The organism is Streptomyces sp. NPDC033180, assembly GCF_055577645.1.
On the sequence record NZ_JBVIPU010000003.1, the window covers coordinates 500276 to 557307 of the forward strand.

Consider the following 57032-nt stretch of genomic DNA (forward strand, 5'->3'; position numbering starts at 1 on the left):
AGTCGTTGCGCCGACCGCCTAAAACCCCGGAGTGCAGAAATACAAGAAGTGCACGCGGGTGGATTCCGGCTGCTGGCCATGCGTAGTTCGCCCATTCTGTCCTGGAGTCGAAATTCCCACAGAACGGCCAGTGCCGCCTGTACCGCCCCTGAACGAACCCGACCCGTTGGAATTGCTGCCGATTCCACCGAGCCGCGAAAGGACCCCGCTTGCCCCACATGGCCACCACCCCTGCCCGCATACAGCGCCCGCACGCTGACACCCCCTTGTCGCGCCTCTACCTCCCCGAGGACATCGCGGCCGTACTCGGCTGCTCCACCTGGTGGGTCAAGGACCGCGCCCGCCGACGGCTGATCCCCTTCACCCGCGTCGGCCGTGCCTACCGCTTCTCGGACGAGCACCTAGCCGAGATCATTCGCATGCACGAAGAGCGTCCCGCCCAGGCTCCGCAGCACTCTGGCGTCATTCGCGCCCCGATTCGGAAGCCGCGCACCCGGCAGCAACCCGAGACGGATGTGCCGACCGTCCGTCTCAAGGCCCGGCCGCCACGCCGGATGGCCAAGTCCCAGTACGGAACCGTGGCTTAGCGCACCCATACGACAGAAGGGAGGGAAATCTGTGGGGTACGCAGAGAAGCGCGGCGGCTACTGGCGTGGTCGGTACAAGATCGAGGACGGCAAGTACGGCACCGTCGCCGATTCCGCGGGCAACGTGGTCAAGTTCGCCACCAAGCGGGAGGCCAAGCAGGCCGCGGACGCGGAAGAGGTGACCGTTCGGCGCGGTCAGTGGCGCGACCCGGGCCTCGGGCAGGAGACCTTCGGCGAGTATGCGAGCCGCTGGTATGCCTCCCAGGACCTGGCCGCCTCGACGATGCAGAACTACAAGCGCCACATCGAGGAGCACCTGCTCTTCGACTTCGAGGACAAGGCGCTCGCAGGCATCCTGCGCACGGACGTCGACGCCTGGGAGAAGAAGGAGCGGGCCGCGTACGCGGCTTCCAGCGTCAAGACCTGGCGCTCGACGCTCCACCTGATCTTCGAGGACGCGATCGACGAGGGCCTGCTCACGTCCAACCCGGCGGCCAGACGACGCGGTCGAGGCAAGCGCGCCGGCCGTTCCCGTGACCGCGGCCCGGAGAAGGTCGTCACCGACGCGCTCGGCATCCTGCTCACCGCCGAGCGGGCGGCCCTGCTCTCCGGCCGTGACGACGAGTTCGTCGCCACGGTCCTCAAGGGCTACACCGGTAAACGCTGGGGCGAAATCGTCGGCCTGGAAACGGAGTTCGTCCGGCCCAACGCCTTCCGGGTCGAGTGGCAGCTGTACGAACTCGACACCGGCGAGCTGGTGCGCTGCCCGCCCAAGGACGACAGCTATCGCGACATCGACTCGCCGGACTGGCTGTCGGCCCTGGTCTTCAACCACATAGCCCGCACGAAGCCGACACCCTGCCCCTGCCACGGCAGGACGTACGTCTTCCGAGGGCAGGGCGCTGCACGCACCGGCGGCCACCAGGGCGCGAAGCTCGTCGATGTCGCCCGCCGTGCCGAAGTCTCCACGGGCACGGTTTCGAACGTCCTCAACCACCCCGACCGTGTGCGCGAGGACACCCGCGTACGTGTCGAACTCGCCATCGCAGAGCTCGGGTTCGCACACGGAGGCGTCATGTCAGAGCACGCTGCTCACTGGCGCCGCAACGGCTTCGCGACCTGGCTGTTCACCCCGGCGGTCTCCGGTTGGTACCCGAAGAAGGCACCCCAGGAGGCCCGTCCGGTGCCGATCCTCGGCGAGCCGTGGCCCGGCATCCCGGCCCGAGGCCGAGGCGCTGCTACGCGGGCGGACGCCTGCTGGCTCCCGATCGCGAAGGGCCTCACGCCGCACGGCCTCCGCCACACCCACCGGACGATGATGGAGGACCTCGGCACCGAGAAGGTCCTCATGGACGAACGCATGGGCCACATCGACGGCTCGGTCTCGGCGCGCTACGCCCACGTCACGCCAGGCATGCGCCGTCGCCTCATGATGGGGTTGTCTGAGCAGTGGGAGTCGGCACTCGATGTCCGGCTTGCGATGTGCCGAACGTCGCCGGTGCGCGTGCTCGATGACCTTCTGCGCGCTCGCGCCATGACTACGGTCTAGTGCCAGGGGATGTGGCCACGGTTGCTGGGATCGAATCGTGGTCGTTCTCAGAGGTGACGGCGCATCATCGCGATGCAGGTAGCTCGCGCGGCGATTGATTGGTCCCGCGGGTACGGCACTCCGAGGTTCATCCCGCTGTCGGTGGTGATCGGGGGTTGGCGCCAGGCGAGACTCATCTGCGCGCCGGCCTCCGCTCGGGCCGTGGCAACAAGGGCCGAATAGGGACCTGCAACGGCCGATGCCTCTATCTGGAGCCACGCTTGATGGAAGGACATCCGGGCGAGTAGGCCGCTGACTTCGTCGGTGAGCTGTTGCCTCACGGACGAGGAGGACTCGGGACGACGCCGTATGCGGTACGGCATCTCTAGGTACTCCTCGACCGTAGTCAGCGCTTCCGCGAACGTCTTGGCCCGGCGCTCCCTGCGAACGGCCCGCTGATTGAAGGTGTACGTGAGGTAGGCGCCGAAGAGAGCGATGAACGGGACGATCAGCGCGGCCGTCTGGGCCCAGGTCCAGCCGCTGTTCGCCGTCTGTGCCGCCGTGATGACCTGCACACGTTGCTCCCCTGAATGCCGTGAGGGGCGTCCTCCACCACCCACCGGCCACCTTGCTCACCGCCGGTGAGCCGCCAGTAGTGTTCGAGGAACAAGTGTGTGCGGACAATCTCGATGAGGTCCAGCAGCCCTTTCGAACTCGTCCAGCGACGTTCGTCCGGATCGAGCGGGTACCAGAGGCAGAGGGCGCCGTCATGTGAGTACCGGTGCTTCGACGGGGCTCCGGGCTTTGCGTGGACGCGTGGGAAGTCCTGGGCCGGTTGGCCGTAGGTCGGGTAGGGCGGATCCGCATGGAAGCGGATCCGGACGTCGATCGGGTCGGGCTCGCCTATGACGTCTAGCCCGGCGAGTTCGTACGTTAGTGAGTCACTGCTGTACGTGTGGCGGAGAGCATCACCGAAGTGTCGCCGTGCGTCACGTTCGAGCGGGGCCCACCAGACAGGCTGGGTCGCGTACCAGAGGGGCACGGGCTCAGTCTCCCCAGGCCCGGGTCGGCGTGGCGAGCCCGGTGGCGAGCCCTAGACCGGAGGCGGCCGACCCGCCTGACCGGGCCGTGCGCGCGAGGCGGTCGGCTTCTTCTTCCGTGGCATCAGGCTTCGCGACAAGTTCTGGGAGAACTTGGTGCAGAGCGTGCTGGGCCAAGACTGGCCGCCCTTCCTTCTCATGCTCGATCGCGAGGTCGATGTACTTCCGGGCGGTGCAGAGCCTCTTGTGCACGTCGGCGCGCGGCATGTTGAGGGGGATCGGGCCCGCTACTCCGGCTGGGTCGGGGGTCGGGCCCTTGTCGATCTCGTCCGCCGCGTAGGTGAAGAAGACCTGCAGGGCGTTGATCAGCGGCATGGGCTCATCGAGGCAGCCGAGGCACAGAGCCTTGATGTTCCAGGAGCACAAGGGCTTGCTGTGGGTGCCGTTCCAGTGTTTTAGGAGCCGGACCGTACGGGCGAAGACGACCTTCGTGTCCTCGATGGCCTTCAGCACCATTCGGGTGTGGGCGATCGGATCGGCGCGGTCCCACTGGGCCGCGATCTTCGTGTTCGGGATGTGCAGGCCGCGTCCCGATGGATGTGGGATCGCGGTCATGACGTCCGCTGTGAAGTCAGCCTGGCCTGCGGTGACCGGGTCGCCGAAGCGTACGAGGACGGCGCGGCGGCGGCCTTCGACTTCGATGGTGAGCTTGGGGAACTCGTCGTCGAGGTCCTCGTGGATCGCGTCGCGGGCGATCTCCATCAGGGGAAGGGCGCTCTCCTTGCCGGGGCCGTAAGGCTCGGCGTCCTTCTCCGCGACGACGACGCCGAGGTCGACGTCGGTCAGGGGAGTGTTGGCGTCGCCGTGCGCAACGCTGCCATTGAAGTAGGCGGTGGAGCCAGCGAAGGCCCGGCGTACGGACTCGGCGAGGAGTCTGCGCCTGCGCTTGGCCTCGGCGAATTCCTCGTCGGTCACCTGGATCTTGCGGCGTCCGTCATCGAGGAGCTGTGCAAGAGACTCTTTTCGAACCATCGGTACCTCCTTGGCGGCTGGTGGGAGACGAGACTTCGGCCTCCCGCCAGCACGTGACGTTCTACTTCTCCCGGCGGACGCCCTTGAACGGCGTGCCGCCTGGCTTCCCATCCATGAAGCGGCCGTTCTCTCCTCGCTTCATCCATGCTCCGGACCGGGGATTGAGCACCTGGCTGCGTCGGGAGACGCTGCCGCGACGGAAGCCCTTGCCGGTGTTCGTAGCCATGCGGCCATCACCCTTCAAGATCGACATTCGACGATTGCAAGATCGGAATCAATACCGATCTTGCAATTTGGAGGGTAGAGGACCTGCTTCGACTTTCGCAAGTGGTTCCTGATATGCAACCATGCGTCGGAGAGGAGGAGATCGTGAGCGAGCGGATTGCAGCAGGACGGTTTGACGCAGTCGCGTTTCATGCAGCCCTGGATCGCACGCGGCAGGAGCGCGGCCTTCTCTGGAAGGACGTAGCTCAGCAGGCCGGTGTAAGTGCTTCGACGTTGACGAGGCTGGCTCAGGGGCGCCGGCCCGACGTGGATGGGCTCGCGGCTCTTGTCACATGGGCCAATCTCAGCGCGGATGATTTCGTTCGACGAACCGACGAGCCGCGCAGCCAGGACACGTTGACCAAGGTAGCTACGCATCTACGGGGCGATCGCAACCTCACGCCGGAGGCCGCGGAAGCCCTCGAAGCTCTGATCACCGTCGCCTACAACCAGTTGGTGAACTCTCAGCCGGAGTAGGGGAGCTCCCTATGTCGTTGCGTCATGGCTTCAAGGCTGAAGCCAACCGCCTAGCGGTGCAGATGCGGAAGGAGCTGGGGCTTCATCCCGCGTCACCTCTCGCGCCCACCCAGCTCGCTGAACACTTGGCGATCCCGGTCAAGACGTTCAGTTCTGTGATAGCCCATGACGCACGGATCGGTCGGCTCCTCACCGATGTACGGGAAGCTGTGAGTGCTCTGACCGTATACGCAGGGACACGGCGGGGAATCTGGGTCAACGACTCGCACGATCCGGGGCGGCAAAACAGCTCAGCCGCTCATGAAATCGCTCACGCGCTCTTGATGCACATGCCCGGTCCTGCGCTCGACCTCGGCGGTTGTAGGCACTGGGACGGAGAGATCGAAGAGGAGGCCGACTGGCTGGCCGGCAACCTCCTCATCACTAACGAGGCGGCGTGGTCCATCGTCAGGCGTGGCACCAGCCCTGAGGATGCGATGCTCCAGTACGGAGTGAGCAGGCCCATGTTGACCTGGCGAATGAACATGAGTGGTGCGCGCGGGCGACGCAGCCGATCCGCAAGTTGAAGCGACCTGCGCCAGCCTTTGGCCCAGCGGCGAGGAGGGCGTGGAAGGCTACCGTTCTTCGCTGCTCCGAGGCCCTCATTGAGCCCCTCCTTGGGCCCGGAGATTTGCGTCGGGGCAGGTCGCTGCCGCGTTCTTCCGCTGGTGCCCCAGCTTCGCCTGCCGTCTGCCGATTGTCGGTCAGGTCATTTCCGATCATCTGTCCGGGGTGCTCAGTTCGCGAAGGCGCACATGAGCGTGATGCGGCGACCGGGCTATCAGACTGGCTTGGCTGCAGCCGCTTGGGAGACCCGGACCAAGATCTTCTCCCAGTTTTCTCCCAAACGATCACCTGAAACGCAGGAAGGGCCTGACCCGCGATGCGGATCAGACCCTTGACCTGGTGTTTCAGCTGTCGGGGTGGCGGGATTTGAACCCACGACCTCTTCGTCCCGAACGAAGCGCGCTGCCAAGCTGCGCTACACCCCGATGTCGTTGTTCCACCTGCCCGTATTGCTGCTGGCCGTGGCGACATCGATTACTTTAGCGGACCGGCGGCCGGAGACGAAATCCGGTTTTCGGGCCCCGGGCATCCCGTGCCGGCGACCCGCGGCCCGAGGCCTCAGTGACGGGCTGCCCGGGGGTCGGGTCCCGCCGTCAGGGTCAGCAGCGTCGCCTCCGGGGGGCACGCGAAGCGCATCGGGGTGTAGCGGTTCGCGCCGCAGCCCGCTGAGACGTGCATGAAGGACGTCCTGCCCTCCGCCTCGTGCCTCGACAGGCCCTTCACGCGCTTCGTGTCCAGGTCGCAGTTGGTGACCAGCGCCCCGTAGAAGGGAATGCACACCTGGCCGCCGTGGGTGTGGCCCGCGAGGATCAAGGGGTAGCCGTCGGCCGTGAAAGCGTCGAGGGCGCGCAGGTACGGCGCGTGCACGATGCCCATCGAGAAGTCGGCGCTCGGGCCCGGACCCCCCGCCACGCGCGCGTACCGGTCGCGCTTGATGTGCGGGTCGTCCACGCCGGTGAGGCCGATCTCGTAGCCCTCGATCTTGAGGGCGCCCCGCGTGTTCGTCAGATTCACCCAGCCCGCGGCGTCGAACCCGTCGCGCAGGTCCTCCCACGGGTTGTGGATGACGCCGACGGCGGGCGGGTTGCCGTTCAGGCCGTGCTTGCCCTGGGCCTTCTCCAGCAGGTAGAGGGCGGGGTTGCGCAGCTTGGGGCCGTAGTAGTCGTTCGAGCCGAAGACGTACGCCCCCGGGAACTCCATCAGCGGGCCGAGCGCGTCCAGCGTCTCCGGTACGCCCTCGGGGTCGGAGAGGTTGTCCCCGGTGTTGATCACGAAGTCGGGGCGGAGGCCCGCGAGCGAGCGCAGCCAGCGCTGCTTCTTGCGTTGCCCGGAGACCATGTGGATGTCCGACACCTGGAGGACTCTGAGCGGCCGCATCCCCGGCGGCAGGACGGGCACCGTGACCCGTCGCAGTCGGAACGAGCGGGCTTCGAAGCCCACCGAGTAGACCAGTCCGGCGGCGGCCGTCGCCGTGATTCCCAGGGGTACTGCGTATCGCGCGCGCATCCACCCATGGTGTCAGACCCGAAGGCCCCGTAAATCTGCGGGCGTCGGGCCGTACGCACCTGCGACAATCACCGCATGACCACGCTCAAGTCGAAGCTTCAGGATGACCTCACCGCCGCGATCAGGGGGCGTGACGAGCTGCGCTCCTCGACGCTCCGGCTGACCCTCACCGCCATCACGAAGGAGGAGGTCGCGGGCAAGACGGCCCGTGAGCTCTCCGACGATGAAGTGCAGAAGGTGATCTCTCGCGAGGCGAAGAAGCGCCGCGAAGCCGCTGAGGCCTTCGCCCAGGGCGGTCGCGCCGAGCAGGCCGAGAAGGAGAAGGCGGAGGGCGAGATCCTCGCCGAGTACCTGCCGAAGCAGCTCTCCGACGACGAGCTGCGGGCGATCGTCGCCCAGGCCGTCGAGGAGGCCAGGGCCGCCGGCGCCGAGGGGCCGCGCGCCATGGGCCAGGTCATGAAGATCGTGAACCCGAAGGTCGCGGGCCTTGCGGAGGGCGGCCGCGTCGCCGCCGTGGTGAAGCAGCTGCTCGCGGGCTGAGCAGGCGCGTACGCGAATGGGGGCGCCCCCTGATCAAAGGGGGCGCCCCCATTCACGTACTGGAGATTCGATTACTGGAGATTCACGTACTGGAGACTGGGAGTGGCCGGGCCCTACCGGCCCCAGCCGCCGATCCCGCCACCGCCTCCATTGCCGTTCCCGCCGTTCCCGCCGTTTCCGCCACCGCCGATGACCTCCGGCGGCAGCGAGATGTCCGGCCACGGATCGCCGCCGCCGTTGTTGCCGCCACCACCATTGCCGCCGCCACCATTGCCGCCGCCTCCGTTGCCGTGACCCGGCGGCTTGTTGTCGTCGTGGTGCTTGTCCTTGTCCTTGTCGCCGTCCGGGATGTGGACGGTGTTGAAGCCCGGCGCGGGCTTGCCCGCGAGCGCCCCGCTCATCGCGTCCCGCCAGATCGGACCCGGGACCTCACCACCGAAGACCTTGTCGTACGGGACTCCGCCGATGGTGATGTCGACCATCTGCCGCTTGTGCTGCGGGTCGCCGACCCAGACCGCGCCCGACATGTTCGGGGTGTAGCCCACGAACCAGGCCGCGTAGCGGTAGTCGGTCGTACCCGTCTTGCCCGCGCTCGCACGGGAGCCGAGGCCGGCCTGCTTGCCGGTTCCGTCCTCGACCACGCCCTTCAGGAGCGTGTTGATCGTGTCCGCCGTCTTCGCCGACATCGCGCGCGAGCACGTCGACTTCGGTACCGGCAGTGACTTGCCGCCCGGGGCGGCGATCGACTCGATCGCGACGGGCGTGCAGTGCTTGCCGCGCGCCGCGAACGTGGCGTACGCGCCCGCCATCGTCAGGGGGGACATCTCCTGGGTGCCGAGCGCGATCGACGGCGCCTGGTCGATCTTCCGGCCGTCGGCCCGCTCGACGCCCATCTTCTCGGCCATCTGCGTCACCGGGCAGATGCCGATGTCGCCGATCATCTCCACGTAGTACGTGTTGACCGACTTCGCGGTCGCTTCCCTCATGTCGTACGGGCCGACCTCGGACTCGTTCTCATTGGTGAGCTTCCAGTTCCCCGTGTTCGCCCACTTCTTGCCGTCGCACGCCGCGACGCTGTCCGGATACGGCATCTCGTACGGGGAGCCGTAGCTCTTCGTGGGCGGCATGCCGCCCTCCAGGGCGGCCGCGGCCACGATCGGCTTGAACGTCGATCCCGGCTGGTAGCCCGCGCCGCCGCCCATGGCGTCGTCCACGGACAGGTTGATCGTGGTCTCGTCCTTCTTGAAGCCGTAGGGCCGCGACTGGCCCATGCCCAGGATCTTGCCGGTGCCCGGCTCGACGATGGTGGCCGCCGTCGCCACGTCGTCGGACTGCTTGACGTGATCCTTTATCGAGGCCTGCACGGACTGCTGTGCCTGGGGAGCGAGGGTCGTCTTGATCCGCAGCCCGCCCTGGTTCCAGACCTTCGCCCGGTCCTCCTTGGTCTTGCCGAAGACCGGATCGGAGAGGAAGACCTCGCGTACGTAGTCACAGAAGAATCCGGCACCACTGACCGCCGTGATGCAGCCGTTCTTGGGCTTGCTCACCTTCAGGCCGAGCGGCTTCGCCTTCGCCTCCTCGGCCTCCGCCTGCGTGATGTCGTGCGTCTCGGCCATCCGCTGCAGCACTACGTTGCGGCGCTTGGTGGCCTCTTCGGTGTCGTTGACGGGGTCGTAACGGCTGGGGGACTGCACGATGCCGGCCAGCAGCGCGGCCTCCTGGACCTGCAGGTCCTTGGCGGGCTTGGAGAAGTAGCGCTGGGCCGCGGCCTCGACTCCGTACGCCTGCTGCCCGAAGTAGGTGATGTTCAGGTAGTTACTGAGGATGCGCTTCTTGCCGAGCTTCTCCTCTACCTGGATCGCGTACTTCAGCTCGCGGATCTTGCGCCCGAGCGTCTGCTGGGTGGCCTCGGCGACCTTCGTCGGGTCGTCGCCCGCCTCCTCGACGAAGACGTTCTTCACGTACTGCTGGGTGAGCGTGGACGCGCCCTGCGAGACACCGCCGCTCTGCGCGTTCTGGTTCAGCGCGCGCAGGATGCCCTTCGCGTCGATCGCCCCGTGCTCGTAGAAGCGCGAGTCCTCGATCGCGACGATCGCCTTCTGCATGTACGGCGAGATGTCGTTGAGCGGCACCACGGTGCGGTCACGCGAGTAGACCGTGGCGATGGAGCCGCCCTCGCTGTCGAGGATCGTGGTGCGCTGACTCAGCGGCGGCTGCTCCAAGTTGGCGGGGATCTCGTCGAACTCCTCCACCGAGCCCTTCGCCGCGAGGCCGAGCGCGCCGGCCGCGGGCAGAGCGATGCCTGCCAGCACGGCTCCCGCGAGCACGCTGACACCTAGGAACTTCGCGGCCTGCTGAGTTGGTGACAGACCACCGCCCGAGCGCTTCTTTCCCATGGAGGCAGCCTACGTTCTGATTCGCCGGACACGCCTCAATGCCTTGGCCTAAGCTGCTCTCAACTGTCACAGCAGTGCGGTTTGGCAACAACCCTCCGTCGGTCCCGAATCCCGAACGGGGGCTCCCCCCGCTCTTCAAGCGCCAGGGAAAGTGCGTCCGAATTCGCCTCATGCGGCATTCGATGCCCGTTGTGACTCAGCTGAAGTGCCCGCATTTGCCGGGTTAATCACGCATGTCGCCAGCTCACTCCGTCGGGTGATCTGCCGCTTACGCATAGTCCGTTCGGGCCATTCAAGATTGGGCCCGAAGGGGGTGTTGCGCTGTGCCCACCTTCCGTAACGTCCTCAACTGGCGGCGGTGAATATGCCGCTGCCGCCGTGGGGGAGCCTCGATTCGGGAGAGGACGGCGCCGGTATGGGCTGGGTAACCGACTGGAGTGCGCAGGCGGCCTGCCGCACTACCGATCCAGATGAACTGTTCGTTCAAGGAGCAGCGCAGAACAGGGCGAAGGCGGTGTGCACCGGCTGCCCGGTGCGCACGGAGTGCCTGGCCGACGCGCTGGACAACCGCGTCGAGTTCGGCGTGTGGGGTGGCATGACTGAGCGGGAGCGCCGCGCACTGCTGCGCAGGCGTCCCACGGTCACCTCGTGGCGCCATCTGCTGGAGACGGCGCGCTCCGAGTACGAGCGTGGCGCGGGCCTGCTGCCCGTGGACTTGGAGGACGACGAGACGTACGAGAGCTACGCGGCGGTGGGTTAGCGCCCATCGGCCGCGTGGCGGTGGGAACAACCCCCTGGGGGACCCCTCGGGGAGCCCCCACCTGCCGCGTGGCGGTGAGCCGGGCTCGCTGCTCAGGCAGCTCCGGCCGGATCGCCGTCACTACCGGCCGCGAGCCGGTCCCCGATGGCCCGAAGGCCTGCCAGGTCGTGCACGTCACCCGGCAGTGCCGTCACTTCGGCCACGGCCACCTCGGGGTGAAGCGCGGTGAATCGGTCGCGCGTGCGCCTTTCGCGCACGAGCAGCTGCATGCGCTCCGCGTGCAGTCGCAGCAGGCCGGCGGTCAGCTGGGCTACGGGCTGCTGTGCGTCATGAGGCACGGGCTGCTGAGTGTCGTGGGGTTCGGCGGGAACTTCAGCCTGGGCTTCGGAGGTCTCTTCAGAAGGTGCGGGGGCCTCGGGGGAGTTGCTGGGAGCCCCGTGTGCCTCGGGGGCAGCCTCGCTGGGGCTACGCACTCCAACCTTCCCGTCCCCCTGATCCACAATGCGGCTCTCCTCAAGATTTTCCGCGGCGGCAAGTGCCCGCTCGGCCGAGAGCTGAGCGGCGCCGCTGCTGTGCACCCTGTTGAGCACGAGACCGGCGAGCGGCATGTCGTCGGCCGCCAGGCGCTCCACGAAGTACGCCGCCTCCCTCAGCGCGTCCCGCTCGGGCGACGCCACCACCAGGAATGCCGTGCCCGGCGCCTGGAGCAGCCGGTACGTGGCGTCCGCGCGGGTGCGAAAGCCGCCGAACATGGTGTCCATCGCGGCCACGAACGTCTGCACGTCGCGCAGCAGTTGACCGCCGAGCAGCTTGCCCAGGGCCCCCGTCATCATCGACATCCCGACGTTCAGGAACTTCATCCCGGCCCGGCCGCCCACCTTCGCCGGGGCCATGAGCACCCGGATCAGCTTCCCGTCCAGGAAGGAGCCGAGGCGCTTCGGCGCGTCGAGGAAGTCCAGGGCCGAGCGCGATGGCGGAGTGTCGACGACGATCAGGTCCCACTCGTCGCGGGAGCGCAGCTGCCCCAGCTTCTCCATCGCCATGTACTCCTGCGTGCCCGCGAAGCCCGCCGAAAGCGACTGGTAGAAGGGGTTGCTGAGGATCGCGCTCGCCCGCTCCTTGTCCGCGTGCGCCTCGACGATCTCGTCGAAGGTGCGCTTCATGTCGAGCATCATGGCGTGCAGCTCGCCGTCGCCCGAGGCGCTTTCGATGGCCTTGACCCGGCGTGGGACGTTGTCGAGCGAGTCGATGCCCATGGACTGGGCGAGCCTGCGTGCCGGGTCGATGGTCAGGACGACGACCTTGCGGCCCCGTTCGGCCGCGCGCAGGCCGAGCGCCGCCGCCGTGGTCGTCTTGCCGACGCCTCCGGAGCCGCAGCACACCACGATGCGGGTCTTCGGGTCATCGAGCAGGGCGTCCACGTCGAGCGTGCGGGCCGGGTCCAGGGGGCGTGTCGTTTCCGGGTGTCGTGCCGGGTCCGAAGTCATGCGATCCCTTGCTTCCGCAGTTCCGTCGCGAGTTCGTAGAGCCCCGCCAGGTCCATTCCCCCGGCCAGCAGCGGGAGTTCGTGCAGGGGCAGGCCGAGCTCGCCGAGGACGGCCCGCTGGGAGCCCTCCAGGGCGTACCGCTCGGCGTACTCGGCGGCCTGCTCCAGGAGCGGGTCGACCAGACGCTCGGCGACACCTCCGCGGCGGGCCCCGCCGAGCCCGGCGGCGGCCAGGGACTTGGCGATGGCGGTGCGCGGTGTCTGCCCGAGCCCGAGCTCCAGGGCGTCCTCGTCGAGCAGCGCGGGCCGCACCATGTTCACGATGACGCGCCCCACGGGGAGCTTGGCGGCACGCAGCTCGGCGATCCCGTCGGCTGTCTCCTGGACGGGCATCTCCTCGAGGAGCGTCACCAAGTGGACCGCTGTCTCCGGTGACTTGAGGACGCGCATCACGGCCTGCGCCTGATTGTGTATGGGCCCGATCTTGGCGAGCCCGGCCACCTCGTCGTTCACGTTCAGAAAGCGAGTGATGCGCCCGGTGGGCGGCGCGTCCATCACCACGCAGTCGTACGCGTAACGCCCGTTCTTGTCCTTCCGGCGTACGGCTTCGCAGGCCTTGCCGGTCAGCAGGACGTCCCGCAGACCCGGCGCGACGGTGGTGGCGAAGTCGATGGCGCCGAGTTTCTTGAGCGCCCGTCCGGCGCCCCCCAGCTTGTAGAACATCTGGAGGTAGTCGAGCAGCGCCAGTTCGGGATCGATGGCGAGGGCATGCACCTCCCCGCCCCCGGGAGCGACGGCGATCTTCCGCTCCTCATACGGCAGCGCTTCGGTCTCGAAGAGCTGCGCGATGCCCTGTCTGCCCTCCACCTCCACGAGGAGAGTGCGCTTTCCCTCCGTCGCGAGGGCGAGCGCGAGTGCGGCGGCCACCGTGGTCTTGCCGGTACCGCCCTTGCCGCTGACGACCTGGAGCCTGCTCACACTTCCGAGCCTAACCAGTCGCCGTCCGGACTAAGCAGGAGGCCACCGTGAGCAGCGCCTCACAACGGCTACAGTCGGCCATATGACCAAGTGGGAATACGCAACCGTGCCGCTGCTCGTCCATGCCACGAAGCAGATTCTGGATACCTGGGGCGAGGACGGCTGGGAGCTCGTCCAGGTCGTGCCCGGGCCGAACAACCCTGAGCAGCTCGTGGCCTACCTGAAGCGGGAGAAGCAGGCATGAGCGGGGCCGTAGAGGCGAAGCTCGCCGAGCTCGGCATGACCCTGCCGGAGGTCGTGCCGCCGCTCGCCGCCTATCAGCCGGCCATCCAGTCGGGTGTCTACGTCTACACATCGGGCCAGCTCCCGATGGTGGAGGGCAAGCTTCCGGTGACCGGCAAGGTCGGCGCGGAGGTGACCCCCGAAGAGGCGAAGGAACTGGCCCGCACGTGCGGTCTGAACGCCCTGGCCGCGGTGAAGTCCATCGCCGGTGACCTTGACCGGATCGCGCGCGTCGTGAAGGTCGTCGGCTTCGTCGCATCGGCCCCGGACTTCACGGGCCAGCCCGCCGTGATCAACGGCACGAGCGAGCTGCTCGGCGAGGTGCTCGGCGACAAGGGCGTGCACGCACGCAGCGCGGTCGGTGTGGCGGTCCTGCCGCTGGACGCGCCGGTCGAGGTCGAGATCCAGGTGGAGCTGACCGAGGCGTAGTAGCGATGGCTGTGGGGCTGACCGAGGCGTAGTCCAGCCTCGATGAAGCCCGACCGCTGCCTTCTGGCACCCGATAGTTGCCTCTCGAACATCAGCCCACTAGGGGATAGCCTCCGCCCATGGCTAATGGGCAGTGGTACCCCCCGGAGTGGCCCGACCGAATCCGTGCGCTGAGCAGCGGGGAACTGACGCCCGCGACTCCGCGCCGGGCGGCCACGGTCATGCTCCTTCGGGACGCCGTGACGGGCCCCGCCGTGCACATGCTGCGCAGACGCGCCTCCATGGCCTTCGCCGGAGGCGCGTACGCGTATCCGGGCGGCGGCGTGGACCCGCGGGACGACGACCACCTCGTGCGCTGGGCGGGCCCGTCCCGTGCGACGTGGGCGGCGCGTCTCGGCGTGGACGAGCCGGGCGCCCAGGCGATCGTGTGCGCCGCTGTCCGCGAGACGTACGAGGAGGCGGGCGTGCTGCTCGCCGGGCCCACCCCGTCGAGCGTCGTCGGCGACACCACCGGCGACGACTGGGAGGCGGACCGCGAGGCACTGGTGGCCCGCGAATTCTCCTTCGCGGAGTTCCTGGACCGCAGGGACCTGGTCCTCCGTAGTGACCTGCTCGCCGCCTGGGCCCGGTGGATCACTCCGGAGTTCGAGCCGAAGCGTTACGACACGTTCTTCTTCGTGGCGGCCCTCCCGGAGGGGCAGCGCACCCGCAATGCCTCCACGGAGGCCGACCGTACGGTGTGGATCGCTCCCAGGGAGGCCACGGCGGGGTACGACAAGGGCGACCTCCTGATGATGCCGCCCACCATCGCGACCCTGCGCCAACTGAGCCCCTACGGGTCGGCTGCGGACGCCCTTGCTGCCGCCCCGGAGCGCGACCTCACCCCGGTCCTGGCCCAAGCGCGCCTCAAGGAGGGCGAGTTGGTGCTGACCTGGCCGGGCCACGAGGAGTTCACCAAGCACATCCCTACGGGGGGCTCCGCATGACTACGGCCACGCTTGCCGCGGCACCTGCCCCTTCCACGTTGGCTGCGCCTGCCACTGTGGCTGGCCCTTCCACGTTGGCTGCGCCTGCCACTGTGGCTGGCCCTTCCGCCTCGGTTGTGTCTGCGGTTGCGGTTGCTCCTTCCGCGTTGGCTGGGTCTGTCGGTGCGGCTGGCCTTCGCGCCTCGTTTGTGTCTGTGGTTGCGGTTGTTCCTTCCGCGTTGGCTGGGTCTGTCAGTGCGGCTGGCCTTCGCGCCTCGGTTGTGTCTGCCGCTGCCGTTGCTCCTCCCGCCTCGGCCACGCCCGCCACCACAGCCTTGCCTGCAACGAACCGGACGGGAGCCATCTCCGCATGACCGAAGCCGCCGCCCTTCCCGGCCAGCCCCGGGGCGGAGTCCTCAGTGGCCCCGCGACCGCCCGTGCGGTCAACGTCCTGGCCCCCAACGCGTCCGCGATGACGCTGGACGGAACCAACACCTGGATCGTGTCCGAGCCGGACTCCGGGCTCGCGGTCGTCATCGACCCCGGGCCCCTGGACGACGTACACCTCCAGAACGTCATCGCCACGGCCGAGAAGGCCGGGCAGCGGGTGGCGCTCACTCTCCTCACTCACGGCCACCCGGACCATGCGGAGGGCGCGTCGCGCTTCGCCGAGCTGACCGGCAGCAAGGTGCGGGCCCTCGACCCCGCGTTGCGACTCGGCGACGAGGGCCTCGGTGCGGGTGACGTGATCACGACAGGCGGCCTGGAGCTGCGTGTGGTCCCGACGCCGGGCCACACCGCGGACAGCCTCTGCTTCCATCTCCCGGCCGATCGGGCGGTCCTGACGGGAGATACGGTCCTGGGCCGCGGTACGACGGTCGTGGCGCACCCTGACGGCCGCCTGGGGGACTATCTGGACTCCCTGCGGCGCCTGAGGTCCCTGACGGTCGACGATGGCGTGCACACGGTCCTGCCGGGCCACGGCCCGGTCCTGGAGGACGCACAGGGGGTCGTTGAGTTCTACCTGGCCCACCGCGCGAACCGCCTGGCCCAGGTCGAGACGGCCGTGGAGAACGGCCATGCGGCACCGTCGGACGTGGTCGCCCACGTCTACGCGGACGTGGACCGCTCGTTGTGGCCGGCAGCGGAACTGTCGGTAAGGGCGCAACTGGACTACTTGCGAGAACACGGCTTGATCTAGCCGGGCCGGGGGGCCTTGAACGGGTGAGTTCCCCCACCCCTCCAAGTGCCCCGCCCACCCCGAACTGCCCCAGGCCCCTGGATGACGAACATCCCCCACCACCCACCTCCGGGGCGCCTGGCCGGCGGACCTCCTCCACCGCCCACCACCCGCCCCGGGGCGCCAGAACGGCGACGTTCCCCGCCCACCCCTCAGCCGCCCGCCCCGGGGCACCTGGCCGGCGGGCCTCTTCTACCCCGCCCCAGGCCGAACCGGGGCGCCAGGACGGCGACATTCCCGCCCGCCCCCCGACGGGGCCGGGGCGTCAGCTGGGCGGGCACTCCCTGCCCGGCCGCCCCGGGCGGCTGGTTGGCGGACGCACCCCGTCCCGGCCACCCCAGGTCGGCCGGGGCGGCTGGTCGGCGGACCCTCCCTGCCCGCACCCCCCAACACCACGGGGCAATCGGGCGGGTGGGTGGGAAAGCTTGTGCGGAAGCACGGATGGGCCCCGCCTCAAACCGAGGCAGGACCCATCCGCGTACGAAACAGCGTCAGCGAAACCGCGTCAGCGCGACCGCTTCGCCAACCGCTCCACATCCAGCAAAATCACCGCACGCGCCTCAAGCCGAAGCCAGCCACGCCCCGCGAAGTCCGCCAGAGCCTTGTTGACCGTCTCGCGGGACGCGCCGACCAGCTGGGCCAGCTCTTCCTGCGTGAGGTCGTGCACGACGTGGATGCCCTCTTCGGACTGCACACCGAAGCGGCGCGACAGGTCCAGAAGGGCGCGGGCCACACGCCCGGGCACGTCGGAGAAGACCAGATCGGACATCTGGTCATTGGTCTTGCGCAGGCGCCGAGCAACGGCACGCAGCAGCGCCGCGGCCACCTCGGGCCGCGCGTTCAGCCACGGCTGAAGGTCGCCGTGGCCCAGGCCGAGCAGCTTGACCTCGGTGAGCGCGGAGGCGGTTGCCGTACGCGGGCCCGGGTCGAACAGCGAGAGCTCACCGATGAGCTCGCCGGGGCCGAGCACCGCGAGCATGTTCTCGCGGCCGTCGGGTGAGGTGCGGTGAAGCTTCACCTTGCCCTCGGTGACCACGTAAAGGCGGTCTCCGGGGTCGCCCTCATGGAAAAGCGCATCCCCGCGCGCGAGCGTCACCTCACTCATGGAGGCGCGGAGCTCCGCGGCCTGCTCGTCATCGAGCGCCGCGAAGAGCGGGGCGCGCCGCAGAACGTCGTCCACGAGTTCTCTCCTTGTCGGCCTGCATCAGGGGACTGTGGTCCCCCATTTTGCCGGACGGTCCAAACAGTGTGATCAGTCACAAGTCTGCCGCACCGGCGTCGCGAGCTGTGCGGGAGGGGGCCAATTGGGGGCCGATCCATAGGGTCCAGGGCGGATGTCAGTGTCGGGCTCTAGGCTGGCCGGGTGTCCAAAAAGCCGGTGAGAGCACAGGCCAGGAGGGCTGGGAAGGTGAGAGGCCGCCCAGATTCCGCTGTGGGCGAACAGGCTTCCACTGAACCAGAGAATGCGACAAAAGGGACAAAGGTGCCACCGGTGAGGAAGCCTTCGGAGAAGAAACAGGCCACAGCCGGCGCGGCGAAATCCACTCCGGCCAAGAAGGCCACTCCGGCCAAGAAGGCCACTCCGGCCAAGAAGGCCGCTCCAGCCAAGAAGGCAGCCGTGGCCAAGAAACCCGCCCCAGCAGCCACCGCCACGGCCAAGGCCACCGCCACCGCCACCACCAAGCCCACGGCCAAGACAAAAGCCAAACCCGAGTCCCACGCCGCCCTCGTCCGCCGAGCCCGCCGCATCAACCGCGAGCTCGCCGAGGTGTACTCGTACGCCCACCCCGAGTTGGACTTCGAGAACCCCTTCGAGCTGCTCATCGCCACGGTCCTCTCCGCGCAGACCACCGACCTGCGGGTGAACCAAACGACGCCGCGCCTCTTCGCCGCGTATCCGACCCCGGAGGAGCTCGCCGCCGCGAACCCCGAAGAGGTCGAGGAGTTGATCCGGCCGACCGGATTCTTCCGGGCGAAGACGAAGTCGATCATGGGGCTGGCGGCCGCCCTGCGGGACAACCACGGCGGCGAGGTCCCCGGCCGCATAGAGGACCTGGTCAAGTTGCCCGGCGTAGGTCGCAAGACCGCGTTCGTCGTGCTCGGGAACGCCTTCGGAGTGCCCGGCCTCACTGTGGACACCCACTTCGGGCGGCTCGTCCGGCGCTGGAAGTGGACCGAGGAGACCGACCCGGTGAAGGTCGAGGCCGCCGTCGCCGAGCTCTTCCCGAAGAGCGAGTGGACGATGCTCTCGCACCGAGTGATCTTCCATGGCCGTCGGATCTGCCACTCCCGCAAGCCCGCCTGTGGCGCCTGCCCGATCGCCGATCTCTGCCCCTCGTACGGAGAGGGTGAGACCGACCCGGAGAAGGCGAAGAAGCTCCTGAAGTACGAGATGGGCGGCCTGCCGGGCCAGCGCCTCAAGCCCCCGCCGGACTACCCGGGGAAGGCCGCGCCCCCGCTGGGCGCCGCATGAGCGAGGAACCAACCGAGGGTCCACGGGCGTTGTCCACAGTTGGACGGGGGTGCCGATGACGCACGCGAGCGACACGAGCGAGACAACCGACACGAGCGATACGCACATGAGCGATGGGAACGGCTTCGAGGGACACGGCCAGGGGCCCGGACAAGAACCCGCGCGAGCAGGCAGCCCCAACGGACACGTGCGCCTCACCACCGAAGGACTCCCCGCCTGGCTGGACCCCGTCGCCCGCGCCGCCGGCACCGTCCAGCCGACCCAGCTCAGCCGCTTCCTGCCCCCGGAGAACGGTGCCGGACGCCAGTCCGCCGTTCTGATCCTCTTCGGAGAGGGCACACACGGCCCCGAGCTGCTCCTGATGGAGCGCTCCGGAAGCCTTCGCTCGCACGCGGGCCAGCCCTCCTTCCCCGGCGGCTCCCTCGACCCCGAGGACGGCGATCCGCTGACCGACGGGCCCCTGCGCGCCGCCCTGCGCGAGGCCGAGGAGGAGACCGGGCTCGACCCCCGAGGCGTCCAGCTCTTCGGCGTGCTGCCCAAGCTCTTCATCCCGGTGAGCGACTTCGTGGTGACCCCGGTGCTCGGCTGGTGGCGCACGCCCACCCCCGTCGGCGTCGTCGATCCGGCCGAGACGGCCCGCGTCTTCACGGTTCCCGTGTCCGATCTCACGGATCCCGCCAACCGCGCGACGACGGTTCACCCGAGCGGCCACCAAGGACCGGCCTTCCTCGTCGAATCCGCCCTGGTCTGGGGTTTTACGGCCGGAGTGATCGACAGAATCCTGCACTTCGCAGGCTGGGAGCGCCCCTGGGACCGCACCAAGCAGGTGCCGCTCGACTGGCGCGCATGACAAGGTTGCGGGGACGTGGCGACCGCGATGCGAGGCGAGGATTGAATCGGTGAACGTGCTGGACATCCTGTTGGTGGTCGCCGCCGTGTGGTTCGCGGTCGTCGGCTACCGCCAGGGATTCGTCGTCGGCATCCTGTCGGTGATCGGTTTCCTGGGCGGCGGACTCGTCGCGGTGTACCTGCTGCCCGTCATCTGGGCCGCCCTCACGGACGACGAGGGAGCGGTGAGCACGACGGCCGCCGTCGTCGCCGTGGTCATCGTGATCGTCTGTGCCTCCATCGGCCAGGCCTTCACCACGCACTTGGGCAACAAGCTCCGTAGATACATCACTTGGCAGCCCGCCCGCGCCCTGGACGCCACGGGTGGCGCGCTGGTCAACGTACTGGCCATGCTCCTCGTCGCCTGGCTGATCGGCTCCGCTCTCGCGGGTACGACGCTGCCGACGGTCGGCAAGGAAGTACGCAACTCCAAGATCCTGCTCGGCGTTTCGCGCACGCTGCCCGACCAGGCCGACACCTGGTTCGCGGACTTCTCATCGGTCCTTGCGCGCAACGGCTTCCCGCAGGTCTTCAGCCCGTTCTCGAACGAGCCCATCACCGAGGTCCAGGCGCCCGACCCCAAGCTCGCCAAGAGCGAGGTCGCCACGAAGGCCAGGCGCTCCATCGTGAAGGTGCAGGGCGAGGCCCGTGGCTGCGGCAAGGTTCTCGAAGGTACCGGCTTCGTCTTCTCCGACCGCCGCGTGATGACCAACGCGCACGTGGTGGGCGGCGTGGACGACCCGACGGTGCAGATAGGCGGGGACGGCAGGACGTACGACGCGAAGGTCGTGCTCTACGACTGGGAGCGCGACATCGCCGTACTGGACGTGCCGACCCTCCAGGCGCCCGCGCTGCAGTTCACGTCCAAGGACGCGGTCAGCGGTGACAACGCGATCGTCGCGGGCTTCCCCGAGAACGGCCCGTACGACGTGCGCCCCGCGCGCGTGCGCGGTCGCATCACGGCCAACGGCCCGGACATCTACCACCGGGGCACGGTGCGCCGCGATGTGTACTCGCTCTACGCGACCGTCCGCCAGGGCAACTCCGGCGGCCCGCTGCTCACGTCCGAAGGCAAGGTCTACGGCGTGGTGTTCGCGAAGTCCCTCGACGACCCGGACACCGGCTACGCACTCACCGCCGACGAGGTCCGCGAGGACATCAAGGCAGGCCGCACCGCCAACCAAGAGGTCGACAGCGAGGGTTGCGCGCTCTAGGGGGCGCGCAGCCGGGGGGAACAGGCGGATCAGTCGCGCGTGAGCGACGCGATCAGCCGCGCGCAAGCGATGCGATCAGTCGCGCGTATGCCTCAGCCGCGCCGAGACCCAGCGGGCCCTGCGGCGCAGGATGTGGGGAATGCCGATGCCTTGAGCAGGGCCCTCATGGCCCGGATCGTGCGGACCGCCCCTCTCACGGCTGTTCAGCGCTGTGGCCGAGCGGCGGTTGCGTGCTGCGTCACTGTAGTCGTGCGTCCAGCCCATACCCCGACGTGTGCCCGTGCCCCAAGGTCGGTAATCGCGCCCACGGGCCCCAATTGGCCTATGCGGGAGGCAATTGGCCGTTCGAAGGACACGTGTTCCCACGGCCGCGACCCGAGCCCGTTCAGAGCCCCGACCGGCCTACCGGTCCGGCTCGGGATCCTTCAACCAGTTCACCAGCTCGGTGGAGAACGCGACAGGGTCCTCCTCCTGCGGGAAGTGCCCCAGGCCGTCGAACAGCCGCCACCGGTAAGGCGCTTCGACGTACTCGCCCGAGCCGGCCGCGCTGCGCGTCCGCATCACGGGGTCCAGCGAGCCGTGCAGGTGCAGCGTGGGAACCCGCACAGGGCGCTTCATGCGCCGGTTGAACTGGATGCCGTCGGGGCGGGCCATCGACCGCACCATCCAGCGGTACGGCTCGACCGAGCAGTGCGCCGTCGACGGGATCGTCATGGCACGGCGGTACGTGTCCACCGACTCGTCGTCCGGAAGCCGCGGCCCCGACCAGTCCCGCACCAGACGCCCCACCAGAGCGGCGTCGTCCGCGACGAGTTGACGCTCCGGCACCCACGGCCGCTGGAAACCCCACACGTACGAGGCCGCGGAGGTCTGCTTGCGGTCCGACAGCATCGCCGAGCGCCAGCGCCGCGGGTGCGGCATCGAGGAGACGGCAAGGCGGCGCACCAGCTTGGGCCGCATCACGGCCGCCGTCCACGCGAGGTATCCGCCCAGGTCGTGCCCGACGAGCGCGGCGTCCGGCTCGCCGAGCGACCGCACGACGCCCGTGATGTCGAGCGCGAGGTTCGCCGGGTCGTAACCGCGCGGCGTACGGTCGCTGCCGCCCACGCCCCGCAGGTCCATCGCGACCGCACGGAAGCCCGCGTCGGCGAGTGCCACCATCTGATGCCGCCAGGTCCACCAGAACTGCGGAAAGCCGTGCAGGAGCAGCACGAGCGGTCCGTCGCCCATCTCGGCGATGTGGAAGCGGGCGCCGTTGGCGGCGACGTCCCGGTGCGTCCACGGTCCTTCGATGCGTACGAGTGACGTCGGTTGGGCCGGATGGGGGGCGGGTGTGGCGGGGTCCGTCATGAAGACGAGCGTGCCACAGCCGCAGCCTTCTCACTGCCACGGTCGAGGGTGGCACCGGTGACGGGCGCGGGGCCGATCGAACGCGGGTGCGGCTTGACGTTCTGCAGTACGGCGGCCGTCTCCTTGGCGGAGGCGGCGGCCTTCTGCGGCCCCTTGCCCTTCTTGGCCTTCTTCGCGAAGACGACGCCGATCAGCGCGAGCACCCCGGCGACCAGCACGTTCGCCGCGAAGGAGAGCACGAAGCAGATCGCCATGTTCCAGCCGCTCCAGGTACGGATGCCGTACGCCAGGGCGAAGCTCAGCATCGGCAGCGAGAAGAGCAGCACCGCCCCCGCCGCGGCGAACGCGCCACCGCCGACCGCACCCCGCTTGACGTCCTGGCGCAGCTGGGCCTTGGCCAGCGCGATCTCGTCGTGCACAAGGGCGGACATCTCGCTGGTCGCCGTGGAGACCAGCTGGCCGAGGCTGCGTTCGGTGCCAACGGGCCCGTCGGGTGTGCTCATCGCTTCTCCCCTTCTCCGTAAGTCTGCGTAAGTCCGCGTCAGTCTGCGTCAGCGTGCTCACGTACGTCTGCTCAGATACGGCCGCCCAGCCGATGCCGCGCGGTCAAGTCTGCTCAGATCATGCCGGACCGTCGTCATCGGTGCGTGCCCCGGCCGACACTTCGGCAAGCCTGCGGTGCTCGGCCGCCTTCTTCTCATAGATCGCGGCCATGCGCAGGTGATACTCCGGCTTGTCCTGTTCGTACACGTCCGGGATGCCGTCGAGGTCGTCGTCGCGCTCCTCTTCGTCGTACAGCGCGCGGTAGCGGGCGTTGCGCACCTTGAGCAGGATCCCGGAAAGCACGGCCGCGATGAGAGAGCCCATCAGGACGGCTGCCTTGATCTCACCGGTGAGGAGCGGGTCCTCGGTGAAGGCGAGTTCGCCGATCAGGAGCGAGACGGTGAAGCCGATGCCGGCGAGCGAGGCGACGGCGAACACGTCCGGCCAGGCCAGTTCGTCGTTGAGCTCGGCCTTGGTGAACCGCGCCGCGAGCCAGGTGCCGCCGAAGATGCCGACCGCCTTGCCGATCACGAGCCCGAGCACCACGCCAAGCGTCTCCGGCTTGGTGAACACGTCCCCGAGGGCGCCGCCCGACACCGCCACACCCGCGCTGAACAGCGCGAACAGCGGCACGGCGAGTCCGGCGGAGAGGGGGCGCACGAGGTGTTCGATGTGCTCGCCCGGTGAGTGCTCCTCACCCTCGCGGCGGCTGCAGCGCAGCATCAGGCCCATCGCGACACCGGCGATCGTGGCGTGGATGCCGCTGTTGTACATCAGCCCCCAGATGACCAGGGCCAGCGGAACGTAGACGTACCAGCCGTGTACGCCCTTGCGGAGCAGCAGCCAGAAGACCGCGAGGCCGATGACCGCGCCACCCAGCGCCGCGAAGTTGAGGTCGCTGGTGAAGAACACCGCGATGATCAGGATCGCGAAGAGGTCGTCGACGACGGCCAGCGTGAGCAGGAAGGCGCGCAGTGCGGACGGCAGCGAGGTGCCGATGACCGCGAGGACGGCGAGCGCGAAGGCGATGTCCGTGGCGGTCGGCACCGCCCAGCCGTCCATGGAACCGCCGCCGACTGTGTTGACCAGGACGTACACCAGAGCGGGTACGGCCATGCCGCAGAGCGCGGCGACGACGGGCAGTGCGGCGGCCTTCGGGTCGCGCAGGTCGCCCGCGACGAGCTCACGCTTGAGCTCGATGCCGGCGACGAAGAAGAAGACGGCGAGCAGTCCGTCGGCCGCCCAGTGCTGGATGGAGAGGTCGAGGCCGAGGGCGCCGGGCCCCAGGTGGAAGCCGCTCACGGACTCGTACGAGCCGCCGGCTGTGTTCGCCCAGATCAGCGCGGTGACGGCGGCGACGAGGAGGAGGACACCGCCGACGGTCTCGGTGCGCAGCGCGTTCGCGACGAAGTTCCGCTCGGGCAGCGAGAGCCGTCCGAGAACCTTGCGGTTGTTGCGGGGTGCGTTGCTGGGTGCGGGCGCGGCCACGGGGGTCGACCTCCGGTCGGTGGGCAGGACGAATCGCTTGCCGACCAGACTTCCCGGCGCACCTAGGTACTTCTTCTCGCGACTGCTCGCGACCTTTCGCTGTGTCTTCTTGTTGCGTTGTTGACGCGATCCTTAGCGTACCTAACGTGCGTCCGGACGTATCCGGTGATCGTCACTTTATGCGCAAGAAGGGCACCCGGCGCGGTGCCGGGTGCCCCTTGATGGCTCAGGTCTGACTAGTCCTCGCTCGGCGCGGCCGGCAGCTTGGTCTGGATCAGATCCATCACGGAGGAGTCCGTGAGCGTGGTGACGTCACCCAGCTCGCGGTTCTCGGCGACGTCACGCAGCAGGCGCCGCATGATCTTCCCGGACCGCGTCTTCGGCAGCTCGGCCACCGGAAGGATGCGCTTGGGCTTGGCGATCGGCCCGAGCGTCGTGCCCACGTGGCCCCGCAGGTCCGCCACGAGGCCCTCGTCGTCGGCGTTCGCCGTGCCCCGCAGGATCACGAACGCGACGATTGCCTGCCCGGTGGTCTCGTCCGCCGCTCCCACGACCGCGGCCTCGGCGACCGACGGGTGCGAGACGAGCGCCGACTCGACCTCGGTGGTGGAGATGTTGTGCCCGGACACGAGCATCACGTCGTCCACGCGGCCGAGCAGCCAGATGTCGCCGTCGTCGTCCTTCTTGGCACCGTCTCCGGCGAAGTACTTGCCTTCGAAGCGCGACCAGTAGGTGTCGATGAAGCGCTGGTCGTCGCCCCAGATGGTCCGCAGCATCGAGGGCCACGGCTCGGTCAGGACGAGGTAGCCGCCACCGCCGTCCGGTACTTCGCGCGCCTCGTCGTCGACGACGGTGGCGGCGATGCCCGGCAGTGCGCGCTGGGCGCTTCCCGGCTTGGTCTCGGTCACGCCCGGCAGCGGCGAGATCATCATCGCGCCGGTCTCGGTCTGCCACCAGGTGTCCACGATGGGGCACTTGTCGGCGCCGATGTTCTTCCGGTACCACATCCAGGCCTCGGGGTTGATCGGCTCACCGACCGACCCGAGGACCCGCAGGCTGCTGAGGTCGAACTTCGCGGGGATGTCGTCGCCCCACTTCATGAACGTACGAATGGCCGTCGGCGCCGTGTAGAGGATGGTGACGCCGTACTTCTGGACGATCTCCCAGAAGCGCCCCTGGTGGGGGGTGTCGGGCGTGCCCTCGTACATGACCTGCGTCGCGCCGTTGGCCAGCGGGCCGTACGTGATGTACGAGTGCCCGGTGACCCAGCCGATGTCGGCCGTGCACCAGTAGACGTCGCTCGAAGGCTTGAGGTCGAAGACGGCGTGGTGGGTGTACGCGGCCTGGGTGAGATAGCCGCCGGAGGTGTGCAGGATGCCCTTCGGCTTACCCGTCGTACCCGACGTGTAGAGGATGAAGAGCGGGTTCTCGGCGTCGAAGGCTTCCGGCGTGTGCTCGGCGGACTGGCGCTCGGTGAGCTCGTGCCACCACACGTCGCGGCCCTCGGTCCACGCCACGTCCTGCCCGGTGCGGCGCACGACGAGGACGTGCTCGACGGAGCTGTCCTCGCGTGCGACGGCGTCGTCGACAGCGGGCTTGAGGGCGGCGGGCTTGCCCCTGCGGTAGCCGCCGTCGGAGGTGATGACGACCTTGGCGTCGGCGTCCTTCACGCGCTTGGCGATGGCGTCGGCGGAGAAGCCGCCGAAGACCACGGAGTGCGCGGCGCCGATGCGGGCACAGGCCAGCATCGACACGACGGCCTCGGGGATCATCGGCAGATAGACGGCGACGCGGTCGCCCTGACGGACTCCCAGCTCGGTCAGCGCGTTGGCGGCCCGGCTGACCTCGTCCTTGAGCTCGGCATAGGTGATGGCCCTGCTGTCTCCGGGCTCACCCTCGAAGTGGATCGCCACGCGGTCGCCGTTCCCGGCCTCCACATGACGGTCCACGCAGTTGTACGCGACGTTGAGCTTCCCGTCCGCGAACCACTTCGCGAACGGGGGGTTCGACCAGTCGAGCGTCTCGGTGGGTTCGGTGGCCCAGGTCAGCCGGCGGGCCTGCTCGGCCCAGAAGCCGAGCCGGTCGGCCTTGGCCTGCTCATACGCCTCCGCGGTGACGTTGGCGTTGGCAGCCAGGTCGGCCGGCGGCGCGAACCTTCGCTCTTCCTTAAGCATGTTGGCGATGGACGGACGCTCGTTCACTGGTGGGCTCCCAACAACATGCAGACAATTCCGGCTCGTGGTTTAGACCAATCTGACAACCGCTTGGATTCTTCTGCGGTTGTGAGTGCAGGTCAACCCCTTCCGATCCTGGCACTCGCGAACAGCGGAGGTACAGGGGGGTAAGGACGGCAGCGGCGCGTGTCGCTGTTCCGCCGGGGGGGCGGGGAGTCGGGCGGCGGGACGCACGTATCCGTCCCGGGAGGGTTCCGGCCATGGTGCTCCCGACGACGCCGCGAATCCGCGCCTGTCCGTTGGCGGTGAAGTTGACCGGGATGGGGCGCCGAGGGTGGTTGACGCCGTGTTCGCGGCAAGGGCGTTGGACACAGATCCACCTGCAGAACGGCTACAACGGCTGGCAGGGCGGCTACCTCGTCACCAACGGCCACAGCTCCGCCACCGGCGGCAAGTACAACGTGGCGACTGCCGACACCCTCACGCGGGGCAAGGGCACGGGGACCTGGGAGGTCCTCTCCGCCTCCGGCAAGGCAGCCGGGCAGCCGGTCGAGAGCGGCGACGTGGTCCATCTGCGCAACCTCTACGGCGGCGACGGCGGCTACCTCGACACCAACGGCCATGCCGGTGAGGCGCAGAAGACCTCCGGGGCCAAGTACGACGTGTCCACCTCCCAGTCCAAGACCGCGCCGCGGGCACTGGCCGCTGGCGGATCTTCGCCCAGGCCTCCTCGCCGGCCGACCAGCACGTCCGGGTCGGTGACGTGGTCCATCTGTGGAACGCGTACGGCGACAACGGCGGTTTCCTGGAGACCAACAGCCACAGCCCTGTCGCAGGCGGCAAGCTCGACCTCTGCACCAACGCCTACTTCAACCGCAGTGCCAGCGTCGCGGACTGGAAGATCCACAGGGCATGAGCTCGACCTGTGTGCGTGCCCCAACGCCCCGCGGCGGGTTGCCTGCGGGGCGTTGGTCGTTGCCCCTGGCAGCAAGGGCTCGGCGAGGGTCGGTTCAGACCTGCACTCGGGCGGGCGGCTCCTCGCGTGGGGTTCCCTGGTGCGGTGAAGGCGTCACCCGGTCGAATACGTCATCCGGTACGTCATCCGGACTCCCGGTCAGCAGATAGGCCTGCGCCTCGCCGACATGGAAGTACATGCCGTGCAGTTCGAGCGCGCCCTCGGCCATGCGCCGCGCCACGGCCTCGTGGCCCCGCAGGTGCTCCAACTGCTGGACCACGTTGGTCAGACAGAGCTGCTCGACCGCGTCGGCGGGCGCCCGCCCGGCGAGCCGCGCCCAACCCCCCTTCTCGTGGGCCGCCATGCGCTCAAGGCTCGGCAGCCCGTGCCGCAGCCATCGCTTCAGGGGCGTCTGGGCGCCCCCGGGCGGGGTGGCGAGCAGCGCCTGCATCGCCCCGCATCCGGAGTGCCCGCACACGGTGATGGACCGCACCTTCAGTACGTCCACCGCGTACTCGATCGCGGCGGCGACCGAGTCGTCACCGCTCTCGGCGCCCGGCAGCGGCACCAGATTGCCGACATTGCGGACGACGAAGAGGTCGCCGGGGCCGCTCGACGTGATCATCGAGGTGACGAGCCGCGAGTCGGCGCAGGTGAGGAAGAGCTGTGAGGGCTGCTGCCCCTCGCGGGCGAGCCGGGCCAGCTCGCCCCGCACGTGCGGCGCCGTGTTCCGCTGGAACGCGCTGATCCCGCTTTCCAGTTGATGCCCGCTGCGCCGACCTTCCTCGCCCCGAGGGGCCTCCTGGGGCCGGTCGCAGTGGTGGTTGCGCCAGGCCGTCCAGGGCCGGCAGCAGGAGTGCGACGAGCTGGCGGGCTCGGCGATCCGCGTCCCGGCACGCCCGGTCACCTCGACGGTGCCGCCCTGCGCGGTGTGGGCGTCCTGCCAGCACTGAAGCGCTTCGTACGCCGCGTGGTCCATGAACGATCCGTCCAGCTCGACGATGGTCGCCGCGCCGTGAGGCACCAGATGCAGCGCCCGGCTGAGGCGGGGCACGGCGAGGAAGGTCAACTGCCCGCGGACACGCACGTGGTGGACCCCGGCATCGTCGGTGTGGGTGATCCGGGTGCGGGCGAGGCGGTGCAGTGCGACGGACACGGCGACGGCGACGCCGATGGCCACGCCTTCGAGCACGCCCAGGAAGACCACGCCGAGGGTCGTGGTGGTGTAAACGAGGATCTCGCGATGGCGGGTGATGACGCGGATGTGGTTCAGACTCACCATTTGGATGCCGACCGCCATCACCAGGGCGGCCAGCGCGGCGAGCGGGATCAGCTCCAGGAGGGGGACCAGGAGCAGGGCGGCCACTACTACCCAGACGCCGTGCAGCATCGTGGAGTTCCGGCTGACGGCACCGGCCCGCACATTCGCTGTGCTGCGCACCACGACACCGGCGACGGGAAGCCCTCCGAGAGCCCCGGACACGGCGTTGGCGGCGCCCTGGCCGAGGAGTTCGCGGTTGAGGTCGGAGCGGACGCCGCCGGCGCGCGGTTCGCGCCTCCCGGAGGCGAGCTTGTCCACGGCGACGGCGCCGAGCAGTGACTGCACGCTGCAGACCAGCGTGACCGTGAGGACGGCGGCGACGAGCCCGAGGGCGGGCCCTTCGGGCAGGCCCACCAGCGCGTGACTGCGCCAGGACGGCAGGTCGACCTTGGCCACACTCAGCCCGGCGAACACGGCGACGGCCGTCGCGACGGCAACGGAGACCAGGGGTGCCGGTACGACGCGGAGGGCTCTGCCCGTACGGCCGGGGATCCGCGGCCAGAGCAGCAGCACCGCCAGGGTCAGCACGCTGATCGACAGCGCGGCCGGGTGCAGGTCGGCCAACTGGGCGGGCAGTGCGCGGAGGTTGTCGAGCACGGCGCTCTGCGGGGTGCCGCCGAGCACGATGTGCAGCTGGGCGACGGCGATGGCGACGCCGATGCCGGCCAGCATGCCGTGCACGACGGCGGGGCTGACGGCGAGCGCCGAGCGGGCCACGCGCAGGCAGCCGAGGCCGAGTTGGGCGAATCCGGCGCAGACGGTGATGGCGCAGGTGGTCCGCCAGCCGTACTGGTGGATGAGGTCGGCGCTGACGACCGTGAGCCCTGCGGCGGGGCCGCTGACCTGCAGAGGTGATCCGCCGACCCATCCAGCGACGAGGCCACCGACGGCGGCGGCGACGAGGCCCGCCTGGAGCGGTGCTCCGGTGGCGAGCGCGATGCCGAGAGACAGCGGCAGGGCGATCAAGAAGACGGCGATCGACGCGGACACGTCGGCGCCGGCGATGCGGAACTTACGGAACCTGCCGGGCGGCGGCGCGTGGGGCTCGTGGTCGCGTGATGCGTGGGCCGATTCGGTGGCATGGGTGGGGACGCAGGCAGACATGGTTTCCCGTCTCCTCCGGGGCAGCGCGGTCGCGGGACAAGGGGTCCTCCGGAGGGTCTCCGGTGGGCGGGTCGCGGCCGTGGGTCACGGCGTTGCAGCGGCGGGATTTCTCAACTCTCGGTAAACGAATCGTAATGGAGAGTAAAGACATCGGATAGGCAAGCGGGGCAAATGGGGCATTAGATCACTCTGAAGGGTGAATAAAGCTATTCATCGGCTTGTCGGAACATCTGACTCATGCCCCCGTGCGACGTTGGCGGCGCTATGGGTTATTTCCGGGCAATTGCTACCCAATCTCTCCCGGTGGTGACCCCAGAAGTGCCCCGTGGGCTCCTGCAGCACCCCTGCAGTCCGTGCCCCGGTTCCAAGCCGACTCGAAGGAAGAAGGTGGGCGGAAGATGGCCGCCACCCAGAGGATCCAGCGGATCGCCGCGGGCACCACCGCACTCGTGGCATGCGTCGCGGTACTGGCCGGTTGCTCGAACGGCGACACCGGCGCCAAGGGCGCACCGGGCGCCAAGAAGGCGGCCCCCGCCCCGGCCCCCAAGAGCGCGGTCCGCATGATCGGCGACGGCTCCACCGCCTTCACCGGTCGACAGCCGAATCTGCCCGAGCCCACCCGTCTGAGACCCGGCCAGAAGCCGCCTCAGTTCGTGGTCTTCTCCTGGGACGGCGCCGGCGAGGACAGCCAGAAGCTCTTCTCGCACTTTCGCAAGGTGGCCAAGCGGAACGACGCCACGATGACATACTTCCTCAGCGGCGTGTACATGCTTCCCGAGGGGAAACGGAAGCTCTACGACCCGCCGCAGCACATGGCAGGCAGTTCGGACATCGGCTTCAACGACCGCAAGGGAATCAAGGACACCGTGGAGCAGCTCCGCGGCGCCTGGCTCGAGGGCAACGAAGTCGGCACCCACTTCAACGGCCACTTCTGCGGCGCCGGCCGCGGTGTGGGCGAGTGGTCGGTCGCCGACTGGAAGAGCGAGATCAAGCAGGCCAAGTCCTTCGTGAAGGCCTGGAAGACGAACACGGGGATGAAGAAGGCGCAACCGCTGCCCTTCGACTACGACAAGGAACTCATCGGCGCTCGCACGCCCTGCCTCGAAGGCCAGAAGAACTTCATGCGGGCGGCCCGCGATCTGGGCTTCCGCTACGACACCAGCGGCGTCAACAACCAGGTCTGGCCCAAGAAGAAGGAAGGGCTCTGGGACCTGTCGATGCAGCTGGTCCCCGTGCCCGGCCGCAAGTTCGAGACGCTGACCATGGACTACAACTTCATGGTCAACCAGTCGGGCACGACATCGCAGGGCGACCCCAGCAAGCACGAGTACTGGGGCGACCAGATGCGCGACGGTCTGCTCGAGGGCTTCGACCGCGCCTACAAGGGCAACCGCGCCCCGATGATCATCGGCAACCACTTCGAGTCCTGGAACGGCGGCACGTACATGCGCGCCATCGAGGAGACCATCGAGTCGGTCTGCACCAAGCCCGGCGTGCGCTGTGTCTCCTTCCGCCAACTCGCCGACTGGCTCGACGCCCAGGACCCGCAGACCGTCGAGCGCCTCACCGAGCTCCCGGTCGGCAAGGCTCCGAAGGAGGGCTGGGCGTCCTTCCTCTCCGCCCAGCCCGCACCGGCCCCGAAGGGCGTACCGGGCGCCCCGGCGTCCAAGTCGTGACTCTCCTCGGAGAGCTCAGGCCGTAGCGACGGTCCGCTCGCCCAGAACGAAGTCGGGGTCGACCTGGGATGCCAGGTCGGCCCCCGTCCTCTCGTTGCCCCAACTCTGTGCGTTCTTCAGGTGGAAGTGGACCATCTGACGCGTGTAGCGGTCCCAGTCCCTGCGGTCGTACGAGGTGTCGACGGCGCTCTGAAGTGCCTGCAGGGCACGGCGGTTGTCGTCCTCCAGGAACTCGAACCGGGGCGGGCGGCCCTTCTCCATGGCGCGCACCCAGTCCGAGTGCCCGACCGTCACCAGGAGGTCGTCGCCCACCTGCTCGCGCAGGAATTCGACGTCGTCCTGGCCCTGCACCTTGTTGCCGACGACCTTGAGGTCGACGCCGAAGTCCCGTGCGTATTCCTTGTACTGGCGATAGACGGAGACCCCCTTCCGGGTCGGCTCGGCCACCAGGAACGTCATGTCGAAGCGGGTGAACATGCCGGACGCGAAGGAGTCCGAACCCGCGGTCATGTCGACGACCGCGTACTCGTCGGGCCCGTCGATCAGGTGGTTCAGGAACAGCTCCACCGCCCCCGTCTTGGAGTGGTAGCAGGCGACACCGAGGTCGGCTTCGGTGAACGGCCCTGTGACCATCAAACGCACGGCTGCGTCGTCGAGTTCCACCGGCCGCGCACACGCGTCGTACACGGGGTTGTCCTCGCGCACCCGCAAGGTCCGCGACCCCTCGCCGGGTGGTGTCGTCTTGATCATCGTGTCTGCGGAGGCGATCCGCGGATTGGAGCCCCGCAGGTACTCCTTGATGAGGGGCAGCCGCGCGCCCATGGCGGGCAGGGCGGCGGCGTCCGCCTCGTCGAGACCGAGCGCGGGGCCCAGGTGCTGGTTGATGTCGGCGTCCACCGCGAGGACCGGTGCTCCGGTGGCGGCGAGGTGTCGGATGAAGAGCGAGGACAGCGTGGTCTTGCCGCTGCCGCCCTTCCCTACGAAAGCGATCTTCATGTTCACCAAGGGTAGCCGGGCGATCACCTGACGTATCGATGCGGCGTGAAGAAGACCACTCCTTCGTGGGGCGGGTGCCGGGGTTGCGTAGGGTCGTACTCATGAGTACGACAGCCGATCCGCTCGCGGCCCTGGGCGCACTGCCCGGTGTGGCCGACTCCGTGGACTCCGTGCGCAAGGCCGTGGACCGGGTCTACGGCCACCGGATCATGCGGCGCCGCAGCAATGAGGTCACCTCCGAGGCGGCGCTGCGGGGGGCACGCGGCTCGGCGGCGCTCTCCGGTGCCGATTGGGCACTCGAGGAAGTGCGCCGACGCAGCGACTTCAGTGGCGACGGCGAGTCCCGCACGATCGGCGCGGCCCTGCGGCTGACCGCGGAGGCCGGTCAACTCCTGTCCATCTGGCGGCAGTCGCCGCTCCGGGTCCTCGCGCGCCTCCACCTGGTGGCCGCCGCGGAGAACGACGAGGCGGCGGGTCGGCCGCGCCTGACCGGCGAGCCGGTCGACGAGCCGCTGGTCGAGCTGGATGTGCCGGACTCCGACGAGGTGGCCGGCCGCCTGGAGGGCCTTTCGCAGCTGATCATCGCGGGTGGCTCCGCGCCGGCCCTCGTGACGGCGGCCGTGGTGCACGGCGAGCTGCTCAGCCTGCGCCCCTTCGGTTCGCACAACGGCCTGGTCGCACGGGCCGCCGAGCGCATCGTCCTGGTGGGCAGCGGGCTCGACCCGAAGTCCGTCTGTCCGGCGGAGGCCGGCCACGCGGAGCAGGGGCGTGCGGCCTACGTAGGGGCGCTCGACGGCTACGTGTCCGGGACGCCGGAGGGCATGGCCGCCTGGATCGCCCACTGCGGGCGCGCGGTTGAACTGGGAGCAAGGGAGTCGACGGCCGTCTGCGAGGCGATGCAGCGGGGCGCGGCCTGAGGGCGCTTGGGCCTGTGCCTGCGAAGGGGCCCTGAACAGGGACGCGGCGGTACGAGTTCTCGTACCGCCGCTGGCATGTTCACCGTGTTACCAAGCGTCCTCGAAGATTGCCCATCAGGTCGGGAACTTGGCCCGTCACCTGGTGCGGCTGGCCCGTAATCGACGGGTCGACGTCGCGTGGGTGCTCGGTGTTCATGCTCCGGTCCGTGGGGCCGTCGTTGCGTTTAAAGGTAATCCTCTCGGATGTCCTTGGTCTCGCGGGCCGTTGACTCCTTTGTACTCCTGTCCTGGGGTAAGCGGAAGTCCTGGCACTACTTCTTTACTTTTAGGTTCAAACAAGGGCGAATCGGGCGCGCGAGGTCCGGCGACGGCTCACGAACCACACCAGGCCCGCCGTGGCCGCGGCGGCGCCCACGGCCGCCACCGCGACGAGTGCGGGCCGGGACGGTGTCCGGCGCCGCTCCTTGAGCCGGACCGGGCGGTGGAAGTCGAGAATCGGCCACCCGCGCGCGAGAGCCTCGCGGCGCAGCGCGCGATCGGGGTTCACCGCATGGGGGTGCCCCACGGACTCGAGCATGGGGAGGTCGGTCGCCGAGTCGCTGTAGGCGTGGCAGCGGCCGAGGTCGTACCCCTCGTACTCCGCGAGCTCCTTGATCGCGGCCGCCTTGGTGGGGCCGTAGGCGTAGTACTCCACCTCGCCGGTGAAACAGCCGTCGTCGCCGACCACCATCCGGGTCGCCACCACCCGGTCCGCGCCGAGCAGTTCGCCGATCGGTTCGACGACCTCGGCGCCCGAGGTGGAGACGATGACGACGTCCCGGCCGGCGGCGTGGTGCTCCTCGATGAGGGAAGCGGCTTCGTCGTAGATGATCGGGTCGATCAGATCGTGCAGCGTCTCGGCGACGATTTCCTTGACCTGCCGCACGTTCCAACCGCGGCAGAGCGCGGACAGGTACTCGCGCATCCGCTCCATCTGGTCGTGATCGGCCCCGCCGGCGAGGAAGACGAACTGTGCATATGCAGTTCGGAGTACTGCCCTGCGGTTGATCAGCCCGCCTTGGTAGAACGACTTGCTGAAGGTGAGTGTGCTCGACTTCGCAATGACCGTCTTGTCCAGGTCAAAGAAGGCAGCAGTGCGCGGCAAGGAGTGGTTTTCCACGAGGCCGAGCATAGGCGCCCACCATTCGGCGTAAGGTGAGGCGCGTGGGTTTGCCTGAGAAGGCTCTCGGGTACACCATGGAAGTCACGGATCGTTCGCGACCGTGCTAACCCGGTCTGGCTCCTCCCCCCCCGAGTCGGACCGTGGGGACGACCCCCGCTCTCCCCCCCGGCGGGGGTCGTCGCATGTCCGGATGGGTTTTCCGGGCCTCTTCCGACCCTCATCTGATCGCCTGGCGCCTTCCGGCGGCCGTTTCGGCGATCTTTCCGTATACCCAAGATCCGTCACTGTGTGTAGTCGTCAGGCTGCTCTGCGGAAGTCCTCGGGATGTCACCGGTATGGGTGATGGGGATATTCACAGCCCCCGCCTTGTCCACAGTTATTGACCAAGATCCACACGTTATCCCGGATCGCTGCACGCTGATTCCGCTCGTTCTGCACGCGAAGTTCATGGCCGGATTGCTTTGGCCGGCTCAGCGCTGATGTGGAACGCGGCATTCAACGGGCTTGCAGTGAGAGGGGGCTGGAGATCGTGGCTGGAGTGATTACACGTGACGGGCCGGCGTCGTCCGATGGACGGCAGGGCGGACCGCTGATCGTCACGGAAGATGTGGACCTGCTGGACGACTTGCTGCGGCTGTGCGCCGCGGCGGGGGCGCGGCCCGAGGTGCAGCACGGCGTGCCGGAGCGCAGAGGCGGCTGGGACGCGGCGCCACTGGTCCTGGTCGGGGACGACGCGGTGGGCCGGGTGCGGGGCGCCGCGCGCAGGCGAGGGGTCGTGCTGGTCGGGCGTGACCAGGACGACCCCGGGGTCTGGCAGCGCGCGGTGGAGATCGGTGCCGACCATGTGCTGGTCCTGCCCGACGGCGAGCGATGGCTCGTGGACCGCATCGCCGATGTCGCCGAGGGCGTGGGCCCGCCCGCGCTCACGGTGGGGGTGATCGGCGGGAGTGGGGGAGCCGGCGCCTCGACGCTGGCGTGCGCGCTCGCCGTCACGGCGGCCCGCGCGGGGCGGCGCACGATGCTCGTGGACGCCGACCCGCTCGGCGGCGGCCTCGATGTGCTGCTCGGCGGTGAGGCGGCCGACGGGCTCCGCTGGCCCGCTTTCGCGCAGTCCAGGGGCCGGGTCGGCGGGGGCGCGCTCGAGGAGTCGCTGCCCGAGCTGCATTCCCTGCGGGTGCTGAGCTGGGATCGGGGCGACGCGGTGGTCATTGCGCCCGAGGCCATGCGGGCGGTGATCGCCGCGGCCCGCAGGCGGGGCGGGGTGGTGGTCGTGGACCTGCCGCGCCGCGTGGACGAAGGAGTCGCCGAGGCGCTGGCCCAGGTGGATCTGGGGCTCCTTGTGGTGCCCGCGGAGCTGCGCGCGGTGGCCGGGGCTCGGCGGGTCGCCTCGGCGGCGGGAATGGTGCTGCGGGACCTGCGCGTGGTGGTCGGCAGGGGCGGCGCAGGTCGCGCGGGAGGAGGAGGCGGACTCGACGGCCTCGGTGGATTCGACGCCGAGGAGGTCGCGCGACTGCTCGGGCTGCCACTTGTCGGGGAGCTGCCACGGGAGGCAGGCCTGTTGGCGGCGCAGGCAGGGGGCATGCCGCCCGGCGGCATCGCGCGGGGCCCACTCGCGCGGTTCTGCAGGGCCTTCTGGGACCGGGTCCCGGTCGACGCCACCGGAGGCGGCTCATGAGCGCCGTCGTCGGGGCCAGGATGCTGGACGGGGTGCGCCAGTGGCTCGCGGAGAACGGGACGGAGCCGACCCCGGCCCGCGTCGCCGAGGCGCTGCGGGCCCAGGGCAGGGTGCTCGGCGACGCGGAAATCCTGGGCGCGGCGGCGCGGCTGCGGTCGGAGCTGGTGGGCGCGGGGCCCCTGGAAGCGCTGCTCGCGGACGAGTCGGTGACCGATGTGCTGGTGTCCGCTCCCGACCGGGTGTGGGTGGACCGCGGCGGGGGCCTGGAGCTGACCGGGGTGTCCTTCGAGGACGCGGCGGCGGTGCGGCGTCTCGCACAGCGGCTCGCGGCCGTGGCGGGGCGCCGGCTCGACGACGCCAGGCCCTGGGTGGACGCACGGCTCCCGGACGGCACCCGCCTCCACGCGGTACTGCCCCCGGTCGCCGTCGGGTCGACCTGCCTCTCCTTGCGTGTCGTACGACCCCGGGCCTTCACCCTCGCGGAACTGACCGCTGCGGGGACGGTGCCGCCGGGCGGGGACCGCGTCCTGCGGGCGCTGCTCGACGCCCGGCTCTCCTACTTGATCAGTGGCGGGACGGGGTCGGGCAAGACGACGCTGCTGAGCGCGCTGCTCGGTCTCGTCGGGCCGGGGGAGCGGATCGTGCTCGCCGAGGACTCGGCGGAGCTGCGCCCCGACCACCCTCACGTGGTGCGCCTGGAGGCGAGGCCCGCGAACCAGGAGGGGGCCGGTCAGGTAGGCCTGGACGACCTGGTGCGGCAGGCGCTTCGGATGCGCCCCGACCGGCTGGTCGTGGGTGAGGTGCGGGGCGCGGAGGTGGTCCATCTTCTGGCCGCTCTGAATACGGGCCATGAGGGAGGCTGCGGCACGGTCCACGCCAATGCCGCGGGGGACGTGCCCGCGCGCCTGGAGGCGCTGGGGACGGCTGCGGGGCTCGACCGGGCGGCCCTGCACAGTCAGTTGGCGGCCGCGCTCTCCGTGGTGCTCCATCTCGTGCGGGACCGGACCGGACGGCGGCGAATCGCCGAGGTGCATGTCCTGGAACGGGATCGGTCCGGACTTGTGGTGACGGTGCCTGCCCTGCGGTGGGGCGAGCGGGAGTTCGTCCGGGAGCGGGGCTGGGAGCAGCTGAAGGCACTTCTGGCGAACGGTGGTTGGAGTGATGGGGGATGAGCGCGATGGGGGTGGCGGCGGCCTTGTGCGCCGGAAGCGCGGCCTGGCTGACGGTCGGAAGAGCCAAGGGGCGCCGGCGGACGCGGGCGGTGTTCGCGGGCGGAGGGGAGGTCGAGTCGGGGGAGTCGGCGTGGCAGCGGGCGGTGGGCCGGCTCGGCAGCCGGGTGGGGCACGAGTGGTGGGCCTTGGCGGGCGGGGCGGCGGTCGCGCTGCTCGGCGAGTCCGTGCTGCCGCTGGTCCTGGGAGCGGCCGGGGTGCCGCTGATACGGCGCGTACGGCGGGGCAGGGACGCACGGCTCGAAAGCGAGCGCCGGGCCACCGCGGTGATCGCGTTGTGCGGGGCGCTCGCGGGAGAGGTGCGGGCCGGGCGGCAGCCGGGGGAGGCGTTGCGGGCTGCGGCGGCCGGGGGCGATTTCGGACTTGCTGCTGGACCTGGACCTGGAGCTGGAACGGGGACGGGGGAGGTGCGGGCCGGGGTGCTGGCGGCGGCGCGGTTCGGCGGGGATGTGCCGGGGGCGCTGGAGGAGGCGGCGAGGGAGCCGGGGGCGCAGGGCCTTGTGGGCCTCGCGGCGTGTTGGCGGGTGGCGGTGGACCGCGGCGCCGGGCTCGCGGCGGGGCTGGAGCGGCTGGAGGGCGCGCTGCGGGCGGAGCGGGATCAACGCGCCGACCTGCGGGCCCAGTTGGCGGGAGCGCGATCGACGGCGGTGATGCTCGCGGGGCTGCCGGTCCTCGGGTTGCTCATGGGCAGCGCGCTGGGTGCCTCGCCCTTGCGGGTGCTGCTGCATACCGGAGCGGGGCTCGGGTGCCTGGCGGTGGGCGGAGCTTTGGAGGGGGCCGGCGTGTGGTGGGCGCTGCGGATCGTGCGAGGGGCGGAGGAGCGATGAGCCTTGTGGTGCACAAGCTGGGGGTGGCCGTGTGGGGTGCGGCAGCCGTGTTGTGGCTGATGTCGGCTGCCCTTGCGGCGCGGCGTGAGCGGGCGGTTCGGGGGCGCGCAGGGGTCGTACTGGGCGTGGTGGACCGGATCCCAGGGGGATCGCGGAGGCAGTGGCTCCGGTGGCGGGGCGCGGTGCGGGTGTGGCTGGCGGTGGCCGGGGCGGTGAGTGCCGGGTGGGTGCTGGTGGGCGGTGTTCCGGGGTGTCTGGCGGGGTTGGGTGCCGGGTACGGGGTGTGGCGTTGGTGGCGGGGGCGGGGCACACGTGCCTCTGAGTTCGACGCGGTGCAGGCGGCTCGGCAACTTCCCTTGGCAGCCGACCTGTTGGCGGCTTGCGTCGCTGCCGGCGCGGGGCCTGTCGTGGCCGCTCAGGCTGTCGGCGATGCGCTGAAGGGGCCGGTCGGGGATCGCCTTGCGCAGGGGGCCGCGGAGGTGCGGCTTGGCGGTGAACCAGTCGACGCCTGGCGGAGGTTGGGCGCGATACCGGGCGCGGGAGCGCTGGCTCGCCTGCTGGAGCGGGCGGGGGACTCGGGGGCTCCGGCGGCGGAACCGGTGGCACGTCTCGCCGCGGACTGCCGCGCGGAACGGAGCCGCACGGCAACGGCGGCGGCGCGCAGGGCCGGAGTGCTGATGACGGCGCCGGTGGGGCTGTGCTTCTTGCCCGCGTTCATCGCGGTCGGAGTGCTGCCTGTGGTGATCGGCCTGGCGGATGGGTTGTTGAGCGGCACCTGAGCGGTATCGGAGCGGCTCTATGGCTCTGTGTCCGGACGGCTGAGTGGCGGGACGGCGGCTCGTGAGGCGGCTGTTGTGACCTGAACGTACTGGAATTTAACGGGGGTTGAGATGTGGGGACAGCTGTGTGCACGGGCGCTGCGGCGCAAGGCGCGTGCGGTGCGGAAGGACGCGGGGATGGTCACTTCGGAGTACGCGATGGGACTCATCGCGGCGGTCGGGTTCGCCGGACTGCTCTACAAGGTGGTGACCAGCGGGCAGGTCAGGGCGGCGTTGCAGGCGGTCGTGGAGAAGGCGCTCGATGTCCAGTTCTGAGCGGACGCGGGACAGCCGGGGCCGTGGTGGGGACCGAGGCTTCGTGACGGCTGAGGCGGCCGTGGTGTTGCCCACGCTCGTGCTGTTCACGATGGCGCTGGTCTGGGCGTTGCTGACCGCGTCCGCGCAGATCCAGTGCGTGGACGCGGCACGGGCCGGGGCGCGGGCGTTGGCCAGGCAGGACCCCGAGAGCGCGGCAGTGGCAGCGGCTCGGCAGGCGGCGCCGCGTGGTGCGGCGGTGGCCGTGCGGCGTGACGGCGACCTGGTGCGGGTGGAGGTCGTGGCGCACTCGCCAGGCCCCGAAGCCCTGGGGCTCGGGTTGCGGCTGAGGTCGGAGGCGGTGGCGTTGGCGGAGGAGACGGTGGGGGTGGGCGCGTGAGAGGGCGGACCGGGTTCCGGGCAGCCGGGGCCATGTCGGACCGTGGAGCCGCCACGGTGTGGGTCGTCGTCGTGATGGCCGTGCTGTGCGTAATCTGCGGCGCGGTCCTCGCGATGGGGCAGGTGATCGTCGCCCGCCATCGAGCCGGCGGGGCCGCCGACTTGGCGGCGCTCGCCGCTGCGGACCACTGGATGGAGGGGCGCTCCGGGGCGTGCGCCAGGGCCGGGCGGGTGGCCGGGGCGCAGGGGACGCGCCTCGTGCGGTGCGCGGTGCGCGGCGAGATCGCGGACGTGACCGCGGCAGCGGGCTTCGGCCCGTTCGAGACGGAGGTCAGGTCCCGGGCGGGCCCGGCGGGGCCGGTTGCGCCGGGCCCGGCTGCCGAGCCCGGGGCGGGCGCTGTGGCGCACGCAGGGTGGCACCCAGACCTGTGGCCGGCGCGAGACGCCGCAGGCCCGCCAGACCCCCTTGTGGCGCCTGCTGGCCAGATGCCTGAGGCGAGGACGGGCGGCCCCGCCGCCCGACGATCGAACGCGTACCGCGCGCCCCCGGAAGCGAAGGTGTCGCCCGTTCTGTGGCGGCCTGGAATGAGGTCACCGCCGGATGCCGGACCGCTATCGGGCGGCGACTCCGCATCGCCCACCGACGCACAGCCAGGAGCGAGAGTGGCACCCGCTGCCATGCTCCGGTCAGGAGCAAGCCGCACAGCCGTGGCGTCTGCAGCCCCGCCCCGGCCAGGCGCGAGCGCAGCAGCGGCCGCAACAGCAGCCGCAGCCCCCGCTGTCCCTCCACGGTCGGGCGTGAGTTTCGCAGTGGTCGACCGATGCCTCTCGGGGGATGGGAGGTGTGGGGGCGTCCTTGGACTCTCAGGGGTCGGGGGCGTCCTTGAGGAGCGTGGTGAGGAGGCGGACCGCACCGCGTTTGTGCAGGGGGTCGTTGCCGTTGCCGCATTTCGGGGACTGGATGCAGGAGGGGCAGCCGGCCTCGCACTCGCAGGAGGCGATGGCCTGGCGGGTGGCGGTCAGCCATGCGCGGGCCGTGTGGAAGGCCCGCTCGGCGAAGCCCGCCCCGCCGGGGTGGCCGTCGTACACGAAGACGGTCGGCAGGAGCGTGTCCGGATGCAGCGGCACGGAGACGCCGCCGATGTCCCACCGGTCGCAGGTCGCGAAGAGCGGCAGCATGCCGATGGAGGCGTGCTCGGCGGCGTGCAGGGCGCCGCCGAGGATCTCCGGGTTGACGCGGGCGGCGTCCAGCTGGTCCTCGGTGACCGTCCACCAGACCGCGCGGGTGCGCAGCGTGCGGGGCGGCAGGTCCAGCTTGGTCTCGCCGAGCACCTCGCCGGTGATCAGCTTGCGGCGCAGGAAGGAGACGACCTGGTTGGTGACCTCGACGGAGCCGTAGCAGAGGCGGCCGGAGCCCCAGGGGATCTCGGTGTCGGTTTCCAGGATGGAGATGGCCGTGGTGTCGCGGGCCGTCGTGGAGTAGGGCGGCCGGGCCTCCTCGACCAGGGCGACCGAATCCTCCAGGTCCAGGCGGCGCACCAGATAGGTGAGGCCCTGGTGGAGGTGGACGGCACCCTCGTGGACGGCGGTGTGCGCGGCGGACGCGTCGACGGTGCCGAGCAGCCGGCCCGTGCCCTCCTCGACGATCTGGATGGGCTTCCCGCCCTCGCCGCGGATGTCGGTGAGGTCGGCGGCCCGTTCCCTGCGGGTCCAGTGCCAGGCTTTCGTGCGGCGGCGCAGCAGCTTCGCGGCCTCCAGCTGCGGGAGCAGGTCCTCGGTGGCCGGGCCGAAGAGCGCCAGGTCGTCGTCCGTGAGCGGGAGTTCCGCGGCGGCCGCGCAGAGGTGGGGCGCGAGGACGTACGGATTGTCGGGGTCGAGGACCGTCGACTCCACCGGCTGATCGAACAGTGCTTCGGGGTGGTGGACGAGATACGTGTCCAGCGGGTCGTCGCGGGCGACGAGGACGGCCAGTGCGCCCTGCCCGGAGCGTCCGGCGCGGCCCGCCTGCTGCCAGAGCGAGGCGCGGGTCCCCGGATAGCCGGAGATGATCACGGCGTCCAACCCGGAGACGTCCACGCCGAGTTCGAGGGCGGTGGTGGCCGCGAGGCCGAGAAGTTCCCCGGAGTGCAGGGCTTGCTCCAGGGCACGGCGCTCCTCGGGGAGATATCCGCCCCGGTAGGCGGCCACGCGGCGGGCGAGGGAGCGGTCGACCTCGGCGAGGCGTTCCTGGGCGATCACCGAGATCAGCTCGGCGCCGCGCCGGGACCGTACGAAGGCGACGGACCGGACGCCCTGGACGGCCAGGTCCGTCAGGAGGTCGGCCGTCTCGGCGGTGGCGGTGCGGCGGACGGGGGCGCCCTTCTCGCCGTGGAGGTCGGTGAGCGGGGGTTCCCAGAGGGCGAAGACGAGGTCGCCGCGGGGTGAGGCGTCGTCGGCGACCTCCTTCACGGGGAGTCCGGTGAGTCGTTCCGCGGCGATGGCGGGGTCGGCGGAAGTGGCGGAGGCGAGGAGGAAGACGGGGTCGGAGCCGTAGCGGGCGCAGAGGCGGCGCAGGCGGCGCAGGACCTGGGCGACGTGCGAGCCGAAGACGCCGCGGTAGGTGTGGCACTCGTCGATGACGACATAGCGCAGGGCTCGCAGGAAGGAGGACCAGCGGGGGTGGGACGGGAGTATCCCGCGGTGCAGCATGTCGGGGTTGGTCAGGACGTAGTTGGCGTACTGACGCACCCATTCGCGTTCTTCGACGGGGGTGTCGCCGTCGTACACGGCGGGGCGGACCGCGTTGCCCAGGGGCGCGGCGAGCTCGCGCACGGCCCGGCGCTGGTCGGCGGCCAGGGCCTTCGTCGGGGCGAGGTACAGCGCGGTCGCGCCGCGTCCGTTCGGTGCCTCGGAGCCGTCCAGGAGAGCCGAGAGCACGGGAGTGAGATACGCCAGCGACTTGCCCGAAGCGGTGCCGGTGGCGACGATGACCGACTCGCCGTCCAGAGCGTGCTCGGCGGCGAGTGCCTGGTGGGCCCAGGGGTGCTCGATCCCGGCCGATTGGACCGCGGCGACGACTTCCGAACGGATGCGATCAGGCCAGACTGCATACCGAGCCTCGCGCGGGGGCAAGTGCTCCGTATGAGTGACGCGCGAAGCACGGCTCGGCCCCGCGGTGAGCCGGTCCAGGACCGTCCGTGGAGACGTGCGTACCGGGGCGCCCGTGGAGGGTCCTCCCGGCGGAGAAAAGTTGGCCATCGGCACCGAGTGTGTCACTGGCGGGATGGACAATGGTCCCAAGGCGTCGTGCGCGCCTGCCTGTAAGTGATTGAATGCCATCGCGGCTGGCGATCCGTCCTGGGGGCTCTGCCGAGGTGTCCCGAGGGATGACCGCTCGATAGCAAGGTGCTGGAGGATCCGTGGACCTGTCCCTGTCGACCCGTACCGTCGGCGATCGTACGGTCGTCGAGGTCGGTGGCGAAATCGATGTCTATACCGCGCCCAAGTTGCGCGAACAGTTGGTCGAGTTGGTGAACGACGGCAGTTTCCATCTGGTCGTCGACATGGAGGGCGTGGACTTCCTCGACTCCACCGGGCTCGGCGTTCTGGTCGGCGGCCTGAAGCGGGTGCGTGCCCATGAGGGCTCGCTGCGCCTGGTCTGCAACCAGGAACGTATTTTGAAGATCTTCCGCATCACCGGCCTGACCAAGGTGTTCCCCATTCACACCTCGGTCGAGGAAGCGGTCGCGGCCACCGACTGAGAGCCGGATGTCCCGGGTCGGCTGCTTGCTCGGCCCGGGTGTGGCAGAACAGCAGGGGACCGGGCCCTCGGCCCGGCCCCCTGACAGCACGCGCGTATGTCCGAGGGGGATACATGGCCACCGTTGAACTCCGCTTCAGCGCGCTGCCCGAGCACGTCAGGACCGCCCGGCTCGTGGCGGCGGCGGTCGCGCGCAGGGCCGGAGTGGACGAGGCCGTCCTCGACGAGGTCAGGCTCGCTGTCGGCGAGGCCTGCACGCGCGCCGTCGGGCTCCACCAGAGCAACGGCGTATCGGCGCCGGTGCGGGTCGCCCTGATCGAGGACGAGAAGCAGTTCTCCATCGAGGTCGGCGACGAGGCCCCCCACGCGACGCCCGGCGACCGGGCACCCGGCTCGGGGTCCGGCGTGGTCGACGATCCGGAGGCCGAGGGTGAGGACGAGATGGGCCTCGCCGTCATCAGCGGGCTCGTGGACGACGTGGAGGTCACCGCGGGCGAGGGTGGCGGTCTCATCCGGATGACGTGGCCCACGACCCCGGCGCCACTCGTCTGAACCGGTCCGTCGGTCCGTTTCTGGCCGGTCCGTCGGTCCACCCCTGAGCTCCACCAAGGTCTTGCTCCCCACCCGGGAGCAGGGCCTTTTTCTTTTGTGGATCATTGCCCCGGTCAATTGCCGCGGGCCTGCCGGTCGCCGTCAACGGTTTTGGGGCATTACCGCTTTCGGGGCCAGTCTGCGGTCGCGATCATTTGCTGGGAAGCAATCTTGCGCCAATTCCGTTTGCGGCGCTCTGTTTTGATCAGGTTCCGCTCCCTACAATCCGTCCACATCTTGAGCTCACCCCAGGCGTCAAGGAGGACGAATGGCGGGGCTTTCTACCCCTCATCAGTTTGACCACACCTCAACCTTCGCAGCCGCAGTACTGACCGACGACAACCGCCTCATCGTGATGGTCATCGCGGCCGTCGCGGTCGCGGCCCTCGCGGTCGCCTGGGTGCTGGTACGCCAGGTGCTCGCGGCCGACGAGGGCACCGACAGCATGAAGAAGATCGCGAAAGCGATCCAGGAGGGCGCCAATGCCTACCTGGGCAGGCAGTTGCGCACACTCGGCGTTTTCGCCGTCGTGGTGTTCTTCCTGCTCATGCTGCTGCCCGCAGACGACTGGAATCAGCGTGCAGGTCGATCGATCTTCTTCTTGATCGGTGCGGTGTTCTCGGCGACCACCGGCTATATCGGCATGTGGCTCGCCGTACGCAGCAATGTCCGTGTGGCGGCAGCCGCACGAGAGGCCACTCCGGCGGCAGGTGAACCCGAAAAGGATCTCACCGCCGTTTCGCACAAGGCCATGAAGATCGCTTTCCGCACGGGCGGCGTTGTCGGCATGTTCACGGTCGGGCTCGGTCTTCTGGGCGCCTCCACTGTGGTGCTTGTCTACGCGGCCGACGCGCCGAAGGTCCTCGAAGGCTTCGGCCTCGGGGCGGCGCTGATCGCGATGTTCATGCGTGTGGGCGGCGGCATCTTCACGAAGGCCGCCGACGTCGGCGCCGACCTGGTCGGCAAGGTCGAGCAGGGCATTCCCGAGGACGACCCGAGGAATGCCGCGACCATCGCCGACAACGTGGGCGACAACGTCGGCGACTGCGCGGGAATGGCCGCCGACCTCTTCGAGTCCTACGCGGTGACCCTGGTCGCCGCGCTGATCCTCGGCAAGGTCGCGTTCGGCGACTCCGGACTCGCCTTCCCGCTGATCGTTCCGGCGATCGGTGTCGTGACGGCGATGATCGGGATCTTCGCGGTGGCGCCACGGCGCTCCGACCGCAGCGGGATGACCGCCATCAACCGCGGGTTCTTCATCTCGGCGATCATCTCGCTGGTGCTCGTCGCCGTGGCGGTCTTCGTCTACCTGCCGTCGTCGTACGCCGACCTGGACGGCGTCACGGACACGGCGGTCGCGGGACACGACGGCGATCCGCGCGTTCTCGCGGTCATCGCCGTCGCGATCGGCATCGTCATGGCCGCGCTGATCCAGCAGCTCACCGGGTACTTCACGGAGACCACCCGGCGGCCTGTGAAGGACATCGGCAAGACGTCGCTCACCGGCCCGGCCACCGTCGTCCTCGCGGGCATCTCCATCGGCCTCGAATCGGCCGTCTACACCGCGCTCCTGATCGGGCTCGGCGTGTACGGGGCGTTCCTGCTCGGCGGTACGTCGATCATGCTCGCCCTGTTCGCGGTGGCGCTCGCCGGAACCGGCCTGCTCACCACGGTCGGCGTGATCGTCGCCATGGACACCTTCGGTCCGGTCTCCGACAACGCGCAGGGCATCGCCGAGATGTCCGGTGACGTCGAGGGCGCCGGCGCGCAGGTGCTCACCGACCTGGACGCCGTCGGCAACACCACCAAGGCCATCACCAAGGGCATCGCCATCGCCACGGCCGTCCTCGCGGCCGCGGCGCTCTTCGGCTCGTATCGCGACGCCATCGCGACCGCGGCCAAGGACGTCGGCGAGAAAATGGGCGACGGCGCTCCCATGAACCTGGTCATGGACATCTCGCAGCCCAACAACCTGGTCGGCCTGATCCTGGGCGCCGCGGTCGTGTTCCTCTTCTCGGGGCTCGCGATCAACGCGGTGTCGAGGTCGGCGGGAGCGGTGGTCTACGAGGTGCGGCGGCAGTTCCGCGAGCGCCCCGGGATCATGGACTACTCCGAGGAACCGGAGTACGGGCGCGTCGTCGACATCTGCACCAAGGACGCGCTGCGCGAGCTGACCACGCCAGGTCTGCTCGCGGTGCTCACGCCGATCGCGGTCGGCTTCTCGCTCGGCGTCGGCGCGCTCGGCTCGTTCCTGGCGGGCGCGATCGGCACGGGCACGCTGATGGCGGTCTTCCTCGCCAACTCCGGCGGTGCCTGGGACAACGCGAAGAAGCTCGTCGAGGACGGCCACCACGGCGGCAAGGGCAGTGAGGCCCACGCCGCGGTGGTCATCGGTGACACCGTCGGTGACCCGTTCAAGGACACCGCGGGGCCGGCGATCAACCCGCTCCTGAAGGTGATGAACCTGGTGGCGCTGCTCATCGCGCCCGCGGTCGTCCAGTTCAGCTACGGGGATGACGCGAGTGCGGGAGTGCGGGCAGTGATCGCCGTGCTCTCGATCCTGGTCATCATCGGCGCGGTGTACGTCTCCAAGAGGCGAGGCATCGCCGTGGGTGACGCGGAGGAAGGTGGTGCGGAGCGAGTAGGTAACTCGGCTGACCCGGCCGTGGTTTCGTAACGCCGGGTCAGACTCTGCCCAACACAAGGGCGGACGGCGCGTTTTGACGCGGCGTCCGCCCTTCGTGTGCGTCGTGAGCTGTCTGGTGAGCCTTCTCATGCGCCATCTGCTTGGTGCAAATGGCTTTAATAGGGGTGGTACCGGGCCCCCGGCATGCGGTTGTAGCCCAGTTGGCGTGTAAGTTCCGGGGCCGAGAGCCATGGAAGGGACCAATCCGGTGAACAAGAAGCTTGCAGCCGCACTGTCCGGCGGTGCGGTACTGGTACTGGCGCTGTCGGGCTGCAGCGACGACGGCAACGAGAAGCTGGACTCCTGGGCCAAGGACGTCTGTGACTCGGTTCAGCCGCAGTCGAAGAAGATCGCTGCCGCCAACGCGGCGATCCAGAAGGAGACCTCGGACAACAGCTCGCCGGAGGACGTCCAGAAGACCGACTCCAAGGCGTTCCAGGACATGTCCGACGCCTACAAGGCGATGGGCGCCGCCGTGAAGGACGCGGGCGCCCCGCCGGTCGACGGCGGCCAGAAGAAGACCGACGACGCGGTCAAGGAACTGAACGCCATCTCCAAGTCGTACGGCGACCTGAAGAAGAAGGTCGACGGCCTGGACACCAAGAACCAGGCGGACTTCGCGGACGGCCTCAAGACCGTCGCGGGGGAGCTGGACAAGCTGAGCAAGAGCGGCAACGAGGCGCTGGAGAAGTTGCAGGAGGGCGAGGTGGGCAAGGCGATGGGCAAGCAGGACAGCTGCAAGTCGGCTAGCGCTACGCCTTCGGCCGCCTAGGGGGTTGCCCCCTTCTTGCCCGCTGCCCCGGCGCCTTGGGAACGATCCCCCGGCGTCGGGGCAGCGGCGTATCCATCCGGGTGGGATCCGCCCTGCGGAACGATTGCCCACAGCGGAGACGGCCGGGGTGGGATCCGCCCTGCGGAACGATTGCCCACAGCGGTGGATACAAGCGGATGCGGGTCACAATGAGGGGGTGAGTATTGCTAGCGCCCCCCTGCCCTCGTCCGATCGTGCCGACGTCTCCGCCCAGTTGCGCGAAGCCCTGCTGGAGGCCGACTTCACCGCTGACGGGCTGCTCGAGCTCCTCGGGGCGCCTGCCTACACGGCGCTCGCCCGCAGCGAGACCGTGCCCGCGCTGCGGGCCACCCGCGGCGAAGGGCCGCTGGAGACGCTCGTACGGCTCTTCCTGTTGCAGCGATCCGTCCCGCACGCGCGCGTGGCGGCCGTTTTGCCGGTCGGCCCTCTACTGGAGAGCGGTTGGCTGACCGCGGCGGACGGTGAGGGCGCGCTGAGGGCGACGGTGGACGTGCGCCCCTACGGCGGTCCCAGCGGCGAGGACTGGTTCATCGTCTCGGACCTGGGGTGCGCGGTCGGCGGCGCCGGAGGCATCGGCAGCCACGACGAAGGGGTCGTACTGGGGGTCGGCGGGGCCTCGACGACGCTTGCCGGTCTCACGGTGCGTACGCCTGTGGCCAGCGCTCTCGACCTCGGCACCGGCTCCGGGATCCAGGCGTTGCACGCCGCGCACCACGCGACCCGGGTGACCGCGACCGACCTCAACCCCCGCGCGCTGCACGTCACACGGCTCACCCTCGCCCTGTCCGGTGCCCCCGAGGCGGACCTGCGCGAGGGCTCCCTCTTCGAACCCGTGGGCGAGGAGACGTACGACCTGATCGTCTCCAACCCGCCCTTCGTGATCTCTCCCGGGGCGCGGCTCACCTACCGCGACGGTGGCATGGGCGGGGACGATCTGTGCCGGTCGCTCGTTCAGGAGGCGGGGGAGCGGTTGAACGAAGGGGGGTATGCGCACTTCCTCGCCAACTGGCAGCACGTGGACGGCGAGGAGTGGACCGAGCGGCTCCGTTCCTGGGTGCCGCGCGGGTGCGACGCGTGGATCGTGCAGCGTGAGGTGCAGGACGTCACGCAGTACGCCGAGCTGTGGCTGCGGGACGCCGGGGACCACCGGACGGACCCGGAGGAGTACGCGGCGCGGTACGACGCGTGGCTGGACGAGTTCGAGGCCCGCAAGACGCGCGCGGTCGGGTTCGGGTGGATCACACTCCGCAAGTCCGGCGTGGCCGAGCCGTCCGTGACCGTGGAGGAATGGCCGCACCCCGTCGAGCAGCCGCTGGGCGAGACGGTGCGGGAGTTCTTCGCACGGCAGGACTTCCTGCGGACGCACGACGACGCAGCGCTGCTCGCAGGGCACTTCAAACTCGCGGACGAGGTCGTCCAGGAGCAGGTCGGGCTGCCCGGCGCCGAGGACCCGGAGCATGTCGTGCTGCGCCAGCACCGCGGGATGCGGCGGGCCACCAAGGTGGACACGGTGGGCGCGGGCTTCGCCGGGGTGTGTGACGGGACGCTGAGTGCCGGGCGGATCCTCGACGCGATCGCCCAACTGGTCGGGGAGGACCCCGTCTTGCTGCGGGACCGCACGCCCGCGCAGATCCGGCTCCTCGTCGAGCAGGGCTTCCTGGAGCCGGCCGGAGCGTAGGGGCATATCGCTCTTCGGGCCGCTCTTCGGGCCGTTGGCGGTACGCGTACGGCGTGTCTCGTACGTTTCGCGGACATCGATCCCCCGTTGTGAGTGGGATGGATGGACGCCGGCGACCGGTTCCGGTCGAGTTGGGCGGGGGCGGCGGCCGGTGACTGAAGCCGGGAGCCCTCCGTTCACCCGGGGTTCGTGCCGCGGTTTCCCGGGCGTGTCAGGTTGCCGATCCGGGAACTCAGTACGGGGAGGCAATGACATGGAGAGTGGACCAGCGATCTTCGCGGGCACGGTGTTCGCGCTGTTCGGAGCGGGACTGCTGCTGTGGACCGGGGCACGTGTGGCGCACCGCGCGCCCGTCGCCGACGGTGTGAGCCCCGTCGCATCGGCGACGCTCGCCGCGCTCGCCGGATCGGGGGCACTGGTGCTCGGAGTGTGGTGTTTCACTCGGATGTGACCGAAAGAGGTCGGTGGCCTCAGGGCGCACACGGGCCGTAGGCCCGGCGCCGGTGCCGAGCCGGTGGTGAACCCCGTGGTGAAACGGCAGGTCGCCACTCCGGGCGGCAGGAATGGCGGTAGTCGGGTTACCGTTCGAGTGGCCGTTGCGGGCTTTTCCCGTTTGACACGGGGGCGGGATGTACCGTCACACTCCGCAGCGTCAGCGCAACTCAAGCGCACCGAGCGAGGCCACAGAGCACGGCCCCGAGTACCGACCGGAGAGAAGAGCGAAGTTGTCCCCGACCAGCGAGACCGCAAAGGGCGGCCGCCGACTCGTCATCGTCGAGTCGCCTGCCAAGGCGAAGACGATCAAGGGTTACCTCGGCCCCGGCTACGTAGTCGAGGCAAGCGTCGGGCACATCCGCGACCTTCCCAACGGCGCCGCGGAGGTCCCCGACAAGTACACCGGCGAGGTGCGCCGTCTCGGCGTGGACGTCGAGAACGACTTCGAGCCCATCTATGTCGTCAACTCCGACAAGAAGGCACAGGTCAAGAAGCTCAAGGACCTGCTGAAGGACTCCGACGAACTCTTCCTCGCCACCGATGAGGACCGCGAGGGCGAAGCCATCGCGTGGCACCTCCTCGAAGTCCTGAAGCCCAAGGTCCCGGTCAAGCGCATGGTGTTCCACGAGATCACCAAGGCCGCGATCCAGGGCGCCGTCGCCAACCCGCGCGAGCTCAACAAGCGCATGGTCGACGCCCAGGAGACCCGCCGCATCCTCGACCGTCTCTACGGCTACGAGGTCTCGCCGGTCCTGTGGAAGAAGGTCATGCCGCGCCTGTCGGCGGGCCGTGTCCAGTCCGTGGCGACCCGCCTCGTCGTCGAGCGCGAGCGCGAGCGCATCGCCTTCCGCTCCGCCGAGTACTGGGACCTGACGGGCACCTTCGGCACCGGCCGCACCGGTGACGCCTCCGACCCCTCGCAGCTGGTCGCGCGCCTCACCACGGTCGACGGCAAGCGCATCGCGCAGGGCCGCGACTTCAACTCGGTCGGGCAGCTCAAGTCCGACACGCTGCACCTGGACGAGGCGAACGCCCGCTCGCTCGCCGCGGCGCTGGAGAACACCCGCTTCGCGGTCCGCTCCGTCGAGTCCAAGCCCTACCGCCGCTCTCCGTACGCGCCGTTCCGTACGACGACGATGCAGCAGGAGGCCAGCCGCAAGCTGGGCTTCGGCGCGAAGGCGACCATGCAGGTGGCGCAGAAGCTGTACGAGAACGGCTTCATCACCTACATGCGTACGGACTCCACGACGCTGTCCGACACGGCGGTCACCGCCGCTCGCGCGCAGGTCACGCAGCTGTACGGCAGCGACTACCTGCCGGACAAGCCCCGCACGTACGCCGGGAAGGTCAAGAACGCGCAGGAGGCGCACGAAGCGATCCGCCCCTCGGGTGATCGTTTCCGCACGCCCGCCGAGACCGGTCTGACGGGCGACCAGTTCCGGCTCTACGAGCTGATCTGGAAGCGGACCGTCGCCTCCCAGATGAAGGACGCGGTCGGAAACTCCGTCACGGTCAAGATCGGTGGCACGGCGGCCGACGGCCGCGACGCCGAGTTCAGCGCGTCCGGCAAGACCATCACCTTCCACGGCTTCATGAAGGCCTACGTGGAAGGCGCGGACGACCCGAACGCCGAGCTCGACGACCGCGAGCGCAGGCTCCCGCAGGTCAGCGAGGGCGACGCGCTGACCGCCGACGAGATCACCGTCGACGGCCACGCGACCAAGCCGCCGGCCCGCTACACCGAGGCCTCGCTGGTCAAGGAGCTCGAAGAGCGCGAGATCGGCCGCCCGTCGACGTACGCGTCGATCCTCGGCACGATCCTCGACCGCGGTTACGTCTTCAAGAAGGGCACGGCCCTCGTGCCCTCCTTCTTGTCCTTCGCTGTCGTCAACCTCCTGGAGACGCACTTCGGGCGGCTCGTCGACTACGACTTCACCGCACGCATGGAGGACGACCTCGACCGCATCGCGCGGGGCGAGGCGCAGGCCGTGCCGTGGCTGAAGCGGTTCTACTTCGGCGAGGGTGACGACGCGGGCGTCGCCTCCAGCGCGGGCAACGGCGACGGCGACCACCTCGGCGGGCTCAAGGAGCTGGTGACCGACCTGGGCGCGATCGACGCCCGGGAGATCTCCTCCTTCCCCGTCGGCGACGGCATCGTGCTCCGCGTCGGCCGCTACGGCCCCTACATCGAGCGCGGCGAGAAGGACGCGGAGGGCCACCAGCGCGCCGACGTGCCCGACGACCTGCCGCCGGACGAGCTGACGGTCGAGTACGCCGAGGAGCTGCTCGCCAAGCCGAGCGGTGACTTCGCGCTCGGCACCGACCCCACGTCGGGCCACGAGATCATCGCCAAGGACGGCCGTTACGGCCCGTACGTCACCGAGGTGCTCCCCGAGGGCACCCCGAAGACCGGCAAGAACGCGGTCAAGCCGCGGACGGCCTCGCTCTTCAAGTCCATGTCACTCGACACGGTGACGCTCGATGACGCCCTCAAGCTGATGTCCCTGCCGCGTGTGGTCGGGGCGGACGCCGAGGGCGTGGAGATCACCGCGCAGAACGGCCGCTACGGCCCGTATCTGAAGAAGGGCACGGACTCGCGGTCCATCGACACCGAGGAGCAGCTCTTCAGCATCACGCAGGAAGAGGCCCTCGCGATCTACGCCCAGCCCAAGCAGCGCGGGCGGGCCGCCGCCAAGCCGCCGCTGAAGGAGCTCGGCGAGGACCCGGTCAGCGGGAAGCCCGTCGTCGTCAAGGACGGCCGCTTCGGGGCGTATGTCACGGACGGCGAGACGAACGCGACGCTGCGGGCCGCCGACAGTGTCGAGGACATCACCGCCGAGCGGGGCTACGAACTGCTCGCCGAGAAGCGGGCGAAGGGTCCGGCCAAGAAGACCGCCAAGAAGGCGGCGAAGAAGGCTCCCGCGAAGAAGACCGCAGCCAAGAAGACAGCCGCCAAGAAAACGGCTGCCAAGAAGACGACGGCTGCGAAGAAGACCACTACGAAGACGGCCGCCGCCAAGAAGACCGCGGCTTCGGCCACGAAGGCGTCCGACTCCGAGTAGGCAGCCGCGTACGTCACCTGGTGACGGCGCTGTGAATGTGTGAACCGAAGGGGCGCCCGTTTGTTCGGGCGCCCCTTCGGAGTGTCACACCGTGCGGATAGGCTGGACGGATGACGCGTGCAGAGCAGCCAACGGCCGGAAACCCGGCCCCCGACAACGCCCTGGTCGCAGATTCCCGAGAGCGTGCGGTCCGCGCCTTGCTGCGCGTGCCGCAGCTGAAGCGGCTCTGGAGCGCCCAGCTCGTCGGCGGTGTCGGCGATGCCCTCGCCCTCCTCGTCCTGGTGGTGCTCGCCCTTCAAGCGGCCATCGCCGAGGCGGCGTTCGGCGGCGGCTACCGAGGGGTCGCGTTCGCGGTCACCGCTGTCTTCGGGGCACGCGTTCTCGCGACGCTGCTCTTCGGAGCGGTGCTTCTCGGGCCGCTGAGCTCGATCACCTCACCGGACGGGCCGCTGGACCGGCGCTGGACGATGGTCGTGTCGGACGGCCTGCGGGCCGGACTCCTGATCGTCGCGCCGCTGTGGATCGACTGGACGCCGGACAACGCGCTCGCGATGCTGCTCGTGACCGCCTTCGTGATCGGCGTCGCCGAACGCTTCTGGACGGTCTGCCGCGAGAGCGCGGCGCCCGCGCTGCTGCCCTCGCCGCCCCTGGAGGGCGCGACGGTGCGTCCGCTGCCGGACCACATGGACGCGCTGCGGCGCCTGTCGCTGCGTACGGGATTCATCGCGCTGCCGCTCGCGGCCGCCGCGCTTGTCGCCATCACCCTGGTGGGGAATCTGCTGGGCGCCGGGATCGACTGGTTCGAGGCGCATCAGGCGGGGCTCGCCTCGTTCGTCGCCGCCGGGCTCTTCGCGGCCTCGCTGTCGATCGTCTACTTCCTCGAACTTCCCGCCACGCAGACGCCACGCGCGCGTAGCCCGCTCGAAGGGCTGCGCAGGCCGCGCACCGGCAGCGGAACCGACCGCGGCCGCACCGGCGCGATCCCGCTGCTCGTCGCCGCCTGCGCCGCGATCGCCGGGGCCGTCGCGGCCTCCGTCGCGGTCGCCGTGCTGCACGCCAAGGACCTGGACGGCGGGCCCGTCACGTACGGCCTGATCGTCCTCGCGCTGACCGGCGGCACGGCCGTCGGTATCCGCACCGCGCCGTCGCTGCTGCCCTCGCTCTCGCGCCGCAGGCTGCTCGCGCTCGCGATCGCCCTCACCGGCGTCGCGCTGCTCGCCGCAGGACTCGTGCCCGACGTGACGACCGTGCTGCTGCTCCTCGCGCTCGCCGGGGTGGCCGCGGGCATCGCCGCGCACACCGGGCACGCGCTGCTCGACCAGGAGGTCGAGGACTACCGCAGGGCGCGCACGACGGAACATCTCCAGGCGGTCGTACGCCTCTTCATCGCGCTCGGCGCGCTCATCGCCCCGGTGGTCGCGGCGGCGATCGGGCCGCACCGCTTCGTCAACGGCAAGTTCGTGTTCGACCACGGAGGCGCCGCCTTCACGCTGATGCTGGTGGGCGCGCTGCTCCTGCCGGTGGCCGCGATGGTCCTCGCCAAGATCGACGACCGGCAGGGCGTGCCGCTGCGCCACGACCTGCGGGACGCGCTGCGCGGCGGCGACGACCCCGAGCAGGGGATCGCCGCCACGGGGTTCTTCATCGCCCTGGAGGGCGGCGACGGCGCGGGCAAGTCCACGCAGGCCGAGGCGCTCGCCGAGTGGATCCGGGCCAAGGGCCACGAGGTCGTCGTGACGCGCGAGCCGGGGGCGACCCCGGTCGGCAAGCGACTGCGCTCGATCCTGCTCGACGTCTCGTCGGCAGGCCTCTCGCACCGCGCCGAAGCACTTCTGTACGCCGCCGACCGCGCCGAGCACGTCGACACGGTCGTACGTCCCGCCCTTGAGCGGGGCGCGGTCGTCATCTCCGACCGGTACATCGACTCCTCCGTCGCCTACCAGGGCGCGGGCCGCGATCTGTCGCCGACCGAGATCGCCCGTATCTCGCGGTGGGCGACGGCAGGGCTCGTGCCGCATCTGACGGTGCTGCTCGATGTCTCTCCGGAGGCGGCCCGCGAGCGCTTCACCGAGGCGCCCGACCGCCTCGAGTCGGAGCCCGCCGAGTTCCACGCGCGCGTGCGGTCCGGTTTCCTGACGCTCGCCGCGGCCGACCCGGGGCGCTATCTGGTGATCGACGCAGCCCAGGAGCCGGAGGCGGTCACGACCGTGGCCCGGCACCGGCTCGACCTGATGCTGCCGCTCTCCGAGGCCGAGGTGAAGGCGCAGGAGGAGGCCCGCAAGGCCGCCGAGGAAGAGGCGCGGCGCAAGGCCGAGGAAGAAGCCGCGCGCAAGGCCGAGGAGGAGCGGGTCGAGCGCGAGCGCCAGGAGCAGCTCGCCAAGCTCCGCGCCGAGGAGGAGGAGCGCAAGCGCCGCGAGTTGGAGGAGGCGCAGCGCCGGGAGGCGGAACGGCAGGCGGAGGAGGCAAGGCAGCGCGCCGAGGAGGCGAAGCGCCGGGCCGAGGAGGAGCAGGCACGCCTGCTGGCCGAGGAGAAGGTGCGGGCGGCCGAGGCGGAGCGGCGCCGCCAGGAGGCTGAGGAAGAGGCGCGGCTGCGTGCCGAGGCCGAGGCGCGACGCATCGAGAAGCAGCGCAAGGCTGAAGAGGCGCTGCTCCGGGCCGAGGAGGCGCGGCGGCTGGCTGCGGCTTCCGCGGCGGCTGCGGCTGCCGCTTCGAGCGCGGCGGCTTCGGCTCCGGCTGCGAAGCCTGTTTCGGCTCCTGCTCCTGCTCCTGCTCCGGCTGCGAAGCCTGCGTCGGCTCCGGCTCCGGCTCCGGCTCCGAAACCGAGTTCTGCTCAGAAGCCGACTACTGCTCCAACTCCCGCTTCGTCCGGTGCTCCTGCGGACGCCGTGCCGGACAACGAGACGACGATTCCCACTCCCGTGGTGCAGCCGGGTGCGCCCGCGCCGGGTGCGGCCGACGAGACCGCGGTGCTCCCGCAGGTACAGGACGCCTCCCACTCGGAGGAGACCGAGGTGCTGTCGCAGCCGCCGGTGCCGGGTGCTGCCGACGAGACGGCCGTGCTGCCTTCGGTACGAGAGGACGCCGACGAGACGGCCGTGCTGCCCCCGGTACGGGAGGAGGACAAGGTGCCGCCGGGTTACTTCCGCGACGAGCGCCCTGCGTCCTCGCCCGACGGCGGGAACGACCGCACCCGTGAGCTGCCCCAGGTCGATGAGCACGGTGAGCCTCGTGAGCGGCCTCGCTCGGACTGGGCGGAGGAGACTCCGCTGGACGATCTGCCGTCGCTGGCCGACGAGTTGCTGGGGGAGCGGGACGAGGACGAGGGCGGCCGGGGCGGCCGTGGGCGGAAGAGGCGCTGAGCCTCGCCGAGCCCGCGTTGTCGGCCGAGCGGACCGCGTTGTCAGTGGCGTGCTCCACAATGAGTTCGACAGCGTGACGTGCGACGTGTGCGACGCAGGTGTGCAGGGTGGAGGCGGTGACCGATGACCGTATGGGACGACCTGGTGGGCCAGGAGCGGGTGAGTGAGCAGCTCGGCGCCGCGGCCCGGGACGCCGACACGCTGGTCACCGCCGTGGCCGCGGGCACCCCGCGCCCCGAGGCGTCGAAGATGACGCACGCGTGGCTGTTCACCGGACCGCCCGGCTCCGGGCGGTCCACCGCCGCCCGCGCCTTCGGTGCCGCGCTTCAGTGCACCAGCCCGGACCGCGCGCTCGGCGGCGCACCCGGCTGCGGCTTCTGCGACGGTTGCCACACGAGCCTGGTCGGCACGCACGCCGACGTCGAAGTGGTGCGCACGGACCTGCTGTCCATCGGCGTGAAGGAGACCCGCGAGCTGGTCAGGCGTGCCCAGATGTCGCCTGCGGGCGGCCGCTGGCAGGTCATCGTCCTGGAGGACGCCGACCGCCTCACCGAGGGCGCGGGCAACGTCCTCCTGAAGGCCGTGGAAGAGCCCGCCCCCCGCACCGTATGGCTGCTCTGCGCCCCCTCGCTCGAGGACGTGCTGCCCACCATCCGCTCGCGCTGCCGCCACCTGACGCTGCGTACGCCTCCGGTGGACGCGGTCGCGGACGTACTCATCCGGCGTGACGGCATCGAGCCCGATGTCGCCGCTGCCGCCGCGCGCGCCACCCAGGGGCACATCGGCCGCGCCCGCCGTCTCGCGACCGACCCGCGGGCACGCGAGCGCCGCGCCGCCGTGCTCAAGCTGCCCCTGCGGGTGGAGGACATCGGCGGCTGCCTCAGGGCGGCGCAGGAGCTGATCGACACGGCAGGAGACGACGCGAAGCAGGTCGCGGAGGAGGTCGACGTCAAGGAGACCGACGACCTGAGGGCGGCGCTCGGCGCGGAGAAGGGCGGCCGGATGCCGCGCGGCACCGCGGGCGTCATGAA

General features: G+C 69.9%; 48 protein-coding genes, 1 tRNA gene and 1 pseudogene (1 of these 50 cut by a window edge). 32 read left to right on the forward strand and 18 right to left on the reverse strand.

Annotation, left to right across the window (positions count from 1 at the left end):
* The first annotated feature begins 218 nt into the window (after positions 1-218).
* On the forward strand, positions 219-587 hold the full coding sequence (locus ACZ5WE_RS13035; protein ID WP_467685938.1) for a DNA-binding protein: 369 nt from the start codon (positions 219-221) through the stop codon (positions 585-587).
* A 31-nt stretch (positions 588-618) separates the two neighbouring features.
* A complete protein-coding gene (locus ACZ5WE_RS13040; RefSeq protein WP_467685940.1) occupies positions 619-2136 on the forward strand; it encodes a LacI family DNA-binding transcriptional regulator in 1518 nt (505 codons plus the stop codon).
* Positions 2137-2183: 47 nt separating this feature from the next.
* Here ACZ5WE_RS13040 and ACZ5WE_RS13045 read toward each other — a convergent pair whose 3' ends face one another.
* The 3 genes from ACZ5WE_RS13045 to ACZ5WE_RS13055 form a co-directional block, all read right to left on the reverse strand.
* Positions 2184-2690: a hypothetical protein gene (locus tag ACZ5WE_RS13045; protein WP_467685942.1), complete on the reverse strand. Its 507-nt coding sequence runs from the start codon at positions 2688-2690 to the stop codon at positions 2184-2186.
* Positions 2691-3161: 471 nt separating this feature from the next.
* Positions 3162-4187, reverse strand: coding sequence for a hypothetical protein (locus ACZ5WE_RS13050; protein WP_467685944.1), 1026 nt, complete (start codon positions 4185-4187; stop codon positions 3162-3164).
* Between the two features lie 61 nt (positions 4188-4248).
* Positions 4249-4413 (reverse strand): hypothetical protein, encoded by a 165-nt coding sequence (locus ACZ5WE_RS13055; protein ID WP_467685946.1) that lies wholly within the window; start codon positions 4411-4413, stop codon positions 4249-4251.
* Between the two features lie 143 nt (positions 4414-4556).
* Here ACZ5WE_RS13055 and ACZ5WE_RS13060 point away from each other — a divergent pair, with 143 nt between their 5' ends.
* Positions 4557-4928, forward strand: a complete 372-nt coding sequence (locus ACZ5WE_RS13060; RefSeq protein WP_467685948.1) for a helix-turn-helix domain-containing protein — start codon at positions 4557-4559, stop codon at positions 4926-4928.
* An 11-nt stretch (positions 4929-4939) separates the two neighbouring features.
* Positions 4940-5494 (forward strand): ImmA/IrrE family metallo-endopeptidase, encoded by a 555-nt coding sequence (locus ACZ5WE_RS13065; protein WP_467685950.1) that lies wholly within the window; start codon positions 4940-4942, stop codon positions 5492-5494.
* 391 nt (positions 5495-5885) lie between these two features.
* Here ACZ5WE_RS13065 and ACZ5WE_RS13070 read toward each other — a convergent pair.
* A tRNA-Pro gene (locus ACZ5WE_RS13070) sits at positions 5886-5959 on the reverse strand.
* A gap of 133 nt (positions 5960-6092) precedes the next feature.
* Positions 6093-7040 carry a metallophosphoesterase gene (locus tag ACZ5WE_RS13075; RefSeq protein ID WP_467685952.1) on the reverse strand — a complete coding sequence of 316 codons (948 nt, stop codon included), beginning with the start codon at positions 7038-7040 and terminating at the stop codon, positions 6093-6095.
* A 75-nt stretch (positions 7041-7115) separates the two neighbouring features.
* Between ACZ5WE_RS13075 and ACZ5WE_RS13080 the strand changes: the two genes are divergently transcribed.
* Positions 7116-7580, forward strand: a complete 465-nt coding sequence (locus ACZ5WE_RS13080) for a GatB/YqeY domain-containing protein (RefSeq protein ID WP_467685954.1) — start codon at positions 7116-7118, stop codon at positions 7578-7580.
* Between the two features lie 113 nt (positions 7581-7693).
* Here ACZ5WE_RS13080 and ACZ5WE_RS13085 read toward each other — a convergent pair whose 3' ends face one another.
* Positions 7694-9976, reverse strand: a complete 2283-nt coding sequence (locus ACZ5WE_RS13085) for a transglycosylase domain-containing protein (protein ID WP_467685956.1) — start codon at positions 9974-9976, stop codon at positions 7694-7696.
* 415 nt (positions 9977-10391) lie between these two features.
* Here ACZ5WE_RS13085 and ACZ5WE_RS13090 point away from each other — a divergent pair, with 415 nt between their 5' ends.
* Positions 10392-10736, forward strand: coding sequence for a WhiB family transcriptional regulator (locus ACZ5WE_RS13090; RefSeq protein ID WP_361829254.1), 345 nt, complete (start codon positions 10392-10394; stop codon positions 10734-10736).
* Positions 10737-10828: 92 nt separating this feature from the next.
* On the opposite strand, the gene bagB is transcribed toward ACZ5WE_RS13090, so the two are convergent.
* Both bagB and bagA read right to left on the reverse strand, forming a co-directional pair.
* The gene (gene bagB, locus ACZ5WE_RS13095) at positions 10829-12223 is read right to left on the reverse strand and encodes an ATPase BagB (RefSeq protein ID WP_467685958.1); all 1395 of its coding nucleotides are present in this window, start codon (positions 12221-12223) and stop codon (positions 10829-10831) included.
* Entirely contained in the window at positions 12220-13200 is a 981-nt protein-coding gene (bagA, locus tag ACZ5WE_RS13100; RefSeq protein ID WP_467685960.1) for an ATPase BagA, read from the reverse strand. The genes bagB and bagA overlap by 4 nt, the downstream gene beginning before the upstream one ends.
* Positions 13201-13282: 82 nt before the next feature.
* On the opposite strand from bagA, the gene ACZ5WE_RS13105 reads away from it, so the two are divergent.
* From ACZ5WE_RS13105 to ACZ5WE_RS13120, 4 genes are all read left to right on the forward strand, one after another.
* Complete coding sequence (locus tag ACZ5WE_RS13105) at positions 13283-13444, forward strand: DUF4177 domain-containing protein (protein WP_003975360.1); 162 nt, start codon at positions 13283-13285, stop codon at positions 13442-13444.
* Positions 13441-13911, forward strand: coding sequence for a RidA family protein (locus ACZ5WE_RS13110; protein WP_467685962.1), 471 nt, complete (start codon positions 13441-13443; stop codon positions 13909-13911). The genes ACZ5WE_RS13105 and ACZ5WE_RS13110 overlap by 4 nt, the downstream gene beginning before the upstream one ends.
* 119 nt (positions 13912-14030) lie before the next feature.
* Entirely contained in the window at positions 14031-14897 is an 867-nt protein-coding gene (locus tag ACZ5WE_RS13115; RefSeq protein ID WP_467685964.1) for an NUDIX hydrolase, read from the forward strand.
* A gap of 349 nt (positions 14898-15246) precedes the next feature.
* Entirely contained in the window at positions 15247-16077 is an 831-nt protein-coding gene (locus tag ACZ5WE_RS13120) for an MBL fold metallo-hydrolase (RefSeq protein WP_467685966.1), read from the forward strand.
* Positions 16078-16621: 544 nt separating this feature from the next.
* Here the strand turns inward: ACZ5WE_RS13120 and ACZ5WE_RS13125 are convergent.
* A complete protein-coding gene (locus ACZ5WE_RS13125; protein ID WP_016642758.1) occupies positions 16622-17296 on the reverse strand; it encodes a Crp/Fnr family transcriptional regulator in 675 nt (224 codons plus the stop codon).
* A 303-nt stretch (positions 17297-17599) separates the two neighbouring features.
* Here ACZ5WE_RS13125 and nth point away from each other — a divergent pair, with 303 nt between their 5' ends.
* The 3 genes from nth to ACZ5WE_RS13140 all read left to right on the forward strand — a co-directional run bounded on the left by nth (position 17600) and on the right by ACZ5WE_RS13140 (position 20691).
* Positions 17600-18589 (forward strand): endonuclease III, encoded by a 990-nt coding sequence (gene nth / locus ACZ5WE_RS13130; RefSeq protein WP_467685968.1) that lies wholly within the window; start codon positions 17600-17602, stop codon positions 18587-18589.
* A 106-nt stretch (positions 18590-18695) separates the two neighbouring features.
* Complete coding sequence (locus tag ACZ5WE_RS13135) at positions 18696-19439, forward strand: NUDIX hydrolase (protein ID WP_467685970.1); 744 nt, start codon at positions 18696-18698, stop codon at positions 19437-19439.
* Between the two features lie 49 nt (positions 19440-19488).
* Entirely contained in the window at positions 19489-20691 is a 1203-nt protein-coding gene (locus tag ACZ5WE_RS13140; protein ID WP_467685972.1) for a MarP family serine protease, read from the forward strand.
* A gap of 75 nt (positions 20692-20766) precedes the next feature.
* Here ACZ5WE_RS13140 and ACZ5WE_RS13145 read toward each other — a convergent pair whose 3' ends face one another.
* The 5 genes from ACZ5WE_RS13145 to acs all read right to left on the reverse strand — a co-directional run bounded on the left by ACZ5WE_RS13145 (position 20767) and on the right by acs (position 26246).
* Positions 20767-20955 (reverse strand): hypothetical protein, encoded by a 189-nt coding sequence (locus ACZ5WE_RS13145; protein ID WP_237330242.1) that lies wholly within the window; start codon positions 20953-20955, stop codon positions 20767-20769.
* Positions 20956-21093: 138 nt separating this feature from the next.
* Positions 21094-22041, reverse strand: a complete 948-nt coding sequence (locus tag ACZ5WE_RS13150) for an alpha/beta fold hydrolase (RefSeq protein WP_361829272.1) — start codon at positions 22039-22041, stop codon at positions 21094-21096.
* Positions 22038-22544, reverse strand: coding sequence for a phage holin family protein (locus tag ACZ5WE_RS13155; RefSeq protein WP_467685975.1), 507 nt, complete (start codon positions 22542-22544; stop codon positions 22038-22040). The genes ACZ5WE_RS13150 and ACZ5WE_RS13155 overlap by 4 nt, the downstream gene beginning before the upstream one ends.
* Positions 22545-22662: 118 nt before the next feature.
* Positions 22663-24072: a Na+/H+ antiporter NhaA gene (nhaA, locus tag ACZ5WE_RS13160; RefSeq protein ID WP_467685977.1), complete on the reverse strand. Its 1410-nt coding sequence runs from the start codon at positions 24070-24072 to the stop codon at positions 22663-22665.
* Positions 24073-24308: 236 nt separating this feature from the next.
* Positions 24309-26246: an acetate--CoA ligase gene (acs, locus tag ACZ5WE_RS13165; protein WP_467686249.1), complete on the reverse strand. Its 1938-nt coding sequence runs from the start codon at positions 26244-26246 to the stop codon at positions 24309-24311.
* 763 nt (positions 26247-27009) lie between these two features.
* Between acs and ACZ5WE_RS13170 the strand changes: the two genes are divergently transcribed.
* Complete coding sequence (locus ACZ5WE_RS13170; RefSeq protein WP_467685979.1) at positions 27010-27162, forward strand: hypothetical protein; 153 nt, start codon at positions 27010-27012, stop codon at positions 27160-27162.
* A 94-nt stretch (positions 27163-27256) separates the two neighbouring features.
* Here the strand turns inward: ACZ5WE_RS13170 and ACZ5WE_RS13175 are convergent, their stop codons facing one another.
* Positions 27257-29626 carry a bifunctional SulP family inorganic anion transporter/carbonic anhydrase gene (locus ACZ5WE_RS13175; protein ID WP_467685980.1) on the reverse strand — a complete coding sequence of 790 codons (2370 nt, stop codon included), beginning with the start codon at positions 29624-29626 and terminating at the stop codon, positions 27257-27259.
* A gap of 398 nt (positions 29627-30024) precedes the next feature.
* On the opposite strand from ACZ5WE_RS13175, the gene ACZ5WE_RS13180 reads away from it, so the two are divergent.
* Positions 30025-31302: a polysaccharide deacetylase family protein gene (locus ACZ5WE_RS13180; RefSeq protein WP_467685982.1), complete on the forward strand. Its 1278-nt coding sequence runs from the start codon at positions 30025-30027 to the stop codon at positions 31300-31302.
* 15 nt (positions 31303-31317) lie between these two features.
* On the opposite strand, the gene ACZ5WE_RS13185 is transcribed toward ACZ5WE_RS13180, so the two are convergent.
* Complete coding sequence (locus tag ACZ5WE_RS13185) at positions 31318-32298, reverse strand: ATP-binding protein (RefSeq protein ID WP_467685983.1); 981 nt, start codon at positions 32296-32298, stop codon at positions 31318-31320.
* Between the two features lie 101 nt (positions 32299-32399).
* Here ACZ5WE_RS13185 and ACZ5WE_RS13190 point away from each other — a divergent pair, with 101 nt between their 5' ends.
* Positions 32400-33215 (forward strand): Fic family protein, encoded by an 816-nt coding sequence (locus ACZ5WE_RS13190; RefSeq protein WP_467685985.1) that lies wholly within the window; start codon positions 32400-32402, stop codon positions 33213-33215.
* Between the two features lie 331 nt (positions 33216-33546).
* Here ACZ5WE_RS13190 and ACZ5WE_RS13195 read toward each other — a convergent pair whose 3' ends face one another.
* Positions 33547-34386: an HAD family hydrolase gene (locus ACZ5WE_RS13195; protein ID WP_467685987.1), complete on the reverse strand. Its 840-nt coding sequence runs from the start codon at positions 34384-34386 to the stop codon at positions 33547-33549.
* A 520-nt stretch (positions 34387-34906) separates the two neighbouring features.
* Here ACZ5WE_RS13195 and ssd point away from each other — a divergent pair.
* The 7 genes and pseudogenes from ssd to ACZ5WE_RS13230 form a co-directional block, all read left to right on the forward strand.
* Positions 34907-36052, forward strand: a complete 1146-nt coding sequence (gene ssd / locus ACZ5WE_RS13200; RefSeq protein WP_467685989.1) for a septum site-determining protein Ssd — start codon at positions 34907-34909, stop codon at positions 36050-36052.
* The gene (locus ACZ5WE_RS13205) at positions 36049-37224 is read left to right on the forward strand and encodes a TadA family conjugal transfer-associated ATPase (RefSeq protein ID WP_467685991.1); all 1176 of its coding nucleotides are present in this window, start codon (positions 36049-36051) and stop codon (positions 37222-37224) included. Before ssd ends, ACZ5WE_RS13205 begins: the two co-directional genes overlap by 4 nt.
* Positions 37221-38108 (forward strand): type II secretion system F family protein, encoded by an 888-nt coding sequence (locus ACZ5WE_RS13210; RefSeq protein ID WP_467685993.1) that lies wholly within the window; start codon positions 37221-37223, stop codon positions 38106-38108. Before ACZ5WE_RS13205 ends, ACZ5WE_RS13210 begins: the two co-directional genes overlap by 4 nt.
* A gap of 407 nt (positions 38109-38515) precedes the next feature.
* The gene (locus ACZ5WE_RS13215; RefSeq protein ID WP_467685995.1) at positions 38516-38887 is read left to right on the forward strand and encodes a type II secretion system F family protein; all 372 of its coding nucleotides are present in this window, start codon (positions 38516-38518) and stop codon (positions 38885-38887) included.
* Between the two features lie 177 nt (positions 38888-39064).
* Positions 39065-39202, forward strand: a complete 138-nt coding sequence (locus ACZ5WE_RS13220; RefSeq protein ID WP_234362807.1) for a DUF4244 domain-containing protein — start codon at positions 39065-39067, stop codon at positions 39200-39202.
* Positions 39189-39581: a TadE family type IV pilus minor pilin gene (locus tag ACZ5WE_RS13225; RefSeq protein ID WP_467685997.1), complete on the forward strand. Its 393-nt coding sequence runs from the start codon at positions 39189-39191 to the stop codon at positions 39579-39581. Before ACZ5WE_RS13220 ends, ACZ5WE_RS13225 begins: the two co-directional genes overlap by 14 nt.
* A 74-nt stretch (positions 39582-39655) precedes the next feature.
* Positions 39656-39871 (forward strand): annotated as a pseudogene (locus ACZ5WE_RS13230) (Rv3654c family TadE-like protein); the annotation flags it as partial.
* Positions 39872-40444: 573 nt separating this feature from the next.
* Here the strand turns inward: ACZ5WE_RS13230 and ACZ5WE_RS13235 are convergent.
* Positions 40445-42898, reverse strand: a complete 2454-nt coding sequence (locus ACZ5WE_RS13235) for a DEAD/DEAH box helicase (RefSeq protein ID WP_467685999.1) — start codon at positions 42896-42898, stop codon at positions 40445-40447.
* Between the two features lie 80 nt (positions 42899-42978).
* On the opposite strand from ACZ5WE_RS13235, the gene bldG reads away from it, so the two are divergent.
* The 9 genes from bldG to ACZ5WE_RS13280 form a co-directional block, all read left to right on the forward strand.
* Positions 42979-43320: an anti-sigma factor antagonist BldG gene (gene bldG, locus ACZ5WE_RS13240; RefSeq protein ID WP_003975386.1), complete on the forward strand. Its 342-nt coding sequence runs from the start codon at positions 42979-42981 to the stop codon at positions 43318-43320.
* A gap of 113 nt (positions 43321-43433) precedes the next feature.
* Entirely contained in the window at positions 43434-43871 is a 438-nt protein-coding gene (locus tag ACZ5WE_RS13245; RefSeq protein WP_467686001.1) for an ATP-binding protein, read from the forward strand.
* Between the two features lie 307 nt (positions 43872-44178).
* Positions 44179-46587, forward strand: a complete 2409-nt coding sequence (locus ACZ5WE_RS13250) for a sodium-translocating pyrophosphatase (protein ID WP_467686003.1) — start codon at positions 44179-44181, stop codon at positions 46585-46587.
* 199 nt (positions 46588-46786) lie between these two features.
* Complete coding sequence (locus ACZ5WE_RS13255; RefSeq protein WP_160506350.1) at positions 46787-47368, forward strand: small secreted protein; 582 nt, start codon at positions 46787-46789, stop codon at positions 47366-47368.
* A 196-nt stretch (positions 47369-47564) separates the two neighbouring features.
* Positions 47565-49085, forward strand: coding sequence for a DUF7059 domain-containing protein (locus ACZ5WE_RS13260; protein ID WP_467686005.1), 1521 nt, complete (start codon positions 47565-47567; stop codon positions 49083-49085).
* A gap of 253 nt (positions 49086-49338) precedes the next feature.
* Entirely contained in the window at positions 49339-49536 is a 198-nt protein-coding gene (locus ACZ5WE_RS13265) for a hypothetical protein (protein WP_467686007.1), read from the forward strand.
* A gap of 274 nt (positions 49537-49810) precedes the next feature.
* A complete protein-coding gene (gene topA, locus ACZ5WE_RS13270; RefSeq protein ID WP_467686009.1) occupies positions 49811-52642 on the forward strand; it encodes a type I DNA topoisomerase in 2832 nt (943 codons plus the stop codon).
* Positions 52643-52752: 110 nt separating this feature from the next.
* The gene (gene tmk, locus ACZ5WE_RS13275; protein WP_467686011.1) at positions 52753-56001 is read left to right on the forward strand and encodes a dTMP kinase; all 3249 of its coding nucleotides are present in this window, start codon (positions 52753-52755) and stop codon (positions 55999-56001) included.
* A gap of 123 nt (positions 56002-56124) precedes the next feature.
* On the forward strand, positions 56125-57032 hold the 5' portion of the coding sequence (locus ACZ5WE_RS13280) for a DNA polymerase III subunit delta' (protein ID WP_467686013.1). The gene runs 298 nt beyond the window's last position; the window shows 908 of its 1206 coding nt (coding positions 1-908); it begins with the start codon at positions 56125-56127; the stop codon falls past the right edge of the window.

Excerpts from the sequence above, each read along its gene's own strand:
- ACZ5WE_RS13035 (WP_467685938.1), top strand. The coding sequence starts at position 219 with ATGGCCACCACCCCTGCCCGCATACAGCGCCCGCACGCTGACACCCCC.
- ACZ5WE_RS13050 (WP_467685944.1), bottom strand. The coding sequence starts at position 4,187 with ATGGTTCGAAAAGAGTCTCTTGCACAGCTCCTCGATGACGGACGCCGC.
- ACZ5WE_RS13055 (WP_467685946.1), bottom strand. The coding sequence starts at position 4,413 with ATGGCTACGAACACCGGCAAGGGCTTCCGTCGCGGCAGCGTCTCCCGA.
- ACZ5WE_RS13065 (WP_467685950.1), top strand. The coding sequence starts at position 4,940 with ATGTCGTTGCGTCATGGCTTCAAGGCTGAAGCCAACCGCCTAGCGGTG.
- ACZ5WE_RS13075 (WP_467685952.1), bottom strand. The coding sequence starts at position 7,040 with ATGCGCGCGCGATACGCAGTACCCCTGGGAATCACGGCGACGGCCGCC.
- ACZ5WE_RS13080 (WP_467685954.1), top strand. The coding sequence starts at position 7,116 with ATGACCACGCTCAAGTCGAAGCTTCAGGATGACCTCACCGCCGCGATC.
- ACZ5WE_RS13085 (WP_467685956.1), bottom strand. The coding sequence starts at position 9,976 with ATGGGAAAGAAGCGCTCGGGCGGTGGTCTGTCACCAACTCAGCAGGCC.
- ACZ5WE_RS13090 (WP_361829254.1), top strand. The coding sequence starts at position 10,392 with ATGGGCTGGGTAACCGACTGGAGTGCGCAGGCGGCCTGCCGCACTACC.
- bagB (WP_467685958.1), bottom strand. The coding sequence starts at position 12,223 with ATGACTTCGGACCCGGCACGACACCCGGAAACGACACGCCCCCTGGAC.
- ACZ5WE_RS13105 (WP_003975360.1), top strand. The coding sequence starts at position 13,283 with ATGACCAAGTGGGAATACGCAACCGTGCCGCTGCTCGTCCATGCCACG.
- ACZ5WE_RS13110 (WP_467685962.1), top strand. The coding sequence starts at position 13,441 with ATGAGCGGGGCCGTAGAGGCGAAGCTCGCCGAGCTCGGCATGACCCTG.
- ACZ5WE_RS13115 (WP_467685964.1), top strand. The coding sequence starts at position 14,031 with ATGGCTAATGGGCAGTGGTACCCCCCGGAGTGGCCCGACCGAATCCGT.
- ACZ5WE_RS13120 (WP_467685966.1), top strand. The coding sequence starts at position 15,247 with ATGACCGAAGCCGCCGCCCTTCCCGGCCAGCCCCGGGGCGGAGTCCTC.
- ACZ5WE_RS13135 (WP_467685970.1), top strand. The coding sequence starts at position 18,696 with ATGAGCGATGGGAACGGCTTCGAGGGACACGGCCAGGGGCCCGGACAA.
- ACZ5WE_RS13145 (WP_237330242.1), bottom strand. The coding sequence starts at position 20,955 with ATGGGCTGGACGCACGACTACAGTGACGCAGCACGCAACCGCCGCTCG.
- ACZ5WE_RS13150 (WP_361829272.1), bottom strand. The coding sequence starts at position 22,041 with ATGACGGACCCCGCCACACCCGCCCCCCATCCGGCCCAACCGACGTCA.
- ACZ5WE_RS13155 (WP_467685975.1), bottom strand. The coding sequence starts at position 22,544 with ATGAGCACACCCGACGGGCCCGTTGGCACCGAACGCAGCCTCGGCCAG.
- acs (WP_467686249.1), bottom strand. The coding sequence starts at position 26,246 with ATGCTTAAGGAAGAGCGAAGGTTCGCGCCGCCGGCCGACCTGGCTGCC.
- ACZ5WE_RS13175 (WP_467685980.1), bottom strand. The coding sequence starts at position 29,626 with ATGTCTGCCTGCGTCCCCACCCATGCCACCGAATCGGCCCACGCATCA.
- ACZ5WE_RS13180 (WP_467685982.1), top strand. The coding sequence starts at position 30,025 with ATGGCCGCCACCCAGAGGATCCAGCGGATCGCCGCGGGCACCACCGCA.
- ACZ5WE_RS13185 (WP_467685983.1), bottom strand. The coding sequence starts at position 32,298 with ATGAAGATCGCTTTCGTAGGGAAGGGCGGCAGCGGCAAGACCACGCTG.
- ACZ5WE_RS13190 (WP_467685985.1), top strand. The coding sequence starts at position 32,400 with ATGAGTACGACAGCCGATCCGCTCGCGGCCCTGGGCGCACTGCCCGGT.
- ACZ5WE_RS13195 (WP_467685987.1), bottom strand. The coding sequence starts at position 34,386 with ATGCTCGGCCTCGTGGAAAACCACTCCTTGCCGCGCACTGCTGCCTTC.
- ACZ5WE_RS13205 (WP_467685991.1), top strand. The coding sequence starts at position 36,049 with ATGAGCGCCGTCGTCGGGGCCAGGATGCTGGACGGGGTGCGCCAGTGG.
- ACZ5WE_RS13210 (WP_467685993.1), top strand. The coding sequence starts at position 37,221 with ATGAGCGCGATGGGGGTGGCGGCGGCCTTGTGCGCCGGAAGCGCGGCC.
- ACZ5WE_RS13220 (WP_234362807.1), top strand. The coding sequence starts at position 39,065 with ATGGTCACTTCGGAGTACGCGATGGGACTCATCGCGGCGGTCGGGTTC.
- ACZ5WE_RS13225 (WP_467685997.1), top strand. The coding sequence starts at position 39,189 with ATGTCCAGTTCTGAGCGGACGCGGGACAGCCGGGGCCGTGGTGGGGAC.
- ACZ5WE_RS13235 (WP_467685999.1), bottom strand. The coding sequence starts at position 42,898 with ATGGCATTCAATCACTTACAGGCAGGCGCGCACGACGCCTTGGGACCA.
- ACZ5WE_RS13245 (WP_467686001.1), top strand. The coding sequence starts at position 43,434 with ATGGCCACCGTTGAACTCCGCTTCAGCGCGCTGCCCGAGCACGTCAGG.
- ACZ5WE_RS13250 (WP_467686003.1), top strand. The coding sequence starts at position 44,179 with ATGGCGGGGCTTTCTACCCCTCATCAGTTTGACCACACCTCAACCTTC.
- ACZ5WE_RS13255 (WP_160506350.1), top strand. The coding sequence starts at position 46,787 with ATGGAAGGGACCAATCCGGTGAACAAGAAGCTTGCAGCCGCACTGTCC.
- ACZ5WE_RS13265 (WP_467686007.1), top strand. The coding sequence starts at position 49,339 with ATGGAGAGTGGACCAGCGATCTTCGCGGGCACGGTGTTCGCGCTGTTC.
- tmk (WP_467686011.1), top strand. The coding sequence starts at position 52,753 with ATGACGCGTGCAGAGCAGCCAACGGCCGGAAACCCGGCCCCCGACAAC.